The sequence below is a fragment of the Streptomyces sp. RKND-216 genome, assembly GCF_004795255.1.
GTDB lineage: Bacteria > Actinomycetota > Actinomycetes > Streptomycetales > Streptomycetaceae > Streptomyces > Streptomyces hazeniae.
The window spans coordinates 1697175-1753722 of sequence record NZ_SSBQ01000002.1 but is presented as its reverse complement, the minus strand read 5'-3'; the positions used below and the strand labels follow the sequence as shown (position 1 = coordinate 1753722).

The 56548-nt window shown below is 72.4% G+C and carries 51 protein-coding genes, 1 tRNA gene, 1 pseudogene and 1 riboswitch (2 of these 54 only partly in view); of the genes and pseudogenes, 33 read left to right on the top strand and 20 right to left on the bottom strand.

What is annotated here, in order from left to right; genetic code table 11:
- The 4 genes from E4198_RS07510 to E4198_RS07495 form a co-directional block, all read left to right on the top strand.
- Window positions 1-824: the 3' portion of an SDR family oxidoreductase gene (locus E4198_RS07510; RefSeq protein WP_136182488.1), read on the top strand. It extends 271 nt beyond the left edge of the window; the window shows 824 of its 1095 coding nt (coding positions 272-1095); the start codon falls outside the window, past its left edge; its stop codon occupies window positions 822-824.
- 89 nt (window positions 825-913) lie between these two features.
- Window positions 914-1381, top strand: coding sequence for a molybdenum cofactor biosynthesis protein MoaE (locus tag E4198_RS07505; RefSeq protein ID WP_136182487.1), 468 nt, complete (start codon window positions 914-916; stop codon window positions 1379-1381).
- Window positions 1382-1560: 179 nt separating this feature from the next.
- Window positions 1561-1830 (top strand): hypothetical protein, encoded by a 270-nt coding sequence (locus E4198_RS07500; RefSeq protein ID WP_136182486.1) that lies wholly within the window; start codon window positions 1561-1563, stop codon window positions 1828-1830.
- 26 nt (window positions 1831-1856) lie between these two features.
- Complete coding sequence (locus E4198_RS07495; RefSeq protein ID WP_136182485.1) at window positions 1857-2957, top strand: PDZ domain-containing protein; 1101 nt, start codon at window positions 1857-1859, stop codon at window positions 2955-2957.
- Window positions 2958-3056: 99 nt separating this feature from the next.
- Here the strand turns inward: E4198_RS07495 and E4198_RS07490 are convergent, their stop codons facing one another.
- Window positions 3057-3632: a PPA1309 family protein gene (locus tag E4198_RS07490; RefSeq protein WP_136182484.1), complete on the bottom strand. Its 576-nt coding sequence runs from the start codon at window positions 3630-3632 to the stop codon at window positions 3057-3059.
- A gap of 133 nt (window positions 3633-3765) precedes the next feature.
- Between E4198_RS07490 and E4198_RS07485 the strand changes: the two genes are divergently transcribed.
- The 3 genes from E4198_RS07485 (at window position 3766) to E4198_RS07475 (ending at window position 8773) form a co-directional block, all read left to right on the top strand.
- The gene (locus tag E4198_RS07485) at window positions 3766-6666 is read left to right on the top strand and encodes a UPF0182 family protein (RefSeq protein ID WP_247597875.1); all 2901 of its coding nucleotides are present in this window, start codon (window positions 3766-3768) and stop codon (window positions 6664-6666) included.
- 244 nt (window positions 6667-6910) lie between these two features.
- Window positions 6911-8542, top strand: coding sequence for a tetratricopeptide repeat protein (locus tag E4198_RS07480; RefSeq protein ID WP_247597585.1), 1632 nt, complete (start codon window positions 6911-6913; stop codon window positions 8540-8542).
- Window positions 8543-8699: 157 nt separating this feature from the next.
- Window positions 8700-8773, top strand: a tRNA-Met gene (locus E4198_RS07475).
- Between the two features lie 110 nt (window positions 8774-8883).
- On the opposite strand, the gene E4198_RS07470 is transcribed toward E4198_RS07475, so the two are convergent.
- A complete protein-coding gene (locus tag E4198_RS07470; protein WP_136182481.1) occupies window positions 8884-9300 on the bottom strand; it encodes a Fur family transcriptional regulator in 417 nt (138 codons plus the stop codon).
- 154 nt (window positions 9301-9454) lie between these two features.
- On the opposite strand from E4198_RS07470, the gene E4198_RS07465 reads away from it, so the two are divergent.
- Window positions 9455-10924, top strand: a complete 1470-nt coding sequence (locus E4198_RS07465) for a catalase (protein ID WP_136182480.1) — start codon at window positions 9455-9457, stop codon at window positions 10922-10924.
- A gap of 115 nt (window positions 10925-11039) precedes the next feature.
- On the opposite strand, the gene E4198_RS07460 is transcribed toward E4198_RS07465, so the two are convergent.
- The gene (locus E4198_RS07460; protein WP_051308869.1) at window positions 11040-11453 is read right to left on the bottom strand and encodes a CBS domain-containing protein; all 414 of its coding nucleotides are present in this window, start codon (window positions 11451-11453) and stop codon (window positions 11040-11042) included.
- Window positions 11454-11612: 159 nt separating this feature from the next.
- On the bottom strand, window positions 11613-12407 hold the full coding sequence (hisN, locus tag E4198_RS07455; protein ID WP_136182479.1) for a histidinol-phosphatase: 795 nt from the start codon (window positions 12405-12407) through the stop codon (window positions 11613-11615).
- A 158-nt stretch (window positions 12408-12565) separates the two neighbouring features.
- Between hisN and E4198_RS07450 the strand changes: the two genes are divergently transcribed.
- The gene (locus E4198_RS07450) at window positions 12566-13129 is read left to right on the top strand and encodes a TetR/AcrR family transcriptional regulator (protein WP_136182478.1); all 564 of its coding nucleotides are present in this window, start codon (window positions 12566-12568) and stop codon (window positions 13127-13129) included.
- A gap of 40 nt (window positions 13130-13169) precedes the next feature.
- Here E4198_RS07450 and rsgA read toward each other — a convergent pair whose 3' ends face one another.
- From rsgA to E4198_RS07435, 3 genes are all read right to left on the bottom strand, one after another.
- Window positions 13170-14180, bottom strand: coding sequence for a ribosome small subunit-dependent GTPase A (gene rsgA / locus E4198_RS07445; protein WP_136182477.1), 1011 nt, complete (start codon window positions 14178-14180; stop codon window positions 13170-13172).
- Window positions 14181-14191: 11 nt separating this feature from the next.
- On the bottom strand, window positions 14192-15562 hold the full coding sequence (gene aroA / locus E4198_RS07440) for a 3-phosphoshikimate 1-carboxyvinyltransferase (RefSeq protein WP_136182476.1): 1371 nt from the start codon (window positions 15560-15562) through the stop codon (window positions 14192-14194).
- 79 nt (window positions 15563-15641) lie between these two features.
- Window positions 15642-16355 carry a M50 family metallopeptidase gene (locus tag E4198_RS07435; RefSeq protein WP_136182475.1) on the bottom strand — a complete coding sequence of 238 codons (714 nt, stop codon included), beginning with the start codon at window positions 16353-16355 and terminating at the stop codon, window positions 15642-15644.
- Window positions 16356-16451: 96 nt separating this feature from the next.
- Here E4198_RS07435 and E4198_RS07430 point away from each other — a divergent pair, with 96 nt between their 5' ends.
- From E4198_RS07430 to def, 8 genes and pseudogenes are all read left to right on the top strand, one after another.
- Window positions 16452-17276: an SOS response-associated peptidase gene (locus tag E4198_RS07430; protein ID WP_136182474.1), complete on the top strand. Its 825-nt coding sequence runs from the start codon at window positions 16452-16454 to the stop codon at window positions 17274-17276.
- A gap of 105 nt (window positions 17277-17381) precedes the next feature.
- Window positions 17382-18035: an alpha/beta family hydrolase gene (locus E4198_RS07425; RefSeq protein ID WP_136182473.1), complete on the top strand. Its 654-nt coding sequence runs from the start codon at window positions 17382-17384 to the stop codon at window positions 18033-18035.
- A gap of 72 nt (window positions 18036-18107) precedes the next feature.
- Entirely contained in the window at window positions 18108-18944 is an 837-nt protein-coding gene (locus tag E4198_RS07420) for a sigma-70 family RNA polymerase sigma factor (protein ID WP_136182472.1), read from the top strand.
- Window positions 18941-19258: a mycothiol system anti-sigma-R factor gene (gene rsrA / locus E4198_RS07415; RefSeq protein WP_136182471.1), complete on the top strand. Its 318-nt coding sequence runs from the start codon at window positions 18941-18943 to the stop codon at window positions 19256-19258. The genes E4198_RS07420 and rsrA overlap by 4 nt, the downstream gene beginning before the upstream one ends.
- A gap of 189 nt (window positions 19259-19447) precedes the next feature.
- Window positions 19448-20812: pseudogene (locus E4198_RS07410) on the top strand (HD-GYP domain-containing protein); the annotation flags it as partial.
- 539 nt (window positions 20813-21351) lie between these two features.
- A complete protein-coding gene (locus E4198_RS07405; protein WP_136182469.1) occupies window positions 21352-22623 on the top strand; it encodes an HD domain-containing protein in 1272 nt (423 codons plus the stop codon).
- A 118-nt stretch (window positions 22624-22741) separates the two neighbouring features.
- Window positions 22742-23743, top strand: a complete 1002-nt coding sequence (locus E4198_RS07400) for a hypothetical protein (RefSeq protein ID WP_027766137.1) — start codon at window positions 22742-22744, stop codon at window positions 23741-23743.
- A 175-nt stretch (window positions 23744-23918) separates the two neighbouring features.
- Window positions 23919-24551, top strand: a complete 633-nt coding sequence (gene def, locus E4198_RS07395) for a peptide deformylase (protein ID WP_136182468.1) — start codon at window positions 23919-23921, stop codon at window positions 24549-24551.
- 73 nt (window positions 24552-24624) lie between these two features.
- Here def and E4198_RS07390 read toward each other — a convergent pair whose 3' ends face one another.
- From E4198_RS07390 to E4198_RS07365, 6 genes are all read right to left on the bottom strand, one after another.
- Window positions 24625-25650 (bottom strand): ribonucleotide-diphosphate reductase subunit beta, encoded by a 1026-nt coding sequence (locus E4198_RS07390; protein ID WP_136182467.1) that lies wholly within the window; start codon window positions 25648-25650, stop codon window positions 24625-24627.
- On the bottom strand, window positions 25641-27965 hold the full coding sequence (locus tag E4198_RS07385; RefSeq protein ID WP_247597874.1) for a ribonucleoside-diphosphate reductase subunit alpha: 2325 nt from the start codon (window positions 27963-27965) through the stop codon (window positions 25641-25643). Before E4198_RS07385 ends, E4198_RS07390 begins: the two co-directional genes overlap by 10 nt.
- Before the next feature lie 191 nt (window positions 27966-28156).
- A riboswitch (cobalamin riboswitch) is annotated at window positions 28157-28323 on the bottom strand.
- A 48-nt stretch (window positions 28324-28371) separates the two neighbouring features.
- Window positions 28372-28887, bottom strand: a complete 516-nt coding sequence (locus E4198_RS07380) for a GNAT family N-acetyltransferase (RefSeq protein WP_136182465.1) — start codon at window positions 28885-28887, stop codon at window positions 28372-28374.
- A gap of 89 nt (window positions 28888-28976) precedes the next feature.
- A complete protein-coding gene (locus E4198_RS07375; protein WP_168711390.1) occupies window positions 28977-30578 on the bottom strand; it encodes a sodium:solute symporter in 1602 nt (533 codons plus the stop codon).
- Entirely contained in the window at window positions 30575-30853 is a 279-nt protein-coding gene (locus E4198_RS07370; RefSeq protein WP_136182464.1) for a DUF3311 domain-containing protein, read from the bottom strand. The genes E4198_RS07375 and E4198_RS07370 overlap by 4 nt, the downstream gene beginning before the upstream one ends.
- 190 nt (window positions 30854-31043) lie before the next feature.
- Window positions 31044-31811, bottom strand: coding sequence for a GntR family transcriptional regulator (locus E4198_RS07365; protein WP_136182463.1), 768 nt, complete (start codon window positions 31809-31811; stop codon window positions 31044-31046).
- 186 nt (window positions 31812-31997) lie between these two features.
- Here E4198_RS07365 and E4198_RS07360 point away from each other — a divergent pair, with 186 nt between their 5' ends.
- The 6 genes from E4198_RS07360 to E4198_RS07335 all read left to right on the top strand — a co-directional run bounded on the left by E4198_RS07360 (window position 31998) and on the right by E4198_RS07335 (window position 39904).
- On the top strand, window positions 31998-33275 hold the full coding sequence (locus E4198_RS07360) for an extracellular solute-binding protein (protein ID WP_136182462.1): 1278 nt from the start codon (window positions 31998-32000) through the stop codon (window positions 33273-33275).
- Between the two features lie 101 nt (window positions 33276-33376).
- Window positions 33377-34396: a sugar ABC transporter permease gene (locus E4198_RS07355; RefSeq protein ID WP_136182461.1), complete on the top strand. Its 1020-nt coding sequence runs from the start codon at window positions 33377-33379 to the stop codon at window positions 34394-34396.
- The gene (locus E4198_RS07350) at window positions 34393-35265 is read left to right on the top strand and encodes a carbohydrate ABC transporter permease (protein WP_247597584.1); all 873 of its coding nucleotides are present in this window, start codon (window positions 34393-34395) and stop codon (window positions 35263-35265) included. The genes E4198_RS07355 and E4198_RS07350 overlap by 4 nt, the downstream gene beginning before the upstream one ends.
- Before the next feature lie 8 nt (window positions 35266-35273).
- Window positions 35274-36902, top strand: a complete 1629-nt coding sequence (locus E4198_RS07345) for a glycoside hydrolase family 3 N-terminal domain-containing protein (RefSeq protein WP_136182460.1) — start codon at window positions 35274-35276, stop codon at window positions 36900-36902.
- 41 nt (window positions 36903-36943) lie between these two features.
- Window positions 36944-38053, top strand: a complete 1110-nt coding sequence (locus E4198_RS07340) for an SIS domain-containing protein (protein ID WP_136182459.1) — start codon at window positions 36944-36946, stop codon at window positions 38051-38053.
- A 375-nt stretch (window positions 38054-38428) separates the two neighbouring features.
- On the top strand, window positions 38429-39904 hold the full coding sequence (locus E4198_RS07335; protein ID WP_210732911.1) for a PAS domain-containing sensor histidine kinase: 1476 nt from the start codon (window positions 38429-38431) through the stop codon (window positions 39902-39904).
- Window positions 39905-40126: 222 nt separating this feature from the next.
- Here E4198_RS07335 and E4198_RS07330 read toward each other — a convergent pair whose 3' ends face one another.
- Both E4198_RS07330 and E4198_RS07325 read right to left on the bottom strand, forming a co-directional pair.
- The gene (locus E4198_RS07330; RefSeq protein WP_023528300.1) at window positions 40127-40390 is read right to left on the bottom strand and encodes a WhiB family transcriptional regulator; all 264 of its coding nucleotides are present in this window, start codon (window positions 40388-40390) and stop codon (window positions 40127-40129) included.
- 322 nt (window positions 40391-40712) lie between these two features.
- Window positions 40713-41681, bottom strand: coding sequence for a diacylglycerol kinase family protein (locus E4198_RS07325; RefSeq protein WP_136182457.1), 969 nt, complete (start codon window positions 41679-41681; stop codon window positions 40713-40715).
- 91 nt (window positions 41682-41772) lie between these two features.
- Here E4198_RS07325 and E4198_RS07320 point away from each other — a divergent pair, with 91 nt between their 5' ends.
- Entirely contained in the window at window positions 41773-42186 is a 414-nt protein-coding gene (locus tag E4198_RS07320; RefSeq protein WP_136182456.1) for a hypothetical protein, read from the top strand.
- Window positions 42187-42308: 122 nt separating this feature from the next.
- On the opposite strand, the gene E4198_RS07315 is transcribed toward E4198_RS07320, so the two are convergent.
- The 4 genes from E4198_RS07315 to E4198_RS25150 form a co-directional block, all read right to left on the bottom strand.
- A complete protein-coding gene (locus E4198_RS07315; RefSeq protein WP_247597583.1) occupies window positions 42309-43292 on the bottom strand; it encodes an RNA polymerase sigma factor SigF in 984 nt (327 codons plus the stop codon).
- Window positions 43289-43702, bottom strand: a complete 414-nt coding sequence (locus E4198_RS07310) for an anti-sigma regulatory factor (RefSeq protein ID WP_027766122.1) — start codon at window positions 43700-43702, stop codon at window positions 43289-43291. The genes E4198_RS07315 and E4198_RS07310 overlap by 4 nt, the downstream gene beginning before the upstream one ends.
- A gap of 406 nt (window positions 43703-44108) precedes the next feature.
- On the bottom strand, window positions 44109-45089 hold the full coding sequence (locus E4198_RS25155; protein WP_210732910.1) for a pyridoxal-phosphate dependent enzyme: 981 nt from the start codon (window positions 45087-45089) through the stop codon (window positions 44109-44111).
- 139 nt (window positions 45090-45228) lie between these two features.
- On the bottom strand, window positions 45229-45459 hold the full coding sequence (locus E4198_RS25150; RefSeq protein WP_027766121.1) for a hypothetical protein: 231 nt from the start codon (window positions 45457-45459) through the stop codon (window positions 45229-45231).
- Between the two features lie 207 nt (window positions 45460-45666).
- Between E4198_RS25150 and E4198_RS07300 the strand changes: the two genes are divergently transcribed.
- Together E4198_RS07300 and E4198_RS07295 are read left to right on the top strand one after the other, a co-directional pair.
- Window positions 45667-46602, top strand: coding sequence for an EamA family transporter (locus tag E4198_RS07300; protein WP_210732789.1), 936 nt, complete (start codon window positions 45667-45669; stop codon window positions 46600-46602).
- Between the two features lie 19 nt (window positions 46603-46621).
- Window positions 46622-47821, top strand: a complete 1200-nt coding sequence (locus E4198_RS07295) for a class I SAM-dependent methyltransferase (RefSeq protein ID WP_136182454.1) — start codon at window positions 46622-46624, stop codon at window positions 47819-47821.
- A gap of 207 nt (window positions 47822-48028) precedes the next feature.
- Here E4198_RS07295 and E4198_RS07290 read toward each other — a convergent pair whose 3' ends face one another.
- On the bottom strand, window positions 48029-48646 hold the full coding sequence (locus tag E4198_RS07290) for a snapalysin family zinc-dependent metalloprotease (protein ID WP_136182453.1): 618 nt from the start codon (window positions 48644-48646) through the stop codon (window positions 48029-48031).
- A 245-nt stretch (window positions 48647-48891) separates the two neighbouring features.
- Here E4198_RS07290 and E4198_RS07285 point away from each other — a divergent pair, with 245 nt between their 5' ends.
- The 7 genes from E4198_RS07285 to metC all read left to right on the top strand — a co-directional run.
- On the top strand, window positions 48892-49857 hold the full coding sequence (locus E4198_RS07285) for a LysR family transcriptional regulator (protein ID WP_136185234.1): 966 nt from the start codon (window positions 48892-48894) through the stop codon (window positions 49855-49857).
- Between the two features lie 387 nt (window positions 49858-50244).
- Window positions 50245-51429: an ATP-grasp domain-containing protein gene (locus tag E4198_RS07280; protein ID WP_136182452.1), complete on the top strand. Its 1185-nt coding sequence runs from the start codon at window positions 50245-50247 to the stop codon at window positions 51427-51429.
- 100 nt (window positions 51430-51529) lie between these two features.
- Entirely contained in the window at window positions 51530-52792 is a 1263-nt protein-coding gene (locus tag E4198_RS07275) for a radical SAM protein (RefSeq protein WP_136182451.1), read from the top strand.
- Between the two features lie 12 nt (window positions 52793-52804).
- A complete protein-coding gene (locus tag E4198_RS07270) occupies window positions 52805-54055 on the top strand; it encodes an ATP-dependent carboxylate-amine ligase (RefSeq protein WP_136182450.1) in 1251 nt (416 codons plus the stop codon).
- The gene (locus E4198_RS07265) at window positions 54052-54999 is read left to right on the top strand and encodes a sulfurtransferase (RefSeq protein ID WP_247597582.1); all 948 of its coding nucleotides are present in this window, start codon (window positions 54052-54054) and stop codon (window positions 54997-54999) included. Before E4198_RS07270 ends, E4198_RS07265 begins: the two co-directional genes overlap by 4 nt.
- Window positions 54996-56255, top strand: coding sequence for an MFS transporter (locus E4198_RS07260; protein ID WP_168711389.1), 1260 nt, complete (start codon window positions 54996-54998; stop codon window positions 56253-56255). The genes E4198_RS07265 and E4198_RS07260 overlap by 4 nt, the downstream gene beginning before the upstream one ends.
- On the top strand, window positions 56252-56548 hold the 5' portion of the coding sequence (gene metC, locus E4198_RS07255) for a cystathionine beta-lyase (protein WP_136182448.1). The gene runs 900 nt beyond the window's last position; the window shows 297 of its 1197 coding nt (coding positions 1-297); its start codon is at window positions 56252-56254; the stop codon falls past the right edge of the window. The genes E4198_RS07260 and metC overlap by 4 nt, the downstream gene beginning before the upstream one ends.

The window sequence follows — 56548 nt, the reverse complement described above, 5'->3', positions numbered from 1 at the left end:
AAGCCGACCCGGCGGCCCGTACCGCCTACAACGTGCGCGGCGCGCAGACCGTGCTCACGGCGGCCGCCGCGGCCGGGGTGCCGCGCGTCGTGGTCTGCACCTCGGCGATGGTCTACGGAGCCCTCCCGGACAACGACGTGCCGCTGGCGGAGGACGCCGAGCTGCGGGCCACCGCGGAGGCCACGGGCCTGGGCGACCTGCTGGAGATCGAACGTCTGGCGCACCGCGCACCCCGCGCCCACCCGGGCCTGAGCGTCACTGTGCTCCGGCCTGCCGTGCTGGTCGGCGGCACGGACACCGCGTTGACCCGCTACTTCGAGTCGCCGCGCCTGCTGGTGGTCGCCGGCTCGCGGCCGTGCTGGCAGTTCTGTCACGTGGACGACCTGGTCAGCGCCCTGGAGTACGCGGTGCTGGGGAAGGTCGACGGTGAGCTGGCCGTGGGCTGCGACGGCTGGCTGGAGCAGGAGGAGGTGGAGGAGCTGACCGGCATCCGGCGCATGGAGCTGCCGTCGTCGGTCGCGCTCGGCGCCGCCTCCCGGCTGCACCGGCTGGGCATAACACCCTCCCCGGCCGGCGACCTGGCGTACACCATGCACCCCTGGGTGGTCAGCGGCAGCAGGCTGCACGACGCGGGCTGGCGCCCGGCCTGGACGAACGAGGAGGTGCTGGCCGAGCTGCTGGAGGAGGTCGCCGGCCGGCACACGGTCGCGGGCCGCCGCCTCGGCCGCAAGGACGCCACCGCGGCCGGCGCCGCCGGCGCCACGGTCGCCCTGCTGGGCGCCGCGGCGGTGGTGCGCCGGGCACGCAAGCGCCGGGGCGTCTGACCTCGCCGTCGCTCCCGAGCCCGTCACCCCCGTCGCGACGTCGTCCACGGAGCAGACGGCGGTTCCGCTGCGGGGCTCGGTGGGGCAGCATGAGCCGCATGGCACAGACGCACGAGCACCCCGGCGAGCAGCCCTCACCCGACCCGATCCGGCTGCTGGGCATCCGCGACACCCCGCTGTCGGTCGACGAGGTGTTCGCCGCGGTCGGCGACTCGGCGGCGGGTGGCACGGCGCTCTTCGTCGGAACGGTCCGCGACCACGACGGCGGCGCGGATGTCGCCCGACTGGGCTACTCGTCCCATCCGACAGCGGAGGCCGAGCTGCGCCGGGTCGCGGAGAAGGTCGCCGCGGACTTCCCCGTGCGGGCACTGGCGGCCGTGCACCGGGTGGGCGACCTGGAGATCGGCGACCTGGCAGTGGTGGTCGCGGTCTCCTGCCCGCACCGCGCGGAGGCCTTCGCGGCGTCCCGTCGCCTCATCGACGACCTGAAGTCCGAAGTCCCCATCTGGAAACACCAGACCTTCCACGACGGCACCCAGGAATGGGTGGGCGCGTAGCGCCCGCCCTTCGGGCGGCGTGGGCGGAGTGCGGGTTTCAAACACCTTGAGACCGGTGTGCGTGTCGGCGTTGCGTAACCCCGCCCCCGCCCCGAGCGTTGGAAGCGCCGAGAGCTAATCTGCTCATCAGTCGGCCGGAGGTCCGGTCGACCAGCGCATTTCCACGTCGGGAGGTCTCGATGGCGGCTCTCCTCTGGTTGCTGATCCCGGTCGCCGCAGGAGTTGTGGCGAGCGTCTGGGGCGGCTGGGCCGGCCGGCGCAGGTCGGTCGTTCCGGACGCGGCAGGCGTGGCCGGATACGAACGGTTCCGCGCCGCCATGGCGCGCACGCACGGGGGCGAGGCCGGTTCTCTCGCGCCTGCCGCTTCGGCCGCCTCGACGCCGCGGGTACCGGCGAACCACGGCACCATGCCGCCCGCCGGGAGCGGAACGGGCCGGGAAGCGCACTGACACCCCGGTCCCGTACTGTCGTACGCATGCCACGCCGCACCGCGACCATGCTTGCGTCCACGCTGCTGCTCATAGCCCTGCTGTGCGGGGTCGTGCTGATCAAGGTGCCGTACGCGGAGATGTCCCCGGGGCCGACGTACAACACGCTGGGCGAAGTGGAGGGCGAGCAGGTGCTGAGCTTCCCGGGCAAGGACATCCCGGAGGACGCCTACGGCGGGCACCTCAACATGACGACCGTCCGCGTCACCGGTTCCGAGTACCGGATGGACCTGTTCACCGCCCTGCACGGCTGGCTCAGCGAGGACGACGCGGTGGTGCCGCACGAGATCCTCTACCCGGAGGACAAGTCGGCCGAGGAGGTCGACCAGCAGAACGCGGAGGAGTTCAGCCAGTCCCAGGAGAGCGCCAAGGCGGCCGCGCTCAAGGCGATCGGCGAGCCGGTCACCGCCCGGGTGGTGGTGCAGGCGGTCATCGAGGGTGGCCCTTCGCAGGGCACGCTGCACGCGGGCGACATCATCCGGTCGGTGGACGGCGAGCAGGTGCGGAAGCCGACCGATGTCGCCGACATCGTCACCCGCCACGAGCCGGGCGAGAAGGTCCGCTTCACGGTGGTCCCCGCGGACGAGGTGGAGGACGCACAGAAGGACGGCCGCGGCATCGGCTCCCTCGACGGCGAACAGGTCACCGTCCGCACCGAGAAGGCGCCGGAGGACGGCCGCGCCATCGTCGGCATCCAGCCCGGCATCACCCACACCTTCCCGTTCCGGATCGACATCTCGCTCGCGGACGTCGGCGGCCCGAGCGCCGGGATGATGTTCGCGCTGGGCATCATCGACAAGCTGACGCCCGAGGACAAGCTCACCGGCGGCGCCTTCGTGGCGGGCACCGGCACGATAGACGCGACCGGCCGGGTGGGCGCGATCGGCGGCATCGGCATGAAGACGATCGCCGCACACGACAAGGGTGCGGAGTACTTCCTCACCCCGGCGAAGAACTGCTCCTCCGCCCTCGCGCACAAGCCCGACGGCCTCACCCTGGTCGAGGTGGAGACGCTCGACGACGCGCTCGGCGCGCTGGAGAAGATTCGCGCGGGCGAGACCGCCGACCTTCCCCGCTGCGGCGGCTGAGACCGGCTGCCCGGATCCCCGGCCGCCCGGGGTCCGGGCGGCCGGAGGCCCCCGAGGCGCGCCCCCGGCGCGGACCCGTCCGGCAGCCCGTCTCGTCCCTCAGTCCGTCTCGTCGAAGGTCGAGGCGAGGGCGTCCGCCAGCCCCGGCACCAGCCCGGCACCGGTGAGGACCTCCGTCGAGGCGTCCTTCTCCCGCAGCCGCAGTGCCGACTCGCGGGCGCCGTCGCGCAGCACGCCCACGGTCATCCGGACCTCCTGCCGCTCCGGGTGTTCGGCGACCCACCGCGACAGCCCAGCCTCGTCCATGTCCTCGGGTGCCGAGTCCTCGGCGGAGGGCGGCAGCATCAGCCGCTCGATGGTGAGCGCGCAGCCTGCCACGGCGTCCGGCCAGCCGATCGTGCCCAGGAACTCGTCGAGCGGTGTGCCGGGTGGCAGCTCGTCCTGCTCGACGGGGGTGAGTGCGAGGACGCCCGGCTGCTCCTCGTCGCTGGCTTGCACACCGAGCTGTTCGGCGAGTCCGGGCTCCTCGGCGCGCAGTCTCGCGGTGTCGACCAGGGCGAAGAGCCGTGCGGGCTGATCCCATCCCAGACCCGCCGCGTACTCGTCGATCTCGAGAACCGCCCTGGTCAGGGGGCTCGTGGCCATTGGGGTGCCGCCTGTCGCGTTGCTGTTCATCGCTCCATCCTGCCGGTCCGGCCCCCGGACTCGGGAACCGGGTAAAGCTTCGGTAAGTTGCCTAGGTGGGCCTACGATGCGGGCCCTGCATCATCCACTGCGAATCTTCGAGGTGCGCACCTTGGCTTTCCAGATGCCGGACCGGGGCTCCGGAGGTCCCACCGGGCCACGGATCAGAGTGGGCCGACCTTCGCGGCGCGCCCGGACCTTGCTCATGACCGCGGGCGTGCTCGCGGTCCTCGCCATGCTCTTCGTCATGTTCGCCGGGTTCTGGACGGACTGGCTGTGGTACCGCTCGCTGGACTACAGCTCGGTCTTCACCACCACCCTGGTGACCAAGGTGGGGCTGTTCGCCGTTTTCGGCCTGCTGATGGCCGCCGTCGTCGGGCTGAACATCTGGCTCGCGCACCGGCTGCGACCGCCGCTGAGCGCCATGTCGCTGGAGCAGCAGAGCCTGGACCGGTACCGCATGGGCATCGCGCCGTACAAGAGGTGGATCCTGCTCGGCATCGCCGCGCTGGTCGGCCTCGTGTCCGGCGCGTCCGCCGCCGGGCAGTGGCGCAAGTGGCTTCTGTGGGTGAACGGCGTGGACTTCGGCACCACCGACCCCCAGTTCGGCATGGACGTCTCGTTCTACGCGTTCGACCTGCCGTGGTACCGCTTCCTGCTCGGCTTCGGGTTCGCCGCGACGGTGCTCTCGCTGATCGCCGCCGGCCTGGTGCACTACCTGTACGGCGGGCTGCGCGTCACCAGTCCCGGGGCCCGCGCCACCGCGCAGGCGACCGGCCACCTCTCGGTGCTGCTGGGCGTCTTCGTCGCTCTGAAGGCCGTGGCGTACTGGCTGGACCGGTACGGCCTCGCGGTGAAGGGCAGCGACTTCAAGGCCACGGAGAACTGGACCGGCCTGAAGTACGTCGACGCCAACGCGTACCTGCCGGCGAAGACCATCCTCTTCATCATCGCGATCATCTGCGCCGTGCTGTTCTTCGCGACCCTGTGGCGGCGCACCTGGCAGCTCCCCGTCATCGGCTTCGGCCTGATGGTGCTCTCCGCCATCCTCATCGGCGGCCTCTACCCGGCGATCGTGCAGAAGTTCCAGGTCGAGCCGAACGAGCAGGCCAAGGAAACGCCGTACATCAAGAAGAACATCAAGGCGACGCGCGACGCGTACAACATCAACGACTCGCGGGCGACCAACTACTCGGGCACCAGCAAGGCCGGCGACCAGGAGCTGCGGAACGCTGCGGACACCACCGCCGCCCTCCGCCTCCTCGACCCGAACGTCGTCTCGCCGACCTTCCAGCAGAAGCAGCAGGTGCGCGGGTACTACGAGTTCCCCGCGACGCTGGACGTGGACCGCTACACCACGGAGGACGGCGAGGAGGTCGACTCGGTGGTCGGTCTCCGTGAGATCGACCCGCAGGGCATCCCCAAGAAGGGATGGATCAACGAGCACTTCAAGTACACCCACGGCTACGGCATGGTGGCTGCGAAGGGCACAGAGGTCGACAAGGACGGCGAGCCAGTCTTCCTGGAGAAGAACCTGCCGCCGCGGGGCGAGCTGGGCGAGTACCAGCCGCGGATCTACTACGGCGAGCAGACGACCACGTACTCGATCGTCGACGGCCCGCAGGAGGAGATCGACTACGTCGGGGACGGTGAGGAGGTCACCTACTCCTACACCGGCGACGGCGGCGTCGAGCTGTCCAACCCGTTCAACCGGGCCGCGTACGCGATGAGCTTCGGCGAGCCGCGCATCCTGTACTCGGGTGCCATCGGCGAGGGCTCGCAGATCCTCTACAACCGGACGCCGAAGGAGCGGGTCGAGGCGGTCGCCCCGTGGCTGACGATCGACGGCGACCCCTACCCGGCGATCGTGGACGGCAAGGTCCAGTGGATCGTCGACGCCTACACGACGACCAACAACTACCCGTACTCCTCCCGCACCACGCTGGGCGACACCACCACCGACGCCCTGACCGACAGCCAGCGCTCGGTCGTCGCTCAGCAGAACCGGGTCAACTACATCCGCAACTCGGTGAAGGCCACCGTCGACGCCTACACCGGCGAGGTCGAGCTCTACCAGTGGGACGAGAAGGACCCGGTGCTGAAGACCTGGATGAAGGCCTTCCCCGGCACGGTGGAGCCGAAGAGCGCGATCAGCAAGAACCTCAAGGAGCACATGCGGTATCCGCAGGACCTGTTCAAGGTCCAGCGCGAGCTGCTCACCCGCTACCACGTCACGTCCGCCTCGCAGTTCTACAGCGGCAGCGAGCGCTGGCAGATCCCGGACGACCCCACGCGCGAGGGCAGCACGGCCGTTCCGCCGTACTACCTGAGTATGAAGCTGCCGGGGGAGAAGGAGCAGACGTTCTCGCTGACCACCACCTTCAACCCGGTGGAGCGTGAGACGCTCGGCGCCTTCATGGCGGTGGACGCGAACGCGACGAGTCCGAACTACGGGCGGATCGACCTGCTGAGACTGCCGTCCAACACCACGGTGGCCGGACCGCAACAGGTGCAGAGCAAGATCAACTCCGACCCGGAGATCGCCGACGACCTCAACATCCTCAAACGCGGCGACTCCGAGATCGAGTACGGCAACCTGCTGACGGTGCCGCTCCGGGGTGGCCTGCTCTACGTCGAGCCGGTCTACATCGAGGGCGCGAACACCAGCTATCCGCGGATGCGGAAGGTCGTCGCGGTCTACGGCGAACGGGTCGCGTTCGAGAACACGCTGGAGGAGGCGCTGAACAACGTCTTCCAGGCCGACGGCACCGGCGACACGGGTGAGGATCCCGGTCAGGACCCGGGTCAGGACCCCGGTGAGGACCAGGACCAGGGTCAGGACCCGGGCGGCGATCCGCCCGGCGCCCCGGACCTCCAGCAGGCCCTCCAGGACATCGAGGACGCCTACGAGCGCAGCGAGCAGGCTTTCCGCGAGGGTGACTGGGGTGCCTACGGGCGAGCCCAGGAAGACCTGAAGGAGGCCATCCAGGAGGCCGCCGACGCGCGTGAGGGCGGCGGTTCCTGACGGGAAAATCGGACGAAGGGCCCGGGGTCAACGACTCCGGGCCCTTCGCTTGTCCGGGGGATGTCCGGTGTCCGGGGTTTGAGTGATCTCCGTGTCGGGAAGTCGACAAAACGCTGAAGTGACCTCATGGGGAGCGGTATTGAGGTGTACGCGGGTTGCGGGTGATGCGACGATGGGGCTTATGGGGGACAAGGTCAGACTTGACGATCGGGATGTCGGGGGTGGCACGCCGGACATCAACGCGATGAGTGTGCTGGGCGCGCAACTGCTGCGCCGGGGAGATCTCGACGCCGCCGAGCCGAAGCTGCGCGCCGCGACGGCCGCGGGCGACCGCGCGGCGGCCAACAACCTGGGCGTGCTGTTGCACCAGCGCGGTTACCCCGACGAGGCGGCCGGATGGTGGCGGGTCGCCGCCGTGGCCGGCTCCGCCGCAGCGGCCCACGCGCTGGGCCGCCACCACCGGGAGCGGGGCGACGAACCGGCCGCGCACTACTGGCTGGTGCAGTCCGCCGAGTCCGGCCACGCGCTCGGGGCGTACGCTCTCGCCGACCTGCTCGCCCACCGCGGCGAGGAGGGCGCCCGGGACTGGTTCCGGGCCGCCGCAGAACAGGGCCACCGGGAGGCGGCGTACCGGCTCGCGAAGATCGCCGAGGACCGGGGGGGCGAGGACGGCCGCAAGGAGGCCGAGCAGTGGTACCGGCAGGCCGCAGCACGCGGCCACCGCCGCGCCGCGCTGCGCCTGGGCGCCATCCTCGAACGCCGCGGTGAGCTGAGGGAGGCGGGCCGTTGGTACCTCACCTCCGCCAAGGACGGCGAGTCCCGTGCCGCCTGCGCCCTGGGCTTCCTGCTCCGCGACGCCGGTGACGAGGACAGCGCCGCCGAGTGGTGGCGCCGCGCCGCCGAGGGCGGGGACGGCAACGCCGCCAACGCCCTCGGTGCCCTGCACGCCTCCCGTGGCGAGCGGCAGACCGCCGAGCGCTGGTACCGCGCCGCACTGGACGCCGGCGACGACAACGGCGCGTTCAACCTCGGCCTGCTCTGCTCCGCGCAGGGTCGTACGGCCCAGGCCGAGCAGTGGTACCGGCGTGCCGCGTACGCCGGACACCACGAGGCGGCGAACGCGCTGGCCGTCCTGCTGCTCCAGCGGGGTGACGCGGACGGTGCCGAGCCGTGGTTCTCGAAGGCCGCCGAGGCGGGCAGCGTGGACGCCGCCTTCAACCTCGGCATCCTCCACGTGGGCCGGGGCGACGATCACGGCGCGCGCATCTGGTACGGGCGCGCGGCGGACGACGGGCACGCGGAGGCGGCTCTCCAGGTCGGCCTCGCCCACCAGCGGGACGGCGACGACCACGCCGCCGAGCGCTACCTACGGCGTGCCGCGGGCGGCGGCAGCATCGAGGGCGCCTTCCGGCTGGGCCTGCTGTTGGAGCAGCAGGCGCAGGAGCCGCAGGAGGGCAGCGCCGACGTGCTGCCCGGCCGCGACGAGCACGAGGAGTGGTACGAGCGGGCGGCCGAGCAGGGCCACCGGCGCGCGCAGGTGCGGCTGGGCATGTGCGCTTCCGCGCGCGGCGACGTCGTGGACGCCGCCCGCTGGTACCGCGCGGCCGCCGAGGGCGGCAGCCCGAACGGCGCGTTCAACCTCGGGCTGCTGCTGGCCCGTGAGGGCGGCGAGCCCGAGGCCGCGCTGTGGTGGGCACGCGCGGCGGAGGCCGGCCACGGCCGTGCGGCCCTGCGGCTGGCGCTGGTCGCCGCCCGGCGCGGTGAGCTGGCCCAGGGCCGGCGCTGGTGTGCCCGGGCCGTCGAGCTGGGACCCGAGGAGGTCGCGGAGCGCGCGGCGCGGCTGGCCGACGCCCTCGCGGACGAGCTTTCGGCGTGACCGTGGGGCGGGGATGACCCGCCTCACGGCGGCGTCGCCGCTCCGGGCGGGGTCGGCCAAAGCGGTGGGGCCCGTGTCCGTGTCCCGGGCCCGAGGGTGCAGCGGGTAAGCGATTTGCATCGGCGTCGTGTGGTCCGCTACAGTGATCACACAACGACGCGGGGTGGAGCAGCTCGGTAGCTCGCTGGGCTCATAACCCAGAGGTCGCAGGTTCAAATCCTGTCCCCGCTACTGAAGACGAAGGGCCCGGAACGGTGTTCCGGGCCCTTCGTCGCGTGTGCGCGTCGCGCAGTCGCTGCGTGGGCCGCACGCGAGGGCGGCGGCGACGGTGCCGTCGGGCGTCAGGCCGCGGCGCAGTCGGGGCACAGCCCCCGGTAGGTGATCGTCGCGCCCGCCACGGAGAAGCCGTACCGCTCCCCGTCGGGCAGCGAAGCGAGCGGGTCGCCGGTCGGGTGCACGTCACGGATCATCCCGCACTGCGAGCAGACCAAATGCTGGTGGCTGTGCCGGGCGTTGGGGTCGTACCGCTTGGCGCGCCCGTCGGTGCTGACTTCTCGCACCTCGCCCAGTGTGACCAGTTCGCTCAGCGTGTTGTAGACCGTGGCCCGCGCGATCTCCGGAAGCCGGTCCGTGGCGCGCGTGTGGACCTCGTCGGCCGTGTAGTGCACGTGGTCGCCGTCGAGCACTTCGGCGACCACGCGCCGCTGTGCGGTGAGCCGCCAGCCACGCTCTCTCAGTCGTTGCAGAAGGTCGCTCATGCCCCCAAGCCTAGCAGTCGGACGTTCCATGGTAAGACCCCGTACGGCTTTCGGAATCTTCTTGACTTGGACAATGTCCAATGTAGGATCTAGTGCAGATTACCAGGGGAACGGTTTCCCGTAGGACGGGTCCCCGAGCACCGAGGAGGCGGATGTGACCGCGCAGCAGTACGAGACCACCGGCCCGCTGACGACCGAGGCCGGCGCACCCGTCGCGGACGACCAGAACAGCCAGACGGCCGGTGCCGGCGGCCCGGTGCTGGTCCAGGACCAGCACCTGCTGGAGAAGCTCGCCCACTTCAACCGCGAGCGCATCCCGGAGCGCATCGTGCACGCCCGCGGCGCGGGCGCGTACGGCACCTTCACCGTCACGCGCGACGTGACCCCCTACACCCGCGCCGCGTTCCTCTCCGATGTGGGCAAGGAGACGGAGGTCTTCGCCCGCTTCTCGACCGTGGCCGGCAACCTGGGTGCGGCGGACGCGGTCCGCGACCCCCGCGGCTTCGCGCTGAAGTTCTACACCGAGGAGGGCAACTACGACCTCGTCGGCAACAACACGCCGGTGTTCTTCATCAAGGACGCCGTGAAGTTCCCGGACTTCATCCACACGCAGAAGCGCGACCCGTACACCGGCTCGCAGGAGGCGGACAACGTCTTCGACTTCTGGGGGTTGTCGCCCGAGTCCACGCATCAGGTGACCTGGCTCTTCGGCGACCGCGGGATCCCCGCCTCCTACCGCCACATGCACGGCTTCGGCTCGCACACCTTCCAGTGGAGCAACGCCGACGGCGAGGCCTTCTGGGTCAAGTACCACTTCAAGACCGACCAGGGCGTCAAGAGCCTCACCCAGGCCGAGGCGGACGAACTGGCCGGCAAGGACCCGGACAGTCACCAGCGGGACCTGCGCGAGTCCATCGAGCGGGGCGAGTTCCCGAGCTGGACGGTTTACGTCCAGGTCATGCCGGTGCAGGAGGCGGCGACCTACCGCTTCAACCCGTTCGACCTGACGAAGGTCTGGCCGCACGCGGACTACCCGCTGCACGAGATCGGCCGGATGGAGCTCAACCGCAACCCGGAGAACATCTTCGCCGAGGTCGAGCAGTCGATCTTCTCTCCGCACCACTTCGTGCCGGGCATCGGCCCGTCCCCGGACAAGATGCTCCAGGGTCGCCTCTTCGCGTACGGCGACGCGCACCGCTACCGCGTCGGCATCAACGCCGACCACCTCCCGGTGAACCGTCCGCGCGCCGCCGAGGCACGCACCCACGGCCGGGACGGCTTCCTGTACGACGGCCGGCACGGCGGGCGGAAGAACTACGAGCCGAACAGCTTCGGCGGGCCTCCCCAGACCGACCGCCCGCTGTGGGAGCCGGTCGCGGTCTCCGGACGGACCGGCGACACCGCGGCCCCCTCCCACGCCGAGGACGACGACTTCGTCCAGGCCGGCGACCTCTACCGGCTGATGACGGAGGAGGAGAAGGGCCGGCTGATCGACAACCTGGCCGGAGCCATGGCGGGCATCACCCACGACCACATCGCGGAGCGCGCCATCGAGAACTTCCGCAAGGCGGACCCCGACTACGGCAAGCGGCTGGAGGCCGCGGTTCAGGCCCTCCGCGGCTGACCCGGGGTCGCGCACCCCGGTGGGCATCCGCTCGCCGTAAGGAGCCGGAGGGACCGGACGCCATGGGGCTCCGGTCCCTCCGGTCCGTCGGGGTCGGAAGTGCCTGTGGGCGAGGTCAGCCCGCGGACACCGTCGCGTCGTAGGCGTCCGGGATACCCGACCAGCACCGCACGATGTCGCGGACGGACACCACGCCCACGGGTTCCTGTTCGTCCAGCACGATCAGGTGGCGGAAGCCGCCGTGCGCCATGGCCTGTGCGGCCTCGTGCAGCGTCCACCGCGGGCCGGCGAAGACGACGTCCGTGGTGGTGTGCCCCTGCGCGGTCTCCTGTTCCGGGTCCTGGCCGGCGCCGACCGAGTTGAGGATGTCCCGCTCGGTGAGGATGCCGATGCCGCCGGCGTCGGGATCGAGGACCACCGCGGCGCCGACGCGCCGGGCAGACATCAGCTCGGCGGCCTGCCGCAGCGAATGGGTCGGGCCGATGGTCAGAACCACGGTGCTCATGGCGTCCTGTACGAGGGTGGGCATGGCGTGTGAGCCCCTCTCGGGTAGCTGTCGCGGGCCTTGCGAAGCGTTTCACAAGGTCACAAGCGGTTCGAGTCTTCATGCTCACACGCCGCCCCGGACACAACAAGAGGGCGCGCGCCCGCCGGCGCGCGCCCCGTCCAGCTCAGGGAACCGGCCCGGTCAGGCGGTCAGCCGTCCCAGCAACTCGTCGTGCAGCAGGCCGTTCGAGGCCGCCGCGTTCCCGCTGTGTGGGCCCGGCCTGCCGTCCAGTCCGGTGAAACGGCCGCCCGCCTCCTCGACGATCACGGCGCTCGCCGCCATGTCCCACAGCGACAACTCCGGCTCCGCGCACATGTCCACGGAGCCCTCGGCGACCATCATGTAGGGCCAGAAGTCGCCGTACGCGCGCGTACGCCAGCAGGACCGGGTCAGGTCGAGGAAGCCGCCGAGCATCCCGCGCTCCTCCCAGCCCGAGAGCGACGAGTAGGCGAACGACGCGTCCGCGAACCGGCCGACGCGCGACACGTGCATCCGGGTGGCCTGCGGGAGGCTGCGCCCGGTGTACGCGCCGCCGCCCTGCACGGCCCACCACCGGCGGTGCAGCGCGGGCGCGGAGACCAGCCCCACCACCGGACGGTCGCCCCCCTCCGTCGTCTCGGTGAGCGCGATCAGGGTCGCCCACACGGGTACGCCCCGGACGTAGTTCTTGGTGCCGTCGATGGGGTCGATGATCCAGCGGCGCGGACCGTTCCCCTCGGTGCCGAACTCCTCGCCCAGCACGCCGTCGCGTGGGCGCGCCCGCCGCAGCGACGTACGGATCAGCTCCTCGGCCGCTTTGTCGGCCTCGCTGACGGGCGTCATGTCCGGCTTGGTCTCCACCTTGAGGTCGAGGGCCTTGAACCGCTCCATCGTCGTGGCGTCGGCGGCGTCGGCCAGGACATGGGCGAGGCGCAGATCATCGTGGTAGTCCGGCATGTGCGAACAGTATCGACCGTCTCCCCGGGCGGCCACACGAGCATGGCCGTCCGGGTGGGTCGCCCGCTGCGGCGCGTATTGACAGCCCCTGCGGACGCGTCGATTCTGTGCCCGCGCCACGTGCGCGCGCTGCGCGTGCACGCCGCACGGAGGTGGGGATGCCGACCGCACGCGAGAGCCTGCTCGACGCCGCGCACGAGGCCGTGTCCACCCGGCCGTGGACGGGCGTCCGCATGGTCGAACTGGCCGCGAGCGCCGGTGTCTCGCGGCAGACCCTCTACAACGAGTTCGGCAACAAGGACGGGCTCGGCCGCGCGCTGGTGCACCACCGTGTCGAGGGCTTCCTGCGCGGTGCCGCGGCGGTCGCGGCGCAGGCCGTCCGGGGCGGCGCGGACCCGCCGACGGGGTTGGCGGTCGCTGCCGGGTGGATGCTCCGCACGATCGGCGGCGAGCCGATCGTGCGGTGTGCGCTCACCGGGTGCTGGACCGGGCGGATGCCGCCGGCGGCGCGCGGCGAGCCGGGGACACCGCAGGAGCTCGCGGACGAGTTGCTGCGGCGGCTGGTCGCGGCGCTCGCCGCCGACGCGGCGCGGGCCGAGCTGCTGCACCTCGCGTGCGACGCGGGACTCCGCCTCGCGCTCTCCTACGTCGTCGTACCCGTGCCCGGCGCGGAGGACGAGGCGTGCACCCGCATCCACGACGTGACCCGCGCCCTTCTTTGAGGCCCGCGCTCTCTTCCGGCACCGGCGGTGCCACGCGGCGTCAGTCGCCCTCGTGGGGTTCGCGGGTGGCGAGGAGGCGTCGCAGGGAGTGGAGGCGAGCCTGCTCCGCACGGCCGTCGGCGACCCACGCGTCCAGGGCGCAGTCCGGCTCGTCGTGGCTGCACGCCCGGGGGCAGCCCTCCGTGCCGGGCTTCAGGTCCGGGAAGGCGTGGATGACACGCCCCGCGTCCACGTGGTGCAGTCCGAACGACCGCACCCCGGGGGTGTCGATCACCCATCCGGAGTCGCCGGCCAGGGGCAGCGCCAACGCCGAGGTGGTCGTGTGCCGGCCCCGCCCCGTGACCGCGTTGACGTGACCGGTGGCCCGTCGCCGGGCGGGCGGCACCAGCGCGTTCACCAGCGTCGTCTTGCCGACCCCGCTGTGGCCGACGAACGCGGTGGTGCGGCCGTAGAGCCGCTCGCGCACCCGCTCCGCCGCGTCGCCGTTCGCCAGCTCGTCCCGGTTGCAGACGGCGTACCGCACGCCGAGGGGCGCGTACGTCTCCAGCAGCGGGTCGGCCGCCGCGAGGTCGGACTTGGTGAGCACCAGCAGCGGGTCGAGTCCGGCGTCGTACGCCGCGACGAGGCAGCGGTCGATCAGCCGCGGTCGCGGCTCCGGGTCGGCCAGTGCGGTGACGATGGCGAGCTGGTCGGCGTTGGCGACGACGACGCGCTCGTACGGGTCGTCGTCGTCCGCCGTGCGCCGCAGCACCGAGGCCCGCTTCTCGACCCGCACGATGCGGGCGAGGGTGTCCTTCGCGCCGGACAGGTCGCCGACCACGGCGACCCGGTCGCCGACGACCACGCCCTTGCGGCCCAGTTCGCGGGCCTTCATCGCGGTGACCGTGCGGCCGTCGACCAGGCAGGTGAGGCGGCCGCGGTCGACGGTGACGACGAAGCCCTCGGCCGCGTCCTCGTGCTTGGGCCGCCGGTGGGTGCGGGGCCGGCTGCCGCGGCGGCCGGGGCGTACGCGGATGTCGTCCTCGTCGGTGTGCTTGCCGTAGCGGCGCATCCCGGCCGCCTCTACGCCCGTGCTCCGGCGGAGGTGCCGAGCATGCCGTGCCACAGCTCCGGGAAGTCCGGGAGGGTCTTGCCCGTGGTGGCGATGTTCTCCACGCGCACGCCGTCGACGGCCAGCCCGAGCACCGCGCCTGCGGTGGCCAGCCGGTGGTCGTCGTAGGTGTGGAAGACCCCGGCGTGCAGCGGCCGGGGCCGGATGCGCAGGCCGTCCTCGGTCTCGGTGACGTCGCCGCCGAGCCCGTTGATCTCCTGGGCGAGCGCGGCCAGTCTGTCGGTCTCGTGCAGCCGGAGGTGCGCGACGCCGCGCAGCACGGACTCGCCGTCGGCGAGCGCGGCGACGGCGGCGATGCCCGGCGTCAGTTCGCCGACCTCGCCGAGGTCGATGTCGACGCCCCGGACACGGCCCGAGCCGGTGAACGTGAGGCCGCGTTCGTCCAGCTCGCAGGAGCCGCCCATGGCGGTGAGGATGTCGCGCAGCGCGTCGCCGGCCTGCGTGGTGTGCCGCGGCCAGTCCGGCACGGTCACGCGGCCTCCGGTGACCAGCGCCGCGGCGAGGAACGGCTGCGCGTTGGACAGGTCCGGCTCGACGACCACGTCGCGTCCCAGCAGCGCGCCCGGCGTCACCCGCCAGACGTCGGCCTTCCCGCCGTCCTCGGGGGTGTCGACCCGGGCACCGGCGGCGCGCAGCATCTCCACGGTCATCCGGATGTGTGGCATCGACGGCAGCCTGCCGCCGACGTGCCGTACCTCGACGCCCTGGTTGAAGCGCGCCCCGGACAGCAGCAGCGCGCTGACGAACTGGCTGGAGGAGGAGGCGTCGATCTCGACCGCGCCGCCCTCCAGGGAGCCCGCGCCGTGCACGGTGAGCGGGAGCGCGCCGCGCCGGTCGTCGTCGACGCGGGCGCCGAGGGCGCGCAGCGCGTCGATCACGCCGTGCAGCGGCCGTTCGTACGACCGCGGGTCGCCGTCGAAGCGGACGGGCCCGTCGGCGAGGGTGGCGACGGGCGGCAGGAAGCGCATCACGGTGCCGGCGTTGCCGACGTCGACGGTCGCGGGGCCGTGCAGACCGGCCGGGATGACCCGCCACACCTCTCCGCTCCCGGCCGTCCCGCTGACCGGCGCGGTGCTGGAGGACGCGGTCTCCTCGATCTCGACGCCCATCTCCCGCAGTGCGGAGGCCATCAGCAGTGTGTCGCGGGACCGCAACGGGCGCCGCAGCCACCCGGGTTCGGCGGCCAGGGAGGCGAGCACCAGGGCGCGGTTGGTGACCGATTTGGACCCGGGCACGGTCACGGTCGCGTCCACGGGGTCCGCGGCGAGCGGGGCGGGCCAGAGGGCGGGGTCCGCGACGGGGCGGCCGGTGGTCTCGGTCATGGCTCAACTCTAGAGGCTGCGCCCCTGCACACGGCGCCCGGACGGGCCCGGGGCGGTGCCGCTACGGGTCGGCCCGCCCTCAGACGTCGAGCAGCCAGCGCCCGCCGCCCGCGAGGGAGCACAGCGACACCGCGTGGAACAGGAGCAGCCACAGGAACGGCGGCACGTGCGTCAGGCGGGACAGCTGGTCGACGTCGGAGTCGGGCGCCCCGCCGCGCCGCCGTTTCGCCTGGAGCTCGAACACCGGCCGTATGCCGCCCAGCAGCAGGAACCACACCACGCCGTAGGCGAAGGCGGCCTGGACCTGCGGGCCGGTCAGCCACGACACCAGGAGGAAGGCGCCGCCGGTGAGGACCACGGTGAGCACGCCGTACGCGTTGCGGACCATCACCAGCATCGCCAGGAGCAGCAGGGTGGCGCCCCACAGCAGCAGGGTGATGTGGTCGGCGGCCAGCAGCCAGGCTCCGCCGAGGCCGAGCAGCGGGGGAGCAGTGTAGCCGGCCGCGGCGGTGAGCACCATGCCGACGCCGTGCGGCTTCCCGCGCGAGACGGTGAGGCCGGAGGTGTCCGAGTGCAGCCGGATGCCGTCCAGGCGGCGGCCGGTGAGCAGCGCGGTCAGGCCGTGCCCGCCCTCGTGCGCGATGGTCACGGCGTTCCGGGACAGCCGCCACACGCGGTGCGGGGCGATCACGGCGAACGCGACGGCGGCGGTGGCGAGTACGACCCACAGGTCGGGGTCGGGCTGGGTGCCCAGGACCCGGTCCCACAGGTCGGTGATGCCCCTGGTGTCCATGCTGCGACGTGCCTCCCCTGGCCCCCGGCGGTCCGTACGCGGTCCCCGCCTCCGCGCACGGCCGCGTTGTCGGTGTGCCGTGGCAGTCTTGCACTCATGTGCGGACGGTACGCGGCCAGCAGGAAGCCCGAGGACCTCGTCGGGCTGTTCGACGTGCAGAAGTGGGAGCCGGAGGAGGCGCTCGCGGCGGACTGGAACGTCGCGCCCACCAAGGACGTGTACGCGGTGCTCGACAGACCGGAGAAGGGGTCGGACGATCCCGGCCCCGTACGTCAGCTGCGGACGCTGCGCTGGGGGCTGGTCCCGGGGTGGGCCAAGTCGCCGGACATGGGCGTGAAGATGATCAACGCGCGGGCTGAGACGGTGCACGAGAAGTCCGCCTACCGGAAGCCGTTCGCGGCCCGCCGCTGCCTGCTCCCCGCCGACGGCTACTTCGAGTGGGTGACGGGGAACAAGGAGCTGGACCTGGAGCAGGAGGGGAAGCGGAAGCGGCCGCGCAAGCAGCCGTACTTCGTCACCCCGGCCGACGGCGGCGTGATGGCGATGGCCGGGCTGTACGAGTTCTGGCGCGACCGCACCCGGGCCGACGACGACCCGCGCTCCTGGTGGGTGACGTGCACGGTGGTGACGACCGCCGCCGGGACGGGCCTGCTGGCCGGGGCGACGGGTGAGGCGGACGCCGGTCCGCAGTCGCTGGCCGACATCCACCCCCGGATGCCGCTGGTGCTGACCCCCGACCGGTGGGACGCGTGGCTGGACCCGGCGAGGACCGACCCGGACGAGGTCCGGGCCCTGCTCGCCCCGCCGCCCGCGGCCCTGCTGCGCGCCTACCCGGTGTCGACGGAGGTGAGCAACGTGCGGAACAACGGGCCGGAGCTGGTCGAGGAGATCGCGGCCCCCGAAGAGCCGACGCTCTTCTGACGGCCCGCGGCGGGTGGGCCGCGGCGCGTTCGGCGGCCGTACGCGTTCCGGCGCCGCGCCCCGGCGGTGCGCGCGTCACGGGCCCGTGCGGTGGAGAATCGCCGCATGCCCGTACGCGAAACCGTCGCCACCCCCACCGGGGACGCCCGCCTCACCTGGTACCCGGCGGACCGGCCCCGCCGGGTGCTCGCCCTCGGCCACGGCGCCGGGGGCGGCATCGAGGCCCGCGACCTCCGAGCGCTCGCCGAGGCCCTGCCGCAGCACGGCACCACCGTCGCCCTGGTCGAGCAGCCCTGGCGGGTCGCCGGGAAGAAGGTCGCCCCCGCCCCGAAGACTCTGGACGCGGCGTGGGTCGCGCTCCGGCCGGCGCTCGAGGCCCGGACGGAAGGCGGCGAGCTCCCCCTCGTCGCGGGCGGACGCAGCGCCGGGGCGCGCGTCGCATGCCGCACGGCGGGCGCGCTCGGCGCGGTCGCCGTGCTCGCGCTGTCGTTCCCGCTGCACCCGCCGGGCCGCCCGGAGAAGTCGCGCGCCGGTGAACTGGCCGACGCCGGCCTGCCCACTCTGGTTGTCCAGGGCGAGCGGGACCCCTTCGGGCGGCCCGCTGAGTTCCCGGCCGGTACGCGGCTCGCCACCGTCCCCGGCGGGGACCACGGATTCGCCGTGCCGAAGACCGCCGCGGTGTCACAGGACGAAGCGCTGCGGACACTCACCGAAGCCGTGCAGGCGTGGATCGCCGCGGGAATGCCGGCGGCCCCCTGAGGTGTTGTACGGGCTGCGGCGGTGACCACACCGTCCGAATGTCTACGCCCTGTGCGAAAGGAAGCCGCCCCCATGGGTTCTGTCGCTTGCCCGCAGCGTCCCCAGGCCGCTGACCTGGACTGGGCCACGCTCGCGTTGGCCGGTGGCGCCGGGAATCCGGCGGCGGAGGCTGCGGATCGTCGTCTATTCTCCGGGGCGAGCGGGTACTCGTTTCTGCCCGCAGGAGCTACGGAGGAGGTGGGTCCGGTCACCGGCACCGGCGACGGCACGAACAGCGCGCGCGACGCGGAGCGGCAGGAGAGCGCGGAGGAGCGCAGCGCGCGCTTCGAGCGCGACGCCCTGCAGTTCCTGGACCAGATGTACTCCGCCGGCCTCCGTATGACCCGGAACCCCGCTGACGCGGAGGACCTGGTGCAGGAGACCTATGCCAAGGCGTACGCGTCGTTCCACCAGTTCCGGGAGGGCACCAACCTCAAGGCGTGGCTCTACCGGATCCTCACCAACACCTTCATCAACTCCTACCGCAAGAAGCAGCGCGAACCGCAGCGCAGCGCGGCCGAGGAGATCGAGGACTGGCAGCTCGCCCGCGCCGAGTCGCACATGTCGACGGGGCTCCGTTCCGCGGAGGCCCAGGCGCTGGACCACCTGCCCGACTCGGACGTGAAGCAGGCCCTCCAGGACATTCCGGAGGAGTTCCGGATCGCCGTGTACCTGGCGGACGTCGAGGGGTTTGCGTACAAGGAGATCGCGGACATCATGGGGACACCCATCGGCACCGTGATGTCCCGGCTGCACCGCGGCCGTCGCCAGCTGCGCGGCATGCTCGAGGACTACGCGCGCGACCGCGGACTCGTCCCTGCCGGTGCCGGTACGGACGCGTCGCACGACGGGAAAGGCTCGGGCTCATGAGTTGCGGAGAGCCGCACGAGACGGACTGCTCCGAGATCCTGGACCACCTCTACGAGTACCTCGATCAGGAGATGCCCGAGAGCGACTGCGCCAAATTCCAGGTGCACTTCGACGAGTGCTCCCCGTGCCTGGAGAAGTACGGACTGGAGCAGGAGGTCAAGAAGCTCGTCAAGCGATGCTGCGGGCACGACGACGTACCGACCGACCTGCGGTCCAAGGTGATGGGGCGGATCGAGAAGATCCGCGCCGGGGAGATCGGCCCGGACGCGGGCGCCGCCTCGCGCGCCGGCGACGAGGGCGGGGCCGGGCGCTGAGAGCGGCGCGGTCGGCGCTGTTGCTCGAGCCCGCCCGCACCTCTCATGCCCGCACGTCCGTGCGGGCATGATGCACTCGAAAGGCTGACATCCGCGGGCCTCTGCCGGGCGGATTTCCCGACACGCCCGTCGCGCCTGCCGCCACCGCCCCTATGCTCCCTGCCCTGTGCCGGACGGGGAGGAGGCGCGATGGGAGCACGGGCCGCCGGGCTCGCCGCGAGCGCGTGGGCGCTCGTCCTCGCCGTCGCGCTGGCCGCCCTCGCCTGCGTCCTCCCCGCGCTCCTTGACCCCGCCCGTATCGACTGGGCGGCGCTCTCCCTGCTCGCCGGCCTGTATGCCGCGGCCGAGGCCCTGCCCCACCTGCCGCAGCTCTTTCCGCAGGCGGGGCGCAGGGTCCCGGGCCTGGCGCGCGCGTGGGGCGGAGGCGAGGGCGCGCCGCCGGAGGTGTGCGGGCCGCTGCTGCTCACCGCCGTCCTGCTGCTCCGCCCGGAGGGCGCGGCGCTGGTCCCGGTCGTGGGGGCCCTCGCCGGCCGGGTCCCCGCGCGGCACGCCGGCGCCCGCCGCGTGTGGCGCGCGGCCCGGCTGTCCCTGGCCGCGTACGCCGCCGGCGCTGCGGCCTGGCTGCTCCCGGCGACCGGCGCCGGAGCGGCACCGGGACCGGGCGGCGCGGAGGCGCCGGCCGCGTTCGGGCTCCCGGAGGCGCTGCTCCCGGCGGCCCTGGTCGTGGTCGTCTACTGCGCGGCGTTGACCGCCCTGGACGGCGCCGTCCTGGTCGCCGCCGAACGGTGCGCCCCGCGCGCCGCGTGGTGCGGCCGCTTCGTTCCCCTGCTGCCGCCGCACGCCGTGCACGCGCTCGCCGGGCTGTTGATGGCCGTGCTGTGGCGCAGCCCGTACGGCCCGGCAGCCGCCCTGTCCGTGCTGCTGCTCATGGCGCTGTGCTGCTGGGTCTTCGCCGAGTACCAGCGGGAACGGGCCGCCCACCGGGCGACCGTACGGGCGCTGGTGCAGGCCGTGGACATCAAGGACCGCTACACCCGCGGCCACAGCGAACGGGTGGGCCGCGCCTCCGCGCTGATCGCCCGTGAACTCGGCATGGACGACGGCCGGACCGAGGCGCTGCGGTTCGCGGGCATCCTGCACGACATCGGCAAGCTCGGCGTGCCCACCCGGCTGCTGCGCAAGGCCGGACCGCTGAGCCCGCTGGAGCGCAGCGTGCTGGAACTGCATCCGGAGTACGGGCACGAGATGGTGCGCGGTATCCGCTTCCTCGGCGAGGCACGCTCCGCGATCCTGCACCACCACGAACGCCTGGACGGCACCGGTTACCCGTACGGCCTCGCCGGCGACGAGATCCCCGAACCCGCCCGGCTGGTCGCCGTGGCCGACGCGTTCGACGCGATGACCTCCCACCGCAGCTACCGCCGCGGACGGCCGGTCGGCGACGCCGTCGCCGAACTCCACCGCTGCGCAGGCACCCACTTCGATCCCTGCATGGTCGACGCCCTCACCCGGGCGCTGGACCGCCACGGGTGGTCCGCGGAGGTCACCGCCGACCCCGCCCGGGACGGTGCCCGCGCCGAACCCGCGGCCCCGCCCGCCGCACGCTCCCGCTCCCACCGGGCCGTACCCCCGCCGCGCACGGCCGTACGCCGCCCCGCGCACGGCCGTCACCGTGCGGGGCGTGCCCCCGCCCCAGCCCGGGGCCACGGTGCCGAGGCCCGGCCGTTCCCGTCCGGCCCGACCACCCACACCACGGGCGCCGCCCGCCTCGGAGCGTCCGGCGGCGCTCCGGACCGCGACGCGGCGCGGTCGTTCGACGGCCCGGCGGGCGCCGGAGCGGACCAGTCCACACCGCCGTCCGCCGCCGGGGTACCTTCCGGGCGCCCGCCGGGAGCCCGCGGGCGCCACGCCGCTCCTCCGGGGCCGGGGCTTCCCGGCCCCGGGGAGGCTCCACCGGGCCCGCCAGGTGCCCTGCCGGACGGTTCGGGCGACGCACGCCCCCGCGACGGCGTGCAGGGACGTTCGCCCGCAGGCGCCGGTCCCTACGGTCGGCCGACGTCCGCCTCCCCTCCCGGTCCCGGAGAGCCGACGTGATGCGACGGGTCGCGGCCGTGCACGCCGCCGCGGCCGCACTCGCACTCGCCGGACTGCTCGTCACCGTCCGCGACGGCGTGCGTCAGCCGGCCGCCGCGCTGGCGTTCGCGCTGCTCGTCGCCGCCGGCGAGGCCGTACGCGTCCGGCTGCCCGGCGATGCGCGCCCGGTCGCACCGCTGGCCACCGCCGCCGCGCTCGGCTATGCGCTGCTGGGCGAGGTGGAGGGCCGTCCCGCCGGTCACGGCGTGCTGCAGGTGGTCGCCGTCACGGCGGCCGGCACCCTCGCCGGCTCTCTCCCGCACCTGGTCCGCGCCCCGCGCCCCGTCCGGCCGGACCGGGAGGCCGGACGGTTGCTGACGGCCGCCTTCGCCGCCGCCTGCTACCAGCCCCTGCACACGTGGGCCGAGGCGACCGGACTGGGTGGGCCGTGGCACGCCCCGCTGGTCCTGCTCGTCCTCCTCCTCACCGCGTGCTGGGACGCGGTGCTGGCCGCCGTGGTGAGCTCCGGACGCCGCGGTCGGGCGTTCCCGCCGTCGCTGCACGACGCGCTGCGCGGCGCGTTCGGTCTCGTGCAGGCGCTGACCGCCACCGGTGCGGTGCTGGCGCTCGCGGTGGGCGCGGGCGGGCTGTGGGCGCTCCCGGTGTGCTGGGTCCCGCTGCTGCTGGTGCAGTTCGCGGTACGTCGGCACGCCGCCGTACGGGCCACCTACCGGCAGACCATCGTCTCCCTCGCTCGGGCGACCGAGGTGGCCGGCTGCACTCCACAGGGCCACGCCCGCCGCGTCGCCGCGCTGAGCCGGGCCATGGCCGGCGAACTCGGGCTGGCCGAGCCGGATCTCACCGTGCTGGAGTACGCCGCCCTGATGCACGACATCGGTCAGCTGTCCCTGGTGGACCCGCTGGCCGGCGGGGCGACCGAGCCGCTGGAGGACTCCGAACGGCGGCGGATCGCGCTGCTCGGCGGCGCCGTGGTCCGGCAGACCGGTGTCCGCGCGGACGTCGCCCTGGTGGTCGAACGGCAGGCCGACCCGTGGCGTGAACAGCCGCTCACGGCGCGTCTCGTACGGGTCGCCAACGCATACGAGGAGCTGACCGCCGGGCAGGATCCGGTGGCGGCACCCCTGCGGACCCTGGAACGGCTGCGGCTGGGCGCCGCCCGCGACTACGACCCGCGGGTGGTCGACGCCCTCGCCCGCGTCGTGACCCCGGACCTCCCCGGACCGGCCGCGCCGGGGCCGGCGTCCGGGGCCACGGGTTCGCCTTCCGGGTAGTGAGCGCGAGGGCGAGTGGGCATGGTTGGATGCGAGAGGGGAAACCACGGCCAGTGGTGCGCCCCACGTCATCGACGACGCGAACACGCAGCGACAGGCGGGAGTCAGGCGGCACATCGTGAGGATCTTCGGCAAGGTGCGGCACCGTCCCTCCGCCTCCTGGCGGCAGGCGACCGACCGCGCGTTCACGCTCATCGGGGACGGGCGCTACGAGGACGCCGGCGCTCTGCTCACCCGCGCCGCAGACCTGGAGCCGTGGCTCTCCGAGTCCTGGTTCAATCTCGCGCTGCTGCACAAGTTCCGGCACGACTGGGAGCAGGCGCGCGCCGCGGGTCTGCGCGCCGTCGCGCTGCTGGACCGCGACGCGGGCGCCCCCGACTGGTGGAACGTCGGCATCGCCGCCACCGCGCTCCAGGACTGGCCGCTGGCCCGCCGCGCCTGGCAGGCGTACGGGCTGCGGGTCCCCGGAGAGGCGCACAGCTCGGCCGCGGCCGGCGAGCCCACCGGCATGCAGCTGGGGAGCGCCGCCGTCCGGCTCTCCCCGGAGGGCGAGGCCGAGGTGGTGTGGGGCCGCCGCATCGATCCGGCCCGGCTGGAGATCCAGAGCATCCCGCTGCCGTCCTCCGGGCGCCGCTGGGGCGAGGTGATCCTGCACGACGGCGTGCCGCACGGCGAGCGGACCACGGCGGCCGGTCCGGCCTACCCCGTCTTCGACGAGATCGAGCTGTGGGCCCCCTCGCCGGTGCCCACCTGGGTGGTGCTGCTCGACGCGGCCGCCGAGGAGGACCGGGACGCCCTGGAGCGGCTGGCGGCCGACGCCGGATTCGCCGCGGAGGACTGGTCCTCGTCCGTGCGGCTGCTGTGCCGGTCCTGCTCCGAGAGCAGCATGCCCAGCGACGAGGGCGACGGCACCGTCCACCTGGACCCGCACGACCACAGCTCCCCCGGTCACCCCGGGCCCCTCGGCCACATGACGGCGGGCGGCCCCGGCGATCTGTGGGTGCCGGAACGCGAGTGCGGCATCGCCGCCCCCTCCGGGCTGGTGCGGGGTCTGCTGGACGGCTGGGTCGCCGACAGCCCGGACACCCGCGAGTGGCGGGACCTGGAAGAGGTCTGCTGAGGCCGGAGCGACGGCCGCGGTTGTCCCGGCGGTGTGCCCGGCCACCGCTATCCGGCCCGTCGCCGCGGCGCGCCCCGTACCCTGTAGGGCGTATCCCGCGCGGGACGCGCGGTGACGGCCCAGGCGGAGGTCCCGGGGCGGGTGCCCCGAGGACGTGAGGAAGGCGTACGGCGGAATGTCGCAGCAGCAGGAGACTTGGTCGGAGTCGGCTGAGGAGTTCGTGGTCGACACCGAGGACTGCGAGGAGCGCGAGCAGGCGTACCGGGCGCGGGGGACCGCCCGCCCGATCACCGTCGTCGGCAATCCGGTCCTGCACAAGGAGTGCAAGGTCGTCACCGATTTCGACGAGGATCTCGCGAAGCTGATCGACGACATGTTCGCCAGCCAGCGCGCCGCCGAGGGCGTCGGCCTCGCCGCCAACCAGATCGGCGTCGACGCCAAGGTCTTCGTCTACGACTGCCCCGACGACGAGGGCGTCCGGCACGTCGGCGTCGTGGTCAACCCGGTGCTGGAGGAGCTGCCGGCCGACCGGCGGTCGCTGGACGACTCGGGCGAGGGCTGCCTCTCGGTACCCACCGCGTACGCGGAGCTGGCCCGCCCGGACTTCGCCGTGGTCCGCGGCCAGGACGCCGACGGCAAGCCGATCCGGGTGCGCGGCACCGGCTACTTCGCCCGCTGCCTCCAGCACGAGACCGACCACCTGAACGGCTACCTGTACATCGACCGGCTCTCCAAGCGCGAGCGCAAGGACGCCCTGAAGCAGATGGCCGAGGGCACCCCGCGCTACGAGACCGTCCCCAACGACTGACCGTTCACGTCACGCGCGGACGGGCCGGCCGGGGAGACCCGGTCGGCCCGTCCGCGCGTGACGCCTGACGTGTTCAGAAGTCGTCGTCGAAGGACACCGAGCCCTCGACGGCGACCTGGTACGCCGAGGCGCGCCGCTCGAAGAAGTTCGTCAGCTCCTGCACGTTCTGCAGCTCCATGAAGGAGAACGGGTTCGCCGAGCCGTAGCGGACGGGGAATCCGAGCCGGACGAGCCGCTGGTCCGCGACGGCCTCCAGGTACTCCCGCATCGAGTCGGTGTTCATACCCGGCAGCCCTTCGCCGCACAGGTCGCGGGCGAACTGCAGCTCGGCCTCCACCGCCTCCTCCAGCATCGCGGTGACCTGCTTCTCCAGCGCGTCGTCGAAGAGGTCGGGCTCCTCCTGGCGGACGGTGTCGACCACGTCGAAGGCGAACGACATGTGCATCGACTCGTCGCGGAACACCCAGTTGGTGCCGGTCGCCAGGCCGTGCAGGAGGCCGCGCGAGCGGAACCAGTACACGTAGGCGAAGGCGCCGTAGAAGAAGAGGCCCTCGATACAGGCCGCGAAGCAGATCAGGTTGAGCAGGAAGCGGCGCCGGTCCTCGCGCGTCTCCAGCCGTTCCACCTTCTCCACGGAGTCCATCCAGCGGAAGCAGAACTGTGCCTTCTCCCGGATGGACGGGATGTTCTCCACGGCCGCGAACGCCTGGGCGCGTTCGTCCGGATCGGGCAGGTAGGTGTCCAGCAGCGTCAGGTAGAACTGGACGTGCACGGCCTCCTCGAACAGCTGCCGCGACAGGTACAGCCGGGCCTCGGGCGAGTTGATGTGCTTGTACAGGGTCAGCACCAGGTTGTTCGCCACGATGGAGTCGCCGGTGGCGAAGAACGCCACCAGGCGGCCGATCATGTGCTGTTCGCCGGGGGAGAGCTTGGCGAGGTCGGCGACGTCGGAGTGGAGGTCGACCTCCTCAACGGTCCACGTGTTCTTGATCGCGTCCCGGTAGCGCTCGTAGAACTCCGGGTACCGCATCGGACGCAGGGTCAGTTCGAAACCCGGGTCGAGCAGGTTCTTGTGCGGCTGGGCGGTGGTCACTGGCATGCCTCGCAGGACTCGGGGTTCTCCAGGGAGCAGGCGGCGGCCTCGTCCGGCGCGGCGCTCTGCTGGGCGGGTACGGCGGCCTGAGCCGTGGCCGACCCGGCCGCCCGCGCGATCCGGGTGGCCGGCCGCGACCGCAGGTAGTACGTCGTTTTGATGCCGCGCTTCCAGGCGTAGGCGTACATCGAGCTGAGCTTGCCGATGGTCGGGGACGCCATGAACAGGTTCAGCGACTGGCTCTGGTCCAGGTACGGGGTGCGGGCAGCCGCCATGTCGATCAGCGCGCGCTGCGGGATCTCCCACGCCGTCCGGTACAGCTCCCGCACGTGCGCGGGCAGCCCCGGCAGGTCCTGCACGCTGCCGTTGGCCTCGCGCAGCGCCTCCCGGGTGGCGTCGTCCCAGCGGCCCAGTCGCTTCAGCTCGTCCACCAGGTAGCCGTTGACCTGGAGGAACTCCCCGCTCAGCGTCTCGCGCTTGAACAGGTTGGACACCTGCGGCTCAATGCATTCGTAAGCGCCGGCGATGGAGGCGATGGTCGCCGTCGGGGCGATGGCCAGCAGCAGCGAGTTCCGCATGCCGGTGGCGGCGATCCGGGTCCGCAGCGCCGACCAGCGCTCCGGCCAGGTCTGTTCGGCCTCCGGGTAGTGGTCCGGGTGGAGCACGCCGCGCGCGGTGCGCGTCGATTCCCAGGCCGGGAGCGGGCCGTGCCGCTCGGCGAGGTCGGCCGATGCCTCGTAGGCGGCGAGCATGATGCGTTCCGAGATTCGGGTGGACAGCTGCTGCGCCGCGGGGGAGTCGAAGGGCAGCCTTAGCCGGAAGAAGACGTCCTGAAGGCCCATCAGGCCCAGACCGACCGGGCGCCAGCGTGCGTTGGAGCCGCCGGCCTGCTCGGTGGGGTAGTAGTTGACGTCGACCACACGGTCCAGGAAGGTCACGGCGGTGCGCACGGTGGCGTCCAGGCGCTCCCAGTCCATCCCGCCGTCGTCGCCGAGGTGGGCGGCGACGTTGACCGAACCGAGGTTGCACACGGCGGTCTCGTCGTCGTCGGTCACCTCCAGAATCTCGGTGCACAGGTTGGAGGAGTGGACGACACGGCCGGGCTCTGCGGTTTGGTTGGCCGTGCGGTTGGCGGCGTCCTTGAAGGTCATCCAGCCGTTGCCGGTCTGTGCGAGGGTGCGCATCATCCGCGCGTACAGCTGCCGGGCCGGAACGGACTTCACGGCCTTCCCGTCCGCCTCGGCGCGACGGTAGGCGGCGTCGAAGTCGTCGCCCCACAGGTCCACCAGCTCGGGCACATCGGAGGGGGAGAACAGCGACCAGTCGGCGTCGGCCTCGACACGGCGCATGAACTCGTCCGGGATCCAGTGCGCGATGTTGAGGTTGTGGGTGCGGCGGGCCTCCTCGCCGGTGTTGTCCCGCAGCTCCAGGAACTCCTCCAGGTCGGCGTGCCAGGTCTCCAGGTAGACGCAGGCGGCGCCCTTGCGCCGGCCGCCCTGGTTCACCGCGGCGACCGAGGCGTCCAGCGTGCGCAGGAACGGCACGATGCCGTTGGAATGACCGTTCGTGCCGCGGATGAGCGAGCCGCGGGCGCGGACGCGGGACCAGGACAGGCCGATGCCCCCGGCGTGCTTGGAGAGCCGGGCGACCTGGTGGTAGCGCTCGTAGATCGAGTCCAGTTCGTCCAGCGGCGAGTCCAGCAGGTAGCACGACGACATCTGCGGGTGCCTGGTGCCGGAGTTGAAGAGCGTCGGGGAGGACGGCAGGTAGGACAGCGAGCTGGTCAGCCGGTACAGCTCGGCGACCTCGTCGACGGCATGCGCGCTGTCGTCCGCCGCCAGTCCGCAGGCGACGCGCAGGAGGAAGTGCTGCGGGGTCTCCACGACCCGGCGGGTCGTGGGGTGGCGCAGGAGGTAGCGGGAGTGGACTGTGCGCAGCCCGAAGTAGCCGAACCGGTCGTCGGCGCCGTCCGCCACGGCGGCGTCGACCAGGGCGTCCAGGCGTGCGGCGTGCGCGGTGACGAACGCGGCGGTGGAGTCCGCGATCAGACCTTCGCGGTGGCCGACGGCGACCGAGGCGGAGAACGAGGTCGCGCCCTGACCGGCGGCCTCCTCGCGCACGGCGCGGGTCAGCAGCCGGGCCGCCAGGCGCCCGTACTCCGGTTCGTCGCCGATGAGTCCGGCCGCCGCTTCGACGGCCAGCGACCGCAGGTCCGCATGGGTCGATCCGGGGTGCCGTCCGCGCCGTACCGCCGCGCCGATCCGGGCGGCGTCGGTCGCGGGCAGGTCGGCGGTCAGCTCCGTCAACAGCCGCTCCAGCAGCGTGCTGTCGGCGTCCGGCCCGGAAGGCGCCGGGAACGGCGCCGGGACGGCTGCGGCCTCTGGTGCGATGGTCACGGTGACGTGCTCTCCTCGCTCGGCGGGGGCCGGTGGGGAGGCGTGGCGCGGCGCAGGCGGCGACCCGTTGCGGGCCGGCATCACCTCGCGTCCGCCGGCCCATCCCACGGGGCCCGGACGTGTACGACGCCGTCGGCAGGTGCTCGGACTCGCGGCGTTCCGGGACCCGTCGATGCGTGGAGGCAGGGCACGGCACGCCGCACACCGTTGCGGGACAGTCCCGGATTCGCACCGGGTTCCCCTGCGGCGACAGCGAGGACGAGCATACATGTTGGGGTGCTCCGCGCGAGCACCCCAACATCTTGTGTCGCTGGTAGGGTTGCGGTGCCCGTCAGCCCTCGTCGTCGGCGAGCTCCAACGCGAAGGTCCACAGGGGCAGACCGGGGATCGGCTCCCAGTCGCGGGCCGGGGTGCGCACGAACCGCAGCCGCCCGTACAGGCGGTGAGCGGTCGTCATCCTCGACTCGGTGGAGAGCACCACGCGTTCCCGGCCGAGTGCCCGCGCACGCGCCAGGCAGTCGCGCACCAGCGCCTCGCCGACGCCGCGTCCCCGCCCCTTCCGGTGCACGGCCAGCATGCGGAACTCGGCCTCGCCGGGCCGGGCGATGTTCGCGTACTCCCCGCCGTCCCCGACGAAGGTCACGGTGCCCAGCAGGTCTCCGGTGCCCGCGTCCACGGCGACCAGGACCTGCGCGTGCCCGGCGCGGTGCGGTACGTTCCGCAGCACCTCCAGGTACGGGTCCCGCGCGCCGTGGGTGAGCAGCCCGTCCTCCAGGTACGCGTCGGCCGTCAGGTCTCCGACCTCGCCGTACTCCGCCTCGCGTGCCGCCCTGATCGTCACGTCCATGCCCCCAGCATGCAGCACCCCGCCGGCAGCATGCAGCACCCCGCCGGCGGTCGTGCCGTCGGCGGGGTGCTCGGGGTGGGTTCCGCGGATCAGGGAGCGGCGGTGGGGGCCGGCAACTCCTCCTTCACGCCCGGGTCGCCGGCGTCCGCGCGGTAGTCGGACGGCTTGGTCTCGTCCCGCCCGTCCGGGACCTTGGCGGACCGGAGAATCACCGTCAGGACGACCGTGACGACGGCGTTCAGCACGAAGGCGGTGAGGCCGATGTAACCGATCTCACCGATCATCGGGATCTCCGCCGTGCTGCCGCCGAAGTGTTCCTGCTTCGGGCTGGACACGTTGTACGCCGCGATGGTGCCGTACACCATGCCGACCGCCCAGCCGGCGAGCAGCGCCCACCGGTGGAACCAGCGCGTGAACAGGCCGCCGACCAGGGACGGGAAGGTCTGCGCGATCCAGATGCCCCCCAGTAGCTGGAAGTTGAGCGCCGCCGTTTTGTCCAGGGTGAGGACGAAGACCAGGGCGCCGACCTTCACCAGCAGCGAGGTGACCTTGGAGACCTTGGTCTCCTGCTCCGGGGTGGCGTTCGGCTTGAGGAAGTCGCGGTAGACGTTCCGGGTGAACAGGTTCGCCGCGGCGATCGACATGATGGCCGCCGGGACCAGGGCGCCGATGCCGATGGCGGCGAACGCGACGCCCGCGAACCAGGCCGGGAACATGTTCTCGAACAGCTGCGGCACCACCAGTTGCGGGTTGTCCAGCGAGATGCCGGCCGCGATGCCCATGAAGCCGAGCAGCGCCAGCAGGCCCAGCATCAGCGAGTACATCGGCAAGATGGTGGTGTTGCGGCGGATCACCTCGCGGCTGCGGCTGGACAGCGTCGCGGTGATCGCGTGCGGGTACATGAACAGCGCCAGCGCGGAGCCGAGTGCCAGCGTCGCGTACGCCCAGTGGCCCTCGGGCCCGGTGACCAGTGCTCCGCCGGTCTCGGAGAGCTTCTCGCCCGCGCTGGAGAAGATGTCGTCGAAGCCGCCGAGCTTGATCGGGATGTAGATGATCGCGACGGCGATCACGATGTAGATCAGCGAGTCCTTGACGAACGCGATCAGGGCCGGGGCCCTCAGTCCCGAGGAGTAGGTGTAGGCCGCGAGCACGCCGAAGGCGATGAGCAGCGGCAGGTCCTTGATGAACCAGTGCGTCGACGCGCCGCCGCCGACGCCCATCACGTCCAGCACAGCCTGGATGCCGACGAGCTGCAGCGCGATGTAGGGCATGGTGGCGAGGATGCCGGTCAGCGCCACGGCCAGGGACAGGCCGCGCGAGCCGAAGCGGCCCTTCACGAAGTCCGAGGTCGTCACGTAGCCGTGCCGGTGGGACACCGACCACAGACGCGGCAGGAAGAGGAAGATCAGCGGATAGACGAGGATCGTGTACGGCACCGCGAAGAAGCCCACCGCGCCGGCCGAGTAGATCAGCGCGGGGACGGCCACGAAGGTGTACGCGGTGTAGAGGTCGCCGCCGAGCAGGAACCAGGTGATCCAGGTGCCGAAGCTCCGGCCGCCCAGACCCCATTCGTCCAGATTGTCGGCATCGGCCGCCTTCCGCCAGCGGGCGGCGAGGAAGCCCATCACCGTCACCAGTGCGAAGAAGAAGACGAAGACCACGAGCGCCACGACGTTGATGTCCTCGTTCATGCGCGCTCACCCCCCTCGGCGGCCGCACGGGCGTTGCGGCGGGCGGCGTTGTCCCGCCGCACCAGCACGTAGGCGATCACCGTGAGCAGGGTGGCCAGGGGCACCCACAGCATCTGGTACCAGTAGAAGAACGGGATGCCGATGAAGGTGGGCTCCACCGAGTCGTAGCTGCCGACCCAGAGTATCGCGACGAACGGAATGAACAGACAGACGGCGGCCAGCGCGCGCGCGGGGGTGACGGTGGGGATCGTCCCCGTGCTCGTGGGTGGTGGCATGGGTGGTGCTCCCGTCCAAGTACTGAGTGATCTCCTGATCGGTGCGCAGGAATCTAGCCAGCGGGAGCGGCCCCCGTCACCCCCCTTCCGCATAACGGACCGGACAAGTCGCAGGTCGTCCGGCACGCGTCGTGGCTGGTCGGAGGCGCGCGGTGACGGCTGTTCGTCCGGGGCGGGGGCGCGGTGAAGGTCAGCGGACGGGGCGGTGGAGGTTGGCGACGAACTTGTAGCGGTCGCCGCGGTAGACCGACCGCACCCACTCCACGGGCTCCCCGTCGGTGTCCTTGGAATGCCGGGAGAGCATCAGCATCGGCAGCCCCACGTCGGTGGCGAGCAGGCCCGCCTCACGAGGGGTGGCGAGCGAGGTCTCGATGGTCTCCTCGGCCTCCGCGAGGTGGACGTCGTAGACCTCTGCGAGCGCGGTGTACAGCGAGGAGTACTTCACCAGGCTGCGCCGCAGGGCGGGGAAGCGCTTCTGCGACAGGTGGGTGGTCTCGATGGCCATCGGCTCGCCGCTGGCCAGCCGTAGGCGCTCGATGCGGAGCACCCGTCCGCCGGCCTGGATGTCCAGCAATCCGGCGAGCCGGTCGTCGGCGGTGACGTAGCCGATGTCCAGCAGCTGCGAGGTGGGTTCGAGGCCCTGGGCGCGCATGTCCTCGGTGTACGAGGTGAGTTGGAGGGCCTGTGAGACCTTCGGCTTGGCGACGAAGGTGCCCTTGCCCTGGATGCGCTCCAGTCGGCCTTCGACGACGAGTTCCTGGAGGGCCTGGCGCACGGTGGTACGCGAGGTGTCGAACTCCCCGGCCAGCGTGCGCTCCGGGGGAACGGGCGTGCCGGGGGGCAGGGTCTCGGTCATCTCGAGCAGGTGGCGCTTGAGCCGGTAGTACTTCGGCACCCGCGCGGTGCGCGTGCTTCCGTTCCCGTTCCCGCCGTTTCCGTTCTTCGCGGCGTTCGTCACCGGCTCCTCCGTCTTCGTTGCGGTTCACATCGTGGCACGTGCCCGGCCCGGTGGGACGCACCAGGCCAGGTGTCGTTCCGGTAACGGAACGGTCGGCGGGTCCGCGGACCGTTGACACCCCTATAGGTCTAGGCCAAGCTGCGGGCACTGGTCTACACCATTGCGTACACCATCGAGGAGGACGGCGTGAGGCGCAAGCTCATAGCGGCGGTGGGGGCCGCTGCACTGGTGGCCGGCGCCACCGCCTGCGGCACCGAGGGCGGCGGCGCGGGGGACGGCGGCAAGAAGACCCTGACAGTGTGGGTCATGGACGGATCGGCGCCCGAGCCGTGGTCCAAGGAGCTGAACAAGGCGTTCGAGGCTGAACACAAAGGCGTCGAGGTCGAGATGAAGATCCAGCAGTGGAACGGCATCCAGGAGCGGATCACCACTGCACTCTCCGAGGACTCGCCGCCGGACGTGCTGGAACTGGGCAACACCCAGACCGCCGGATACGCGGTCACCGGCGGCCTCGCCGACCTCACCCCGATGAAGCGCGAACTGGGCTACGACCAGTGGAACGAGGGCATGCTGAGCTCCGCCGAACTCGACGGCAAGCTCTACGCCGCTCCCTGGTACGCCGCCAACCGCGCGGTCATCTACGACAAGAGCGTCTACGAGGAGGCGGGCGTCAAGCCGCCGAAGACGCGTGAGGAGTGGCTCGCCGGCCTGGAGAAGATCGGCGAGAAGACCGACAAGCAGCCCCTCTACCTCCCCGGCCAGAGCTGGTACGTCTTCGCCGGGTTCCTCTGGGACGAGGGCGGCAACCTCGCTGTGGAGAAGGGCGGCGACACGTGGGAGGGTGCCCTCGCGAGCGACGAGGCGGCGACCGCCATGGACTTCTACAAGGAACTCCAGTCGCACTCCACCGCCCCCAAGGACGCGGACGAGGCCACTCCGCAGCAGTCCACCGACGTCGTGCCCAAGAATGACGTGGCGTCCTGGATCGGGCTCGGCTGGGAGGCCGGCGGCGCCGTCGCCGCCATCGAGGAGGCAGGCGACGAGGCCGACTTCGGCTACTTCCCGATCCCTGGCAAGACCGCCGACCAGCCCGGACACGTCTTCTTCGGCGGCTCCAACCTCTCCGTCTCCGAGCGGTCCCCCAACAAGGAACTCGCCCAGGAGTGGCTGAAGATGGCCACTTCCGAGGAGTGGATGACGAAGTACGCCGAGGCCACCGAGGGCGGCCTGCTGCCCAACAGCCCCGCCGCACAGGTCGATCCGGCCGAGGGCTCGTTCGCCGAGGCGATGGTCGCGTCCGCGGAGGTCGGCCGCATCACCCCGGTCACCCCGGGCTGGGCCAACGTCGAGACCGACCCCAACCCGATCAAGACGTACATGACCAAGGTGCTGGAGGGGACCGACCCGAAGCAGGCCGGCAAGGAGGCCGACGAGGTCATCACCGAGCGCATCAACGGGAGCTGACGTCGGCGCGTCCGCAGCGCACCCGTCCCTGGCGGCCGGCCTCCCCCGGCCGCCGGGGCACTCCACGGCCCTGATGCCCCCTCACCCCGAGGAATGAGGACATGACCCTGCACACCCAGGGAGCGACCCCCGGAACGCCGCAGGCGGCGCCCCGCGCCGAGGAGTCGCCGCCCGATGTGCCCGAGCCCGCCCCGTCGGCCGACGGCGGCGCGCCGCCACGTCCGCGCCGCCCGCGGACCCATGCCTGGCTGCCGTACGCGCTGGTCGCGCCGGCGGTGCTCTCCTTGCTGGTCTTCCTCGGCTATCCGCTGGTCCGCAACGTCCTGATCTCGCTGCAGCAGCTCGGCCGCATCGAGATGATCTCGCGCCAGACGGTGTGGACGGGGCTGAGCAACTACACCGAGCTGCTGGCCGACGACATGTTCTGGACCGTGGTGGTCCGCACGTTCGTGTTCATGGCCGTCAACGTGGTGCTGATCATGGTCCTCGGCACCCTGGCCGGGCTGCTGCTGAACCGGCTCGGCTCCCGGATGCGGTTGGTGCTCTCGCTCGCCCTGGTCATGGCCTGGGCGATGCCCATCGTCGCCTCCGCCACCGTCTTCCGCTGGCTCTTCGACACTCAGTTCGGCGTGATGAACTGGGTGATGCGGGTCCTCGGCTTCGCTGGCTACGAGCAGCACAACTGGTTCGACACCGGCTTCTCCACCCTGGCCATCGTCACCCTGATGATCGTCTGGGCGTCCGTCCCGTTCGTCGCGCTCAACCTCTACGCAGGTCTCACCACCATCAGCGGCGAGCTGTACGAGGCGGCGCGGATGGACGGGGCCTCGAACACCCGCATCTTCCGCTCCGTGGTGTTTCCGATCATGAAGCCGTTCTTCCTGATCACGACCTTCCTGGAGATCATCTGGGTCTTCAAGGCGTTCGCGCAGATCGTCGCCCTGAACGGCGGCGGCCCGGACCGCGCCTCCGAGACCCTCCCGGTCTTCGCCTACGTCGAGGGCATGTCGCAGATGAACTTCGGCGTGGCGGCGGCCGCCTCCGTGCTGACCATCCTCATCCTGCTGGTCGCCATGTCCTTCTACTTCCGCCTGATCCTCAAGCAGGAGGAGGAGCAGTGAGCGCACTCACCGCCGTGACCGACCGCAGCGCGGAACGCGCCCGGCGCCGGAAGGCGTTCGGCCGCCTCTGGCCCAACCTGGTGGCCCTGCCGCTGGCGCTGTTCTTCGTCTTCCCCGTCTACTGGATGTTCTCCACGTCCTTCAAACCGGCGTCCGAGGTGCTCACCAAGGACCCGACGTTCCTCTTCACCCCCACCGTCGAGCACTACACGACGGCCACTGGCGTGGAACTGTTCTGGACGTACGTCGCCAACAGCCTCACGGTCACCGTGAGCGCCGTGCTGCTGGCCCTGCTGGTAGCGCTGGCGGCGAGCTTCGCGATCGTGCGGATGCGCTTCCGGGGGCGCAAAGGGCTGGTGCTGGCCGTGATGATGGCGCAGATGGCCCCCTGGGAGGTCATGGTCATCGTGATGTACCTGATCGCCCGCGACGCGCAGATGCTCAACAGCATCGGCACCCTCACGCTGATCTACTTCGTGATGGTGCTGCCCTTCACCGTCTGGACCCTGCGCGGCTTCATCGCCGCCGTGCCGAAGGAGCTGGAGGAGGCGGCGCTGATCGACGGCTGCGGCCGCACCCAGGCCTTCTTCCGGGTGATCTTCCCGCTGCTGGCGCCCGGCCTGATGTCCACCTCGCTCTTCGGCTTCATCACCGCCTGGAACGAGTTCGCCATGGTGCTGGTGCTCAACAAGGAGTCCGAGGCGTACACGCTGCCGCTGTGGCTCACTCAGTTCCAGTCGGCGTTCGGCAACGACTGGGGTGCGACCATGGCCGCGTCCTCGCTCTTCGCGCTCCCGGTCCTGATGCTCTTCCTGTTCCTGCAACGACGCGCCGTCGGCGGCCTCAGCGCCGGCGCCGTGAAGGGGTGACGCCCACCATGACGACCCTCGTACGGGACACATCCGCCGTTACCCGGGACGCCCTCGCCGTCCTGCAACCGGGCTTCGCCGGCACCACCGCCCCCAACTGGCTGCTCCGGCAACTCCGTGAGGGCCTGGGCTCCGTGGGCCTGTTCGGCCGCAACATCTCCTCCCCGGACCAGCTCGCCGCGCTCACCGCCGAACTCCGGGAGATCCGTCCGGACGTGCTGGTCGCCATCGACGAGGAGGGCGGCGACGTCACGCGCCTGGAGGCCCGCGCCGGCTCCTCCTTCCCCGGGAACCTGGCCCTCGGCGCCGTCGACGACCCCGGACTGACCCGTGCGGTCGCCCGCGAACTCGGCCGCCGGCTGGCCGCCTGCGGCGTCAACCTCAACTGGGCACCCTCCGCCGACGTCAACTCCAATCCGGACAACCCCGTCATCGGCGTCCGCTCCTTCGGCGACGATCCGCACCTCGTCGCCCGGCACACCGTCGCCTACGTCGAAGGGCTCCAGTCCGCCGGCGTCGCCGCCTGCGTCAAGCACTTCCCCGGCCACGGCGACACCGCCGTCGACTCCCATCACGCGCTGCCCCGCATCGACGCCGACCTCGGCACCCTGCGGACACGTGAACTCGTGCCGTTCCGCGCCGCTGTCGCCGCCGGCAGCAAGTGCGTGATGAGCGCGCACATCCTGCTTCCCGCCCTGGACGCCGCGCTCCCGGGCACGCTCAGCCCCGCGGCGCTCACCGGCCTGCTGCGCGCCCCCGTGGACCGCGGCGGCCTGGGACACCAGGGTCTGATCGTCACCGACGGAATGGAGATGGAGGCCATCTCCGCCTCCTTCGGCATCGAACGCGGCAGCGTTCTCGCCCTTGCCGCGGGCGCCGACGCCATCTGCGTCGGCGGCGGCCTTGCCGACGAGGACACCGTGCTGCGGCTGCGCGACGCCCTGCTGCGGGCCGTGCGGGACGGCGACCTCCCGCTCGACCGGCTCGCGGACGCCGCGGCACGGGTCCGGGCTCTCGCCCGCTGGACGGCGGGGGAGCGGGGGGCGGCGGGGGAGCGGGCGGCGGGGTCAGGCGTACCCGGGGCCGTGCGCACTCCCCGCGCGCACGGCGCCCAGGAGGGGAGCACGTCTGGCCCCGCACCCACCTCCGCGCACGACGAGGGCGTGGGCCTTCTGGCCGCGCGCCGGGCGCTGCGCGTCACCGGGCTCGCGGACCACCGGCCGCTGACCGAGCCGCCGTTCGTCGCCGCACTCACCCCGGTCGCCAACTTCGCCGTGGGCAGCGAGACGCCCTGGGGCCTCGCCGCCGAACTCGCCCGGCTGCTCCCCGGCACCACCACGGCCACCTACGGCCGGGACCGGATCGACCACTGGGGCCTCGACGCCGCGCTCGCCGAGGTGCTCGGCGCCGCGGCGAACCGTAGGATCGTCGCCGTGGTACGCGATGTCCACCGGCACGCCTGGATGGCCGGAGTGCTGGACGCCCTGCTCGCCGCCCGCCCCGACACCGTCGTGGTGGAGATGGGCGTCCCGCAGGCTCCGCCGGCCGGCGCGCTGCACATCGCCACCCACGGTGCCGCGCGCGTCTGTGCCCGAGCCGCCGCGGAGGTCCTGACCGGCGCGGACGCCGGCCGCTGACCCCCGCAGACCGACTGTCACGCCACCTGGAGGCACTCCGCATGTCCGTCCCGACGCCGTCCTCGTCCGTTCCCGAGACCGCCGGGGAGCCCGTCGTGCCCGGGCGGCTGATGGCGGCCGAGATGGCCGAGCAGCCCGAGGTGCTGCGCCGGCTGCTGGAGCGGGAGCGGGGCTCAGGCGGCGCCCCGACGATCCGGGAGACCGCCCAGGCGATCGCCGCCCGCGCCCCGCGTTTCGTGCTGCTCACCGCCCGCGGCACCTCGGACAATGCGGCGCTGTACGCCAAGTACCTCATCGAGGTGCTGCTGGGCAGGCCGTGCGGACTCACCTCGATGTCCACCACCACCGCCTACCAGGCGAAGGCGGACCTCACCGACTGCCTGGTGATCACCGTCAGCCAGTCCGGGGGCTCCCCGGACCTGGTCGCCTCCACCCGCGCCGCCCGGGAAGCGGGCGCGATCACCCTGGCGGTCACCAACAACGCCGCCTCGCCGCTGGCCCGGATCAGCGAGTTCCACATCGACGTGCTGGCCGGTCCGGAGGAGGCCCTGCCCGCCACCAAGACCTATACCGCCGAACTCCTCGCCCTGTACCTGCTGGTGGCGGGCATGCACGGCGCCGACGGGCCCGAGCAGGCCGCGGCCCTGCCCGAACTCGCCGAATCCGTCCTCGCCCGCCGCGAGGAGGTACGGGCGCTGGCCGGCCGCTACCGTTTCGCCGACCGCATGGTCATCACCTCACGCGGCTACGGCTACCCCACGGCCAAGGAGGCGGCGCTGAAGCTGATGGAGACCAGCTACATCCCCGCCCTGTCCTACTCCGGCGCCGACCTGCTGCACGGCCCGCTGGCCATGGTCGACAACATCTCCCCGGTGATCGCCGTCGTCACCGACGGCCGCGGCGGCGAGGCTCTCCAGCCCGTGCTGGACCGCCTCCGCGACCGCGGCGCCGACCTCGTGGTGATCGGCCCGAAGCCGCAGGTGGACGCCGCGTCCGCCGGCTTCGTCCTGCCCACGGGAGGACTGCCCGAGGAACTCCAGCCCATCCTGGAGATCATGCCGCTCCAGATGCTCGCCTACGAGGTCACCCTCGCCCGCGGTCAGGACCCCGACGCCCCCCGCGCCCTCGCCAAGGTCACCCAGACCCACTGAGCGGCGCGGCAGCGCTGGGGGGAGGCCTGATCGATCGTTCGCCGCAGCCCCATGGACACCCGTACAGGTCTAGTCCACAATGGGGCGGAGGAAGCGTCCGTTCTCCCCGCACAGGAGGACGGAACGGGACTCGCGGCGTGATCTGCCCTGACCGCGCCGGGGTCTTGGAACTCCGGGCTGCGGTGCCGGACGGGTCGAGGGTCCCGTACCGGCGCCGCGGCCCGAAGTGCTTCCGCCCCGTCGCGGGCCCGGCCCCGAGCGCTGAGCCCGGCCCGCGCCTGGCTCCCGTCCGCGCTCCGCCCGAAGCGCCGAACCCCGGCAGCGCCTGCGCGGTGGCCTCCGCGGGCCCGCCGGTAGGCTCGGTCCGTGCCCTCCATGAACGACCTCGTCCGCCAGCACACCGCACTCGGCCCCGCCGACCTCGAGTGGCTGCACCTGCTGGTCTCCGAGTGGCAGCTGCTCTCCGACCTCTCCTTCGCCGACCTGGTGCTGTGGGTGCCGACCCTGGACGGCAGCCGCTACGTCTCCGTCGCCCAGATGCGGCCCAACACCGGCCCCACCTCCTACCAGGACGACATGGTGGGCCACCTGGTGCCGCGCGGCCGGCGGCCGCTGCTGGACGCGGCCCTGGACGAGGGGCGGATCGTCCGCGAGGGCGACCCGGAATGGCGCGAGGAGGTGCCGGTCCGGGTCGAGTCCATTCCGGTGCGCCGGGAGGGCAGGGTGCTGGGCGTCATCGCGCGGAACACCAACCTGCTGACCGTCCGCACCCCGAGCCGGCTGGAGCTGACCTACCTCCAGAGCGCGTCCGACCTGGCACAGATGATCGCCGCCGGATCGTTTCCCTACCCCGGCCGGCAGGGTGACTCCGACATCTCGCCGCGGGTCGGCGACGGTCTGATCCGCCTGGACGCCGACGGCCTCGTCCAGTACGCCAGCCCCAACGCCCTCTCCGCCTACCACCGGCTGGGTCTCGCCGCCGACCTGGTCGGCCTGCACCTCGGCGAGGCAACCGCCGAACTGGCCCCCTCCCGCGCGCCGGTGGACGAGGCGATGGTCAAGCTCGCGAGCGGCTGGGCCCCGCGCACCGCCGAGGTCGAGGGCAACGACTGCGTGGTCCAGCTCCGCGCCATCCCGCTCAAGCCCAAGGGCACCCGGATCGGTTCCCTGGTGCTGCTGCGTGACATCACCGAGGTGCGGCACCGTGAACGTGAGCTGCTCACCAAGGACGCCACCATCCGGGAGATCCACCACCGGGTGAAGAACAACCTCCAGACCGTCGCGGCACTGCTGCGGTTGCAGGCCCGCCGGATGGACTCCGACCGTGGCCGGGACGCGCTGAACGAGGCGGTGCGCCGGGTGGGTTCCATCGCCATCGTGCACGAGACGCTGTCGCAGAACCTCGACGAGCGCGTGGAGTTCGACGAGATCGCCGACCGGGTGCTGGCGATGGTCGCCGAACTCTCGCCGGGAAGGGTGACAGGGCGCACCACCGGGCGGTTCGGCATCCTGGACGCCGAGGTCGCCACGCCGCTGTCGATGGTGCTCACCGAGATCCTGCAGAACGCGCTGGAGCACGCCTTCGGGCCGGCGGAGCACGGCACGGTGGAGGTCGGCGCGGTCCGCACGCCGGGGGTCGGCCGCGAGGAGGGGCGGTTGCGGGTCACCGTCTCCGACGACGGGCGGGGGCTGCCCGAGGACTTCGACGCACAGCGCGCCGGCAACCTCGGCCTCCAGATCGTCCGCACCCTGGTGGAGGGTGAGTTGGGCGGCACGTTCGACATGGTGCCGGCCCCTGTGCGGGGCACGAGGGTGATCCTCGACCTGCCGGTCGCCTCCGAGAAGCAGTGACCGGCGCAGTGATGCGGCCGGGGTGGTGGCGTCGCCGCTGCACGCCCCCGCTCTCTCACCTCGGGACCCGCGCCGCACTGCGGGGAGCGCCCCTGCACAGCACAGAGCCCCGGAGTGCGACGGATGTCAGTCGCTTCCGGGGCTCGTAGCCATGCGTGGTGCGGTGCTTGACGAGAGCACTGCGCGCTGCGGCTCGGGATTGCAGCCGGTGGGTGGGGGCCGTCAGGCGGACGCGGCGTTGTTCCGCGCCCGGTTGCGGGCGGCGCGGCGCTTCATCGCGCGGCGCTCGTCCTCGCTGAGGCCACCCCAGACACCGGAGTCCTGACCGGACTCCAGGGCCCACTGCAGGCACTGCTCCATGACGGGGCAGCGGCGGCAGACGGCCTTGGCTTCCTCGATCTGCAGCAGCGCAGGACCGGTGTTGCCGATGGGGAAGAACAGCTCGGGGTCTTCCTCGCGGCAAACGGCGTTGTGACGCCAGTCCATGGCTGCTACCTCTCCTCGTATTACGGGCGTGAGAATGCTTGTGAATGTGAACGCTTTCACGAATCCCCTTGCGGCGGAAGGGGTACCACGTCGATGTGATGCGGGTCCCACCGGACCGGATGAGGGGGATTCGGGGCTCTCAAGGGGGCCCGGTGAGGGGCTGTCCCGATCGCCATGAAGAGACTCGCAAACCTCGGCGGCGGATACAACCCCTTCAGGAAAGTTTTTTTTGATTCCTTGGTGTCGCTTGGCTCACAGCCGTACTTCCAGGGGGTGGAAGCTGGTTTAAACGTTCGAGTGGAAGGACTTTCGGGTCTTCGACTTACGCAATCACACGCAGTGCTCGGCGTACGCCTGCGAACCCCACGCTCGTACGGAGCCCCAGGTGGTCACCGTCCATCTGGAAGGGCAGTGGAACCTGCGAATGCAAGGTGAAGGATGTCAGATCGTGCAACGACAGAGCGTGCTTGCCGCGAGGCCCGCGCTCGGGCGACGAGGTGAGCAGCTGGGTGCCGTACCGGCCCACCGCCGCCGAGGTCAGACGGGAGAGTCCGAGCAGGTCGAGGCCGGTGTCGAAGGATGCGTGCGGGGCCGCGTAGACCGGTTTGTTCCCCAGGTAGGTCCAGGGCGCGGTATTGCAGATTATGGACAGCACCAGCCCTTCGGTGCTCTTCTCGTCCGGCCGTTCGAGAGTGATGGTTCCGTGACGGCGATGCGGTTCCCGGAGGAACTGACGCAGCACCTGCCGCACGTACAGGGGATGCGTCGAACGCCTGCCCCGCTCACGCTGGCGTTCCACCCGGCCCACCACGCCGGCGTCGAATCCGAAGCCGGCGCAGAAGGTGAACCAGCGCGGGGGAGCGCCCGCGTCGTCCGTCCCCGGCACGCCGTCGGCACGGCCCAGACCGACGGTGCGCTCGCTCCCGGTGTGCAGCGCGTCCAGCAGGGCGCCCGTGGCCTCGACCGCGTCGTTGGGCAGCCCGAGGGCGCGCGCGAAGACGTTGGTCGAGCCGCCGGGCACCACGGCGAGCCGGGGCAGGCGCTCGGGATCGGGACCCCCGTGCAGCAGGCCGTTCACCACCTCGTTGACCGTGCCGTCGCCGCCGAGGGCGATCACCAACTCGGTCTCCCCGTCCTTGGCGGCCGTGCGGCCCAGGTCGTGGGCGTGCCCCCGGTATTCCGTGGAGGCGACCTCCAGCTTCAGATCGCTGGCCAGGGCGTGGGTGAGGACGTCCCGGGTCCGCGCACTGGTGAGGGTGGCTGCCGGGTTGACCACGAGGAGTGCGCGCATGAGGTGCAGCGTACCCAGGACCCCCGCGCGGGGGCAGAGCGGTCCGCACTGCGGGCGGGAGCCGCTGCGGCGGCCGGGCTACCCTGCAGGGGTGAGCGATGAAGCCCCCTTCGACCCCCGCCCGGCACGGCTGACCGTCGCGGCGGCGCTGACCGCCGCGGAAGGGGTGGTGATCGCCTGCTTCGGCCTGGTGTCCCTCGTGATGCTCTTCATCGGAGACCCGGACGGCTTCGTGCAGGCGCTGACGATGGCCCTGACCGTGCTCGCGCTGGCCGCGCTGCCGCTGGCGGCTGCTCGCGGGCTCTGGCTGCTGCGCCGCTGGAGCCGTGGCCCCGCACTGATCACCCAGCTGCTGGCGCTGCCCGTGGGCTGGCAGATGGCGCAGAACGGCGGGGTGTGGACCGCCGGTGGTGCGGCGATCGGCGTCGTCGCGCTCGTCGTCCTCGGCTGCCTGGTGACGCCGGTCTCGGCCGCCGCCCTCGGCGTCGGCCCGCGGGACGCGTGACGCCCGGGGGATTCCGGCACCCGACGGCCGGCGCGTGACGCGGGAGTCCCGCGTGCGCCCCCAGTCCCTTCCCCCTCTTTCTCCTCGCCCCCGGGCCGTCCCTGCCGACGGCCCGGTGCGGATCACTCCTCGACGAGCAGCCGGTCCCGCAGCTGCGCGAGGGTGCGCGCCAGCAGCCGCGAGACGTGCATCTGCGAGATGCCGACCTCCTGGGCGATCTGCGACTGCGTCATGTTGCCGAAGAAGCGCAGCAGCAGGATCTTCTTCTCGCGCGGCGGCAGCTCCTCCAGCAGCGGCTTGAGCGACTCCCGGTACTCCACGCCCTCCAGCGCGTCGTCCTCCGCGCCGAGGGTGTCCGCGACGGCGGGGGACTCGTCGTCGGTGTCCGGCACGTCCAGCGACAGCGTGCTGTAGGCGTTGGCCGACTCCAGCCCTTCGAGGACCTCCTCCTCGGAGATCTTCAGTCGCTGCGCCAGCTCGTGCACCGTCGGAGCCCTGCCGTGCTGCTGGGACAGCTCGGCGGTGGCCGAGGTCAGCGACAGCCGCAGCTCCTGGAGCCGCCGCGGCACGCGTACCGCCCAGCCCTTGTCGCGGAAGTGACGCTTGATCTCACCGACCACGGTCGGCGTCGCGTAGGTGGAGAACTCCACGCCGCGGTCCGGGTCGAAGCGGTCGACCGACTTGATCAGGCCGATCGTGGCGACCTGCGTCAGGTCGTCCAGGGGCTCGCCGCGGTTGCGGAAGCGGCGGGCCAGGTGCTCGACCAGTGGAAGGTGCATTCGCACCAGCCGGTTGCGCAGCTCCGCGTGTTCCGGAGAGCCGTCCGGCAGTGCCCGCAGCTCGACGAAGAGGGCGCGCGCGGCGCTGCGGTCCTGCGGGGTGTGCCCCCGGCCGCCGATGGCGCCGCCCGGGCGTCCTTGGCGCTCCTGCCGCTGCTCGTCCATCGAGTCCGCCTGCCCTGCCTGCTCCGATCGTCGATGCTCGGACCGTTCACCGACCGCTCCGCCGTTCCCCTCCGGGTGCGGGCGGGCGTGCTGCTCGGGAATGCCCGGGCCGGCCGCCTCGTGGCGACCCGCCCATGCTTCTCGTGCCTCGTGTTCCGTCACGACGGATCCGGACCCGTACCGCGCTGCTTGCGCAGGCTGATGCTGACCGTCCGGTCCTCCGACACCGTCGAGTCGACCTCGCCCGCGAGGGCGGCGAGCACCGTCCAGGCGAAGGTGTCGCGCTCGGGGGCACGGCCGTCGGTGGTCGGGGCGGAGACCGTCACCCGCAGTGACTCGTCGATCAGCTCGAACACGCAGCTGAGCACCGAGCCGGGCACGGCCTGCTGGAGCAGGATCGCGCACGCCTCGTCGACCGCGATCCGCAGGTCCTCGATCTCGTCCAGGGTGAAGTCCAAGCGGGCCGCGAGACCGGCCGTGGCCGTCCGCAGCACGGACAGGTAGGCGCCCGCGGCGGGCAGCCGGACCTCGACGAAGTCCTTGTCTCCGGGCTCGCCTGCGATCTGGGACACCCTCACCTCCAAGGTGGCACAAGCCGGTTGGCTCGTTGTCTGTGACCAGTGCGGCGGTCCGGCCGCCCGGGCCTCACCTGCCGGGGCCGGTCGGAACGGGCCGACGTACTGGATCGTTCGACTGCGACGCTATCGCGATCCACCGCGGGATGTCGCCCGGACGATTCCCTCGGCACCGCGAACGCCCCACTTGCGAGGCGTCACTTATAGTAAACACGTGGGCACAGTCCGTGGCTAGGGGTCCGAGCCTTCAAATACCGGATTGTGACACTGCGTTGGTGACACCCGGTCGAGGCGGCTCTTCTGCGGCCCGTTCTCCGCCCTCGCGGCCACACTGGGTGAACACCCGGCCCCTTTCAGGGGTTCCCGTTCCGTGCCGCCCGGACACCCGGGAGGACGGATTCGTTCACCGTTCGTGGCCGGGCGACCCCGCGCCGGGGCACGCGCCGGGTTCCGCGGCGCCCTCCGGCGCACCGCCGCCCGCCGTGATCACGGCGGTCACGGTGCTGCCCGGGGCGAAGGCGCCCTCGCCGGCCAGTGTGCAGAGCCCGAACAGCAGCTTGGCGACGTAGACGCGCTCCAGCCGTGGCAGGCCGTGCCGTTCCGCGAAGTCCGCGGCGAAGTCCTCCAGCTCGGCGGAGGTACGGGCGTAGCCGCCGAAGTGGAACCGGTCCTCCGTGCGCCACGCGCCGCGCGGTCCGCCGAACGCCTCTCCCTGGAGCCGCCGCACCTCCGCGGGAAGGAAGCCGCCGCGCAGCACGGGAACGCCGAGCGCGTACGCCCCACCCCGTCCCCTCGCTCCGCCGAGCCCGGCGGCGAGGCCGGCCAGTGTGCCGCCCGTGCCGCAGGCCACCGCCGCCACGTCGGCGCGGCCGCGCAACTCGCGGCCCAGCTCGGTGCAGCCGTGGACCGCTGCGGCGTTGCTGCCTCCCTCGGGCACGGCCAGGAAGTCCCCGAACCGCTCCCGGAGCCCCTCCACCCACGCCGGGTCGGCGCGGCGCCGGTAGTCGGACCGCGACACGAAATGCAGCCGCATGCCGTCCGCGGCACAGCGGGCGAGGGAGGGGTTCAGTGGGCGCTCCGCCAGTTCCCCGCCGCGTACGACGCCCACCGTCCGGAGCCCCAGCAGGCGTCCGGCCGCAGCCGTCGCCCGCAGATGATGGGAGTAGGCGCCGCCGAAGGTGAGCAGGGTGCGCCGGCCGCCCTCGACGGCCGCCGCGAGGTTCGGCACCAGCTTGCGCCACTTGTTGCCCGGGATCTCCGGGTGGATCAGGTCGTCCCGCTTCAGGGTGAGCCGCACACCGTGCCGGGCGAAGCGCGCGTCGTCGATCTCGACCAGCGGCGAGGGCAGACGCGCTCCGGCGCGGAGGCCGGCCAGGTCGCGCAGGGCCCGCAGGGTCGCGGTGGACGAGGCGGACGAGGCGGACGAGGCGGACGAGGCGGAGGAGGCGGAGGAGACGTCGGGCTGCACACCGCCGATTCTGCCCGGCGGGACCGCGGTCGTCGCCCCGGTCCCGCCGGTCGCCTCAGCGGAGGGCGGAGTCGCCGTGCTGAGCGATGTGCTGCTCGACGGCGGCCAGCGCGCGCTGGACCTCCTCCGGCGAGCCGGTGCCGTGCTGCTGGCGGTAGTACGCCGCCCCGAGCTTGCGCACCAGGTCGTGCCCCGCGCGCTGCGCCTGGACCTCCTCCATCTTCTCCTTGCCCTGGGCGAGACCGCGCTGCGCCTGCTCCTTGGCCCGGTCGAGGAACCCTGCCATCGTGTGCCTCCAGCTCCGCACTGTGGGGTGTGGCGGGCGGGTGCCCGCGACCCGTGAACGTGTGCCGGATCCGTCCGGTTCCTCCTGTCCCTCCTCCGGTGGTCCCTCCCCGTTCCCGAAGCCGCTGGAATTCGTCCCGCGCCGTCCCGCGCCGCCCGACGCCGCCCGAGCCGCCTCTCGTGCGCGGCGCCTTCTACGGTGGGACCCATGAGTCACGTCGAACGCCCGGTCGCCGGCTCCGGCCCGGCGGCCTCCGCGTCCCCGGGGAACACCTCCTCGACTGGTCCCGGCGCGCATCCGTCGGGAGCCGGCCGCCTCGGCGCGGTGGGGCTGGTCTGCGCGAGCGCGCTGTCGCTCCAGTTCGGCTCGGCGGTGGCGGCGCTGCTCTTCCCACGTGCGGGCGCGCTGGGGATGGTCGCGTTGCGGCTGGTGTTCTCGGCGGTGCTGCTGTTCGCCGTGTGCCGCCCGCGGCTGCGCGGGCACTCGCGTACGGACTGGGCGGCGGTCGTCGGCCTCGGCGTGGCACTGGGCACGATGAACACGCTGTTCTACCAGGCGATCGAGCGGATTCCGCTCGGAGCCGCGGTGACCCTGGAACTGCTGGGCCCGCTGGCGCTCTCCGTCGTCGCGGGCCGACGGGCGCTGAGCCTGCTGTGGGCGGGACTGGCGCTGACGGGCGTGTATCTGCTGGGCGCGAGCGGTTTCAGCGACCTCGACGTCGCCGGAGTCGGCTACGCACTCGCCGCGGGCGGCATGTGGGCGGCGTACATCGTCTACAACGCGCGCACCGGAGCGCGCTTCCCCGGCGCGGACGGACTGGCCATCGCGATGGTGGTGGCCGCTCTCCTCAGCGCGCCGCTCGGTGTCCTGAGCGCGGGCGGCGCGCTCCTCGACCCGGTCGTCCTCGGTCTGGGCGCGGCGGTCGCCGTCCTCTCCTCGGGCATCCCTTACACGCTGGAGCTGTTCGCCCTGCGGCGGATGCCGAAGTCCACCTTCGCCGTGCTGATGAGTCTGATGCCGGTGGCGGCCTCGGCGGCCGGATTCCTGGTGCTGGACCAGCGGATGGGCTGGGTGCAGGTGCTCGCAGTGGCGCTGGTGATCGCCGCCAGCGCCGGTGCCGTACGCACCTCCCGCCACGGGTAGCTCCGGCCGGCCGTACGCTGTGGCCGTGACCGAACGCCAGACCGTCCGCTGGGCCGAGGACGGCGAAGACCGCTCGGCCCGCTGGCGTTCCGAGAGCGGCGCCCGTCCGCCGAAGCAGGTGGCCCCCGCCGACGACCGCACCCGGGCCGACGCCGCCTACAGGCTCGCCTGCGAGGGCACGGCGCTGCTGTGGCGCGGCGACTACGTCGGGGCCCGCCAGCTCCTCACGGCGCTGACCCGCCGCGTCGACCGCCCGTCCCGGGGGCGTGCGCAGGGCGGCGAGGACCCGGCCGCGGCGTTCCACCGTCACCGTGCGCGGCAGGCCCAACGCGCCCGCATCCTGGGCATGCTGCTCGTGCCCGTGGAGGCGGCGAACGGACGGTGGACCGTGCCGCTGCGGCGTGCGCCCGACGTCGACGGCGCCTGCCGCGGCGCCTACGGGCCGCCCGACGCGGCCGAGACGGTACTGATCTCGCTGCGCGAACTGCTGGGCCTGATCGGCGCCCACGAGTGGCATCGCAAGGGAGTGCCGGTCCCGGCCCTGGGGGGCGCCCGCGTCCACCCGTGCTACGGCGTGTTCTCCCCGGTGCGCGGCGAGTACGTCGACCTGGTCGCCGAGGCGCCGCTGCCGCCCCGCGCGGAGGAGCTGGCCTGGGACGTCGGCACCGGCAGCGGGGTGCTCGCCGCCGTGCTCGCGCGGCGCGGCGTCCGGCACGTGGTGGCCACCGACCAGGACCCGCGCGCGCTGGCCTGCGCCCGGGAGAACCTGGACCGTCTCGTCCCGGGCGGTGCCGCTCGCGGTGTCGTCGAGGTCGTGGAGGCCGACCTGTTTCCCGCCGGGTCGCCGCGCGCGGCCGCCGCGCCGTCGCTGGTGGTCTGCAATCCTCCCTGGCTGCCCGCCAAACCGACGTCCGCCGTCGAACGCGCGGTCTACGACCCGGGCAGCGGGATGCTGCGGGCGTTCCTGGAGGGCCTGCCCGGGCGCTTGGGCGAGGACGGCGGCGAGGGCTGGCTGATCCTCTCCGACCTGGCCGAACTGATCGGCCTGCGCACGCGGGACGACCTCCTGGGCTGGATCGGTGCCGCCGGACTGCGGGTGGCCGGCCGGCTCGACACCCGTCCCGTCCACCGGCGAGCCACCGCCCCCGACCCCGACGACCCGCTGCACGCGGCCCGTTCAGCGGAGGTCACCACCCTCTGGCGCCTCACCCACGCCTGACCGCCGCCGCGGCCGGGGACGCGCCCGAACCCCGCGCGGAGCGCGGGTGGCCCGCGGCCTCGCACGCACGTGTGCCCGCCCCGCGGCGAAGCGGGACGGGCACACGTTCAGACGGATCCCTCGTCCGGACGGGCCCCGGTACGGGGCCCTACCGCCGCGTCAGCGGGCGGTGGTGAACTTCGGCGCGTCCTCGTCGGACGACTGCGCTCAGCCGAAGATCTGGTCGACCCTCGCGCTCTCCGTGGAGTTCGGGTAGGCGTTGGTGCAGGACGGGCCGGGGCCGCCGCCGGACATCAGCTCGCTGCACGGGCCGCTGTAGTTGTCCGGCAGGCCGAGCACGTGACCGGTCTCGTGCGAGGTGACCCGCAGCGAGTCGTAGGTCTCGTTCTGGGCGTAGTCCAGGAAGATGTAGCCGTGACCGCGACCGTCGGTCGAGGCGTAGCTGCCGCGCGGGTCGTTGCCCTCGCGGTAGTCGAAGTCGCCGCTGCCGGAGGTCTCGGCCAGGGTGACGCTGCTGACCGAGGAGTTCCAGATCGAGGCGCTCTGCGAGATCTCGCTCTGGAAGGAGGGGGCGGCGGAGTCGTTGTAGTAGAGGGTGATGGCCTGGAAGCCGGGCTTGGCGTCCTGGCGCTCCTGCGCCTTCTCCCAGACGGCCTCGAAGAAGGCGCGGTTCTGGGCCTGCTCGGACTTGGCGCCACCCTCGTAGGCCGCGACGACGGAGCTGGAGCCGGAGTCGGCGGAGACGGAGGCCGGCGCCGCGGCGAGACCGGCGACGGCCATGCCGACGGCGAGCGAGGCGGCGAGGGCGGTCCTGATGTTTCTCATGTGGGGGGTCCTCCAGGTCGTCCGCGGAGCCCGGTTCGGCGTACGTGTGGGGCGTGTGGGGGACGCCGCCCGCGAACCGCGGATGAACGTTCGGTCCCGGAGAGTGTGTGCCGAATCACCCGCCGTCCGGATGATGGCATCCGGTGATAGCCCGGACGCATCGTCTCTGAGCAGGGAGGATCGGCTTGTCATGTCTCTGGCGCGGGGAACCTGGGCGCGGTTATGCTCCGGTCGTGGAGCTCGAGGTGAGACATCTTCGTGCGTTGTGCGCCATCGCCGATCACGGGAGTGTGCACAAGGCGGCCCGGCAGCTCGGGGTCACCCAGCCGTCGTTGACGACCCAGTTGGGACGCATCGAACGCGCCCTGGGCGGACGGCTGTTCACCCGGGAGCGGACGGGGAGCCGGCCCACTCCGTTCGGTCTCTCGGTGCTGAGCCGGGCACGGCCGATCGTCGCCGAGATGAGTGCGCTGATCAGCGAGGCCCGTGACGCGCTCGGTGTCGGCGGCGGGTCCCGGCTGCGCATCGGCAGCACCGGCAACCGTGCCGTCCCCGGCTGGCTCCGGCGCCTGCACGCTCGGCTGCCGGAGACGGACACCACCATCCGCATCGACGTCTCGCCCAGCGCCCTGCTCCAGATGGTCGCCGACCGCCAGCTCGACGTCGCCTTCGTGCACGAGGTGGCCGGCTGCCCGCTGCAGGTGCCGGAGGGTCTCGAGCAGCGCGTGCTGATGGAGCGTGAACCGCAGTTCGTGGCGCTGCCCACGACGCACCCGGCGGCGCGCAAGGAGGAGGTCTCCCTCATCGACCTGGCGGAGGACCGCTGGATGATCGACCCCAACGTGGACGGCGAATGGGCGGGACTGCGGCGGGTGTTCACGGCGGCGGGGCTCCGGCTCCAGGTCGCGCACGGCGACTACCTCGCGGGGGCCGACCTGGTCGCGGCGGGCGAGGTGGTCGCCCCGGCCCAGCCCACCTCGCGGGCGCGTCCGGGGCTGGTCATCCGGCCGTTGGCCGGCGACCCGCTGACCGTGCGGCTGGTGATGGCGACCCGGCTCCCGCTGCCCGACGCCCCCGAGGGCGGCACCGACTTCGACGCGGTTTTCGCCGATCTCCAGGACGCCTACCGCGAGGTCGCGTGGGGTTCGCCGTCCTACCGCCAGTGGCTCGCCCATCACGACAGCCCTCTCCTCCACGTCCCCGCGGCCTGACGGCCCGCGTCTCCCCGCTGCGAGGCCGCGCCCCGCACGGTTGCCACCCCGGTCGCCGTGCGGCGGGCGCGACATCGAGCCCCTGCGCGGCGTTCCGCGCGGCACGCGTGCGTGCACCCTGTGCGTGATGTGGAGGCGAACGGTCCAGATGTGTAGTCTGGGCCGAAAGAGTGACCTCCTCAAGTGACATGTGTCATAAGGGAGTTGACGCTCCCGAGTTGCCCCTGTCACTTTTGCTTCGCACCACATCGGCCGAAGCGCCCCTCGTCGCCCAGTGCGGCCGTGGTCCGACGTGGTCATCACTCGTGAGCCGGCGACGCCCCGCGCGTCCCGCGACCAGAGAAGGCGTGGCCGTCACATGCTCCACAGATCAGTCCGGGTCCTGGTGTGACACTGGTGGTCCTCGGGGCGAACCCGACCGTCGCGCGGGCAGCCGACACCCTCCCCTGCGAGATCGTGCACCTCCGCCTGACCGGTACGGCCGACGGCGCGGCCGGCGCCCCGGCCGAGGGCGGAACGGGCTCCCGCAGCCAGGTGCACGTCGTCGACTTCCTCGACCGGACCGCGCTGCTGCCCTTCCTCGACGAGGTGGTCCGGCCTCTCGGCCCGCTCGCCGTGGTCTCACTCACCGAACTCGGACTGGAACCGGCGGCCCTGGCCGCACAGCACCTCGGCGTCACCGGGCTGGACCCCGGCGTCGTACGCGCCACCCGCGACAAGTACCGCATGCGGCAGCTGCTGGAGCAGCGCGTTCCGCACCTGAACCCCGCCTTCGCCCGCGGCGACGACAAGGACGCCGTCGCCACCCTCTTCGCGCGCTACCCCTCGGTGGTCGCCAAGCCCGTGGACGGGTTCGGCAGCAACGCCGTCGCCCTGCTGGAACGCCTCGACGACCTCCCGGACGACCGCAGGACGCCGGCGACCCTCCTGGAGCAGTTCGTCGAGGGCCGGGAGTACAGCGTCGAGGCCCTGTCCGCGAACGGCCGGCACGCCGTCGTCGGCATCGCCCAGAAGGGCACCACCGCAGGCTTCGTCGAGGTCAGTCACCTGATGCCGCCGCCGTCGCTGGACGAGCGGCGGCAGCTCCTGGTCGAGAACGCCGTGGCCGAGCTCCTGGACGCTCTCGGCGTCACGGACGGTCCCAGCCACACCGAGGTCAAGCTCGACGGGGACAAGGTCGTCGTCATCGAGACCCACAACCGCCTCGGCGGCGACGGTATCGCCGACCTGGTGCGGCTCACCACCGGTCTCGACTGGCGCGCGGCGGCCCTCGGCTGGCCGCTGGGAACGGACCCGCCGCGGGTCGCGCCCACCGCGCCCGCCGCGGCCACCGTCTTCTTCACTGCGCCGCCCGGCCGGGTCACCGCGGTCGCGGACCCGCCCGCACCGACCCACGGCACGCTCGTGGACTGGGACCTCTCCGTACGGCCCGGCGACGAGGTGGGGGCGCTGCGGTCATCCGCGGACCGGCTCGGCTCGGCGACGCTCGTCGCGGAGTCCCGCTCCGACTGCCTCGCGGCGGTCGGCGAACTGACGGCCGTGCCGGTCGTCGTCACCCAGCGGGACGACTGAGCCGCCCGCCCCGCCCCGCGTTCCTAAAAACCATCGCTTCCGTACGCCTTCCGCACCACTCCTTCCGGCACACGACGCACGACACACCATGGGGGAAGTCATGCCTGCCACCAACAAGCCGATTTCTTACGACTTTCACGGCGACACGCCGTTCACCGTCCCGTTCGCCGAGATAGACCCCGCCGACATCCACATCTACCTCGACCTCGACACCAAGGTCGGCCGGAACACCTGCGGCCAGAAGTGCACGCACTGCTGGTTCGTCAACTACGAGAAGGTCTACGACAAGTCCTTCGCGATGGACGAGGGCCCGCGCATCCTGGAGGGCCTGCAGAGCCACGGCTACCAGGTCTACCCGCGCTACGTGGACAGCTTCGCCTACGGCGGCGAGTTCATGCGCATCTACGGCCCGGCGAACAACCGCGAGTTCCGCCAGGAAGCCGACCACATCCCCACCGAGACCATGGAGAAGGGCGACGCCTGGACGAGTGGCCGGCCGCTGCTCGGCGACGACTACGTCGAGCTTCTGGACCTGGCGCGGGAGAGCGGCTACGGCACGATCTCCATCACCTACCACGGCGTACTCGACGAGAACCTGGCGGTGATCGACGACGGCAGCTACCCGATCAAGGGCGTGTTCAGCGGCGCCGACACGGAGAAGGTGCTGCAGCGGATCGCCGACTACAACGCGCGCCGCCGTGCCGACGGCTCCGAGACCGCGGACGCGTTCCGCGTCAACATCGGCGTCACCGTCGGCCGCCACAACCACGGGCGCGAGTCCCTGCTGCGCTACGCGCGGTACTTCAACAAGCTCGGCGTCGACACAGTGCGCTTCAACAACTTCAGCGACCACGGCGGCCGGCACCCCGGGCTGCGGCTGTCCCGCGAGGAGATCGAGCAGGCGTACCGCGACTTCCGCTGGCTGCACGACACCGTGGAGCTGGACTTCCAGCTCGGCGTCAGTGAGGACTTCGGGACGTTCGGCATCAAGGCCATGGGCTTCCCCGGGCACGTCGGCTGGTGCCGCGCCGGCCGGCAGTTGTTCGCCGCGATCCCCGCGGAGGAGACCGTGCTGTCCGAGGACGGTCCGGAGCGCCGGGAGAAGATCGGCGACATCGTCGGCTGCGTCAACACCTTCGAGCCCCACCTGGGCATCCTGGTCCGCACCGTCGTCGAGGGCGAGGACGACGCCCGCTACGACCTCGAGTTCGACCATGAGGCCATCCAGGCGTTCACCGACAAGCGGATGGCGGGCGTCTACAAGGACGGCTGCTTCGCCCCCGAGCTGTCCGAGGAACTCGGGCTCGTCTCGCGCGTGCCGCAGCGCCGCCGGCTGCCGCTGCTCGTCGAGCCGACGGCCTGAGGGGGGACACGCATGCGCCACGTCCTCGTCTTCGCCAAGACGCCCCACGCCACCACGCCCTACGAGCAGTGGCTGGCGGGCACCGGCATCGAGCCGGTCGTCCTGACCAGCCGTGAGCACGCCGCCGGCTACGGCCACCTCCGGCATGTGCACGCCTTCGACGACTACGACACCAACCAGCTCGTCGAGAAGACGGCCCTGCGCCTCGCCCGCGAGCTGGACGTGGACGCCGTCTTCGCCCGGGCCGAGTCGGACGTCCTGCGGGCCGCACAGCTCCGGGACCTGCTGGACCTTCCCGGACAGCGGACCGCGAGCGCCCGTGCCTTCCGCGACAAGGTCGTGATGAAGGACCATCTCGCGGGCGGCCCGGTGGACGTCCCCGCCTACCGTCTCCTCGACTCCGCCTACACGGCCGTGGAGTTCGTCGCCGAGCACGGGTACCCGGTGGTGGTCAAGCCGGTGTCCGAGTCCGGTTCCCTCGGCGCCCGCGTCCTGCGCGACGAAGCCGACCTGGACGCCTACCTCGCCGCTCCCTGGCGCGGGACCAGCCAGATCGAGACCTTCGTCCCGGGCGCGATGTACCACGTGGACGGGCTGGTGCGGGACGGGGAACCCGTCTTCGTGCGTCCCTTCCGCTACCTCAACGACTGCCTCTCCTTCCGCAGCGACCACTGGATGGGCAGCGTTCCGCTGGCGCCCGGGGACCCGTACCACGCCCGCCTCGTCGACGCGGTCCGCGCGGTCCTCGCGCAGCTCCCGACGCCCGAACGGACCACGTTCCACGCGGAATTCTGGATCACCCCGGACGACCGGACGGTGTTCTGCGAGGTCGCCAGCCGCACCGGCGGCGGCATGGTCGCCCGTGCCGTCCGGCACGCCTTCGGCATCGACCTCGACAAGGAGTGGCTCTACGCCGAATGCGGGCTCCCCGCCTCGTCGGGCGGTCCGGCTCCCCGACCGGCCGGCGGCCTGTGGATCCCCCCGTCGAGCGGCGTACTGGAGCACCTTCCGACCGAGGGCGCGCCCGACTGCGTGCTCGAGTCCGCGCACACCGGCCGGGCCGGTCAGGTCTTCCACGGAGGCGTCAAGTCCGGCCTCTTCCTGGCCGGTTACGTCGTCGGTGGGGAATCCGAGGAGGACGTCGCGGCGAACATGGAGAAGGTGGCGGCCTGGTTCACCGACGCGGTCCGCTGGCGTCCCGCCGATTCCCCGGACGCCGCCGGTCCCGTCGATGCCCCCGAGACCGCCGGGGCGACCCCGTGACCCCGCCCGAGTCGCCCCGGCCTCACGTGCCGCCGCAGCCGCCGCGTCCGCTGCCGGGGCCGCTGGTGGACGCCGCGTGGCTCGCGCCCCGGCTGGGCGCGGAAGGGCTCGTCGTCCTCGACGCCTCCGTCGGCGTGCACCGGGACGCGGAGACCCGCATCCCCGGCGCCCGCCGGTTCGACCTCGACGGCGCCCTCTCGGACCACCACGCCTCGCTCCCGCACACCATGCCGGAGCCCGATCGCCTCGCCGCCGAGCTGCGCACCCTCGGGCTCCGGGACGAGGACACCGTCGTCGTGTACGACGCGGCCGGCGTCTACTCCAGCCCGCGGGCCTGGTGGATGCTGCGGGCCGTGGGCTTCGACCGTGCCGCGGTCCTCGACGGCGGCCTGCCCGCCTGGACCGCGTACGGCGGGCCGGTGGAAGAGGCCGCCCAGCCCCTGCCGCCGTCCACCCCGGGCGACTTCACCGCCCGACCGCGCTCCGGCCTTTTCGTCGGCGCCGACCGGGTGGCGGACGCGCTGCGCGACCCGGACGCCGCAGTGCTCGACGCCCGCACCCGGGCCCGGTTCACCGGCCGGGCGCCCGAGCCGCGGCCCGGCCTGCGCGGCGGCCACATGCCCGGCGCGGTCAGCCTCCCGTTCAGCGAACTGCTGGGTAACGGCGGCCGGATGCGTCCCCCGCACGAGCTGCGGGAGGCGTTCCGCGAAGCCGCCGGGGACCGTGGGACGCTGGTCTTCAGCTGCGGATCGGGCGTCACCGCCTGCGTCCTGGCGCTGGGTGCGCACCTCGCGGGCCTGGAGAACCTGTCGGTCTACGACGGGTCCTGGAGCGAATGGGGCCTCCCCGTCCCCGGGCGACCGGTGGCGACCGGCGCGACCGGCGCGACCGGCCCGGGGAGAGCCGGGAGCGCCGCGAGCGCGGACCAGGCGGGGGTCTCGTGAACGGGGGCCCCGTGAAGAAGCCGCCCACCGCGAGCAGGTGGCAGACCTTCCGGGACCTCTCGCCCAGCCTGAAGTCCCTGATCGTCCTGTCCTTCGTCGTCGCGCTCGGCAGCTACATGGTCACGCCCTTCATCGGCGTGCTGATGGTCCAGGCGGTGGGCCTCGACCTGCGGGTGGCCGGCGCCCTGGTCGCCGTCGCCACCTTCATCCAGTTCGGCGGCAGCATTCTCGGCGGGCCGGTGGTGAACCGGATCGGCCTCAAGCCGACCATGGTCGGCGCGCTGGTCCTGCGTACCGCCGGTCTCGCCCTGCTCGGCGTCGCGGTGGCAGTCCCCTGGCTCGCCTACCCCGCCGTGCTCCTGGTCGCGCTCGGTCCCGCGCTGTACCTGCCGGCGAACAAGGCGTACATCGTCACCTGCGTCTCCGACGACCTGCGACCGCTGTTCCTCGGGGTCAGCAGCGCCGCGCTCAACGCCGGCATGGGCGTCGGCCCGCTGCTGGCGGCGCTCCTCATCGACACCGACCCGATGATGCTCCTGCTCGGCGCCGCGCTGCTGTTCGCGGCGATCACCCTCGCCCACCAGCTCACCATGCGCCCGGTCGAGGGCAGGGCCGCCACCCCGTCGCCGGGCACCGGCCCGGGCGTGCTGCGGCGGCTGCGCCCCGCGCTGCGTCCGGTGCTCGTCACCGGACTCGCCTTCTACCTGTACTTCTTCTTCCAGAGCTTCGTCGGCCTGTACGCCGCTGAGCTGGGGCACATCGGCATGCTCGGCTGGGTCATGCTTCTCAACTGCGCCATGGTGGTGGTCCTCCAGCCCGCCCTCTCCGGGAGGATCGCGCGAGCTCCGTACCGGCTGCTGGTCGGGGGATCGTTCGCCCTGCTGGCGGCCGGCACCGCGGTGATGTCCCTGGGCGGGCCCTGGTTGCTCCTCGCGGGTACCGCGGTCTTCACCCTGGGCGAGGTGTTCCTGCTGCTGCGCTGTGACCTGGAACTGGTCGAACGGGTCCCGGGCAACCCGGCGTTCGCGTTCGGCGTGCAGCGGCTCACCGCAGGCGTGGGCGGGCTGCTCGCCGGTCTGGCCGGCGGGTTCGTCTTCGCCCACTTCGTGCAGGCGGGGGAGCCCGAGGGGTTCTGGCTGTTCGCCGCCGTCCAGTGCGCCGTCGCCGTGCTCCTCGTCCTGCCCGCCCGCCGGCGCCGCCGCGCCGTCGTTCCGGCCGGGGCCGCCGCGGAACGCACCCCGGAGCCGGTGCCGTGAGCGGCGAGCGGCACACGACGCGGACCCGGCTGGTGCACGCCGGTTCCGACCCCCGTACGCAGCGCGGCTACCCCAATCCGCCGGTGCACCGGGCGTCCACGGTGCTCTACCGCGACACGGCCGAGATGGCGGTGTCGCAGGCCGATCCGCTGAAGCGGGAGATGCCGGTCTACGGCCGCTTCGGCACCCCGACCAGCATGGCGTTCGAGGCGGCCGTGGCCGAACTCGAGGGCGGCCACGGCGGCGTGGCCACCTGCTCCGGACTCGCGGCGATCAGCACCGCCGTCCTGTCC

Coding starts and splice junctions, on each gene's coding strand:
- E4198_RS07505 (WP_136182487.1), top strand. CDS start 914: ATGAGCCGCATGGCACAGACGCACGAGCACCCCGGCGAGCAGCCCTCA.
- E4198_RS07500 (WP_136182486.1), top strand. CDS start 1,561: ATGGCGGCTCTCCTCTGGTTGCTGATCCCGGTCGCCGCAGGAGTTGTG.
- E4198_RS07495 (WP_136182485.1), top strand. CDS start 1,857: ATGCCACGCCGCACCGCGACCATGCTTGCGTCCACGCTGCTGCTCATA.
- E4198_RS07490 (WP_136182484.1), bottom strand. CDS start 3,632: ATGAACAGCAACGCGACAGGCGGCACCCCAATGGCCACGAGCCCCCTG.
- E4198_RS07485 (WP_247597875.1), top strand. CDS start 3,766: ATGCCGGACCGGGGCTCCGGAGGTCCCACCGGGCCACGGATCAGAGTG.
- E4198_RS07480 (WP_247597585.1), top strand. CDS start 6,911: ATGAGTGTGCTGGGCGCGCAACTGCTGCGCCGGGGAGATCTCGACGCC.
- E4198_RS07470 (WP_136182481.1), bottom strand. CDS start 9,300: ATGAGCGACCTTCTGCAACGACTGAGAGAGCGTGGCTGGCGGCTCACC.
- E4198_RS07460 (WP_051308869.1), bottom strand. CDS start 11,453: ATGCCCACCCTCGTACAGGACGCCATGAGCACCGTGGTTCTGACCATC.
- hisN (WP_136182479.1), bottom strand. CDS start 12,407: ATGCCGGACTACCACGATGATCTGCGCCTCGCCCATGTCCTGGCCGAC.
- E4198_RS07450 (WP_136182478.1), top strand. CDS start 12,566: ATGCCGACCGCACGCGAGAGCCTGCTCGACGCCGCGCACGAGGCCGTG.
- rsgA (WP_136182477.1), bottom strand. CDS start 14,180: ATGCGCCGCTACGGCAAGCACACCGACGAGGACGACATCCGCGTACGC.
- aroA (WP_136182476.1), bottom strand. CDS start 15,562: ATGACCGAGACCACCGGCCGCCCCGTCGCGGACCCCGCCCTCTGGCCC.
- E4198_RS07435 (WP_136182475.1), bottom strand. CDS start 16,355: ATGGACACCAGGGGCATCACCGACCTGTGGGACCGGGTCCTGGGCACC.
- E4198_RS07430 (WP_136182474.1), top strand. CDS start 16,452: ATGTGCGGACGGTACGCGGCCAGCAGGAAGCCCGAGGACCTCGTCGGG.
- E4198_RS07425 (WP_136182473.1), top strand. CDS start 17,382: ATGCCCGTACGCGAAACCGTCGCCACCCCCACCGGGGACGCCCGCCTC.
- E4198_RS07420 (WP_136182472.1), top strand. CDS start 18,108: ATGGGTTCTGTCGCTTGCCCGCAGCGTCCCCAGGCCGCTGACCTGGAC.
- rsrA (WP_136182471.1), top strand. CDS start 18,941: ATGAGTTGCGGAGAGCCGCACGAGACGGACTGCTCCGAGATCCTGGAC.
- E4198_RS07405 (WP_136182469.1), top strand. CDS start 21,352: ATGCGACGGGTCGCGGCCGTGCACGCCGCCGCGGCCGCACTCGCACTC.
- def (WP_136182468.1), top strand. CDS start 23,919: ATGTCGCAGCAGCAGGAGACTTGGTCGGAGTCGGCTGAGGAGTTCGTG.
- E4198_RS07390 (WP_136182467.1), bottom strand. CDS start 25,650: ATGCCAGTGACCACCGCCCAGCCGCACAAGAACCTGCTCGACCCGGGT.
- E4198_RS07380 (WP_136182465.1), bottom strand. CDS start 28,887: ATGGACGTGACGATCAGGGCGGCACGCGAGGCGGAGTACGGCGAGGTC.
- E4198_RS07375 (WP_168711390.1), bottom strand. CDS start 30,578: ATGAACGAGGACATCAACGTCGTGGCGCTCGTGGTCTTCGTCTTCTTC.
- E4198_RS07370 (WP_136182464.1), bottom strand. CDS start 30,853: ATGCCACCACCCACGAGCACGGGGACGATCCCCACCGTCACCCCCGCG.
- E4198_RS07355 (WP_136182461.1), top strand. CDS start 33,377: ATGACCCTGCACACCCAGGGAGCGACCCCCGGAACGCCGCAGGCGGCG.
- E4198_RS07345 (WP_136182460.1), top strand. CDS start 35,274: ATGACGACCCTCGTACGGGACACATCCGCCGTTACCCGGGACGCCCTC.
- E4198_RS07340 (WP_136182459.1), top strand. CDS start 36,944: ATGTCCGTCCCGACGCCGTCCTCGTCCGTTCCCGAGACCGCCGGGGAG.
- E4198_RS07335 (WP_210732911.1), top strand. CDS start 38,429: ATGAACGACCTCGTCCGCCAGCACACCGCACTCGGCCCCGCCGACCTC.
- E4198_RS07330 (WP_023528300.1), bottom strand. CDS start 40,390: ATGGACTGGCGTCACAACGCCGTTTGCCGCGAGGAAGACCCCGAGCTG.
- E4198_RS07325 (WP_136182457.1), bottom strand. CDS start 41,681: ATGCGCGCACTCCTCGTGGTCAACCCGGCAGCCACCCTCACCAGTGCG.
- E4198_RS25150 (WP_027766121.1), bottom strand. CDS start 45,459: ATGGCAGGGTTCCTCGACCGGGCCAAGGAGCAGGCGCAGCGCGGTCTC.
- E4198_RS07300 (WP_210732789.1), top strand. CDS start 45,667: ATGAGTCACGTCGAACGCCCGGTCGCCGGCTCCGGCCCGGCGGCCTCC.
- E4198_RS07290 (WP_136182453.1), bottom strand. CDS start 48,646: ATGAGAAACATCAGGACCGCCCTCGCCGCCTCGCTCGCCGTCGGCATG.
- E4198_RS07275 (WP_136182451.1), top strand. CDS start 51,530: ATGCCTGCCACCAACAAGCCGATTTCTTACGACTTTCACGGCGACACG.
- E4198_RS07270 (WP_136182450.1), top strand. CDS start 52,805: ATGCGCCACGTCCTCGTCTTCGCCAAGACGCCCCACGCCACCACGCCC.